39 protein-coding genes, 19 tRNA genes and 4 pseudogenes (2 of these 62 running past the window's edge) are annotated in these 57,671 nt (G+C 39.0%); 27 read left to right on the top strand and 35 right to left on the bottom strand.

All coding sequences use genetic code 11. The annotated features are described in order from the left end of the window. Positions 1-1,946: the 5' portion of an excinuclease ABC subunit UvrB gene (gene uvrB, locus ATS76_RS14835; RefSeq protein ID WP_058404136.1), read on the bottom strand. It extends 49 nt beyond the left edge of the window; the window shows 1,946 of its 1,995 coding nt (coding positions 1-1,946); its start codon is at positions 1,944-1,946; the stop codon falls past the left edge of the window. After that, positions 1,943-3,322, bottom strand: coding sequence for an MATE family efflux transporter (locus tag ATS76_RS14830; RefSeq protein WP_058552702.1), 1,380 nt, complete (start codon positions 3,320-3,322; stop codon positions 1,943-1,945). The genes uvrB and ATS76_RS14830 overlap by 4 nt, the downstream gene beginning before the upstream one ends. A gap of 1,053 nt (positions 3,323-4,375) precedes the next feature. Here ATS76_RS14830 and ATS76_RS14825 point away from each other — a divergent pair. The 12 genes from ATS76_RS14825 (at position 4,376) to nth (ending at position 13,868) form a co-directional block, all read left to right on the top strand. Then, positions 4,376-4,452 (top strand) — tRNA-Asn (locus tag ATS76_RS14825). 21 nt (positions 4,453-4,473) lie between these two features. Then, positions 4,474-4,550, top strand: a tRNA-Asn gene (locus tag ATS76_RS14820). Between the two features lie 21 nt (positions 4,551-4,571). Beyond that, positions 4,572-4,648, top strand: a tRNA-Asn gene (locus tag ATS76_RS14815). A gap of 24 nt (positions 4,649-4,672) precedes the next feature. After that, positions 4,673-4,749, top strand: a tRNA-Asn gene (locus tag ATS76_RS14810). A gap of 152 nt (positions 4,750-4,901) precedes the next feature. Continuing rightward, a complete protein-coding gene (locus ATS76_RS14805; RefSeq protein ID WP_058552701.1) occupies positions 4,902-6,845 on the top strand; it encodes an EAL domain-containing protein in 1,944 nt (647 codons plus the stop codon). A gap of 452 nt (positions 6,846-7,297) precedes the next feature. Next, on the top strand, positions 7,298-7,879 hold the full coding sequence (gene rsxA, locus ATS76_RS14800; protein WP_008134172.1) for an electron transport complex subunit RsxA: 582 nt from the start codon (positions 7,298-7,300) through the stop codon (positions 7,877-7,879). Position 7,880: 1 nt separating this feature from the next. Next, positions 7,881-8,435, top strand: a complete 555-nt coding sequence (rsxB, locus tag ATS76_RS14795) for an electron transport complex subunit RsxB (protein ID WP_006794774.1) — start codon at positions 7,881-7,883, stop codon at positions 8,433-8,435. A gap of 8 nt (positions 8,436-8,443) precedes the next feature. Then, positions 8,444-10,804: an electron transport complex subunit RsxC gene (gene rsxC, locus ATS76_RS14790; protein WP_058552700.1), complete on the top strand. Its 2,361-nt coding sequence runs from the start codon at positions 8,444-8,446 to the stop codon at positions 10,802-10,804. Continuing rightward, on the top strand, positions 10,801-11,859 hold the full coding sequence (gene rsxD, locus ATS76_RS14785) for an electron transport complex subunit RsxD (RefSeq protein ID WP_058552699.1): 1,059 nt from the start codon (positions 10,801-10,803) through the stop codon (positions 11,857-11,859). The genes rsxC and rsxD overlap by 4 nt, the downstream gene beginning before the upstream one ends. Continuing rightward, positions 11,856-12,497: an electron transport complex subunit RsxG gene (gene rsxG, locus ATS76_RS14780; protein ID WP_058552698.1), complete on the top strand. Its 642-nt coding sequence runs from the start codon at positions 11,856-11,858 to the stop codon at positions 12,495-12,497. The genes rsxD and rsxG overlap by 4 nt, the downstream gene beginning before the upstream one ends. Continuing rightward, positions 12,494-13,192, top strand: coding sequence for an electron transport complex subunit E (locus ATS76_RS14775; protein WP_008131414.1), 699 nt, complete (start codon positions 12,494-12,496; stop codon positions 13,190-13,192). The genes rsxG and ATS76_RS14775 overlap by 4 nt, the downstream gene beginning before the upstream one ends. Before the next feature lie 40 nt (positions 13,193-13,232). Continuing rightward, positions 13,233-13,868 (top strand): endonuclease III, encoded by a 636-nt coding sequence (gene nth, locus ATS76_RS14770; RefSeq protein WP_058552697.1) that lies wholly within the window; start codon positions 13,233-13,235, stop codon positions 13,866-13,868. A gap of 126 nt (positions 13,869-13,994) precedes the next feature. Here nth and ATS76_RS14765 read toward each other — a convergent pair whose 3' ends face one another. Genes ATS76_RS14765 through ATS76_RS14755 form a run of 3 tightly spaced genes read right to left on the bottom strand, consistent with a single transcriptional unit; the run spans position 13,995 to position 15,224 of the window. Continuing rightward, positions 13,995-14,291, bottom strand: a complete 297-nt coding sequence (locus tag ATS76_RS14765) for a hypothetical protein (RefSeq protein WP_058552696.1) — start codon at positions 14,289-14,291, stop codon at positions 13,995-13,997. Between the two features lie 48 nt (positions 14,292-14,339). Continuing rightward, entirely contained in the window at positions 14,340-14,855 is a 516-nt protein-coding gene (locus ATS76_RS14760; RefSeq protein WP_160327119.1) for an RNA polymerase sigma factor, read from the bottom strand. An 18-nt stretch (positions 14,856-14,873) separates the two neighbouring features. Next, positions 14,874-15,224, bottom strand: coding sequence for a DUF6249 domain-containing protein (locus ATS76_RS14755; protein WP_058552694.1), 351 nt, complete (start codon positions 15,222-15,224; stop codon positions 14,874-14,876). Positions 15,225-15,469: 245 nt separating this feature from the next. On the opposite strand from ATS76_RS14755, the gene ATS76_RS14750 reads away from it, so the two are divergent. Both ATS76_RS14750 and ATS76_RS14745 read left to right on the top strand, forming a co-directional pair. After that, entirely contained in the window at positions 15,470-16,543 is a 1,074-nt protein-coding gene (locus ATS76_RS14750) for a serine hydrolase domain-containing protein (RefSeq protein WP_058552693.1), read from the top strand. Positions 16,544-16,669: 126 nt separating this feature from the next. Beyond that, positions 16,670-16,930, top strand: a pseudogene (locus ATS76_RS14745) (endonuclease III); the annotation flags it as partial. Between the two features lie 3 nt (positions 16,931-16,933). Here the strand turns inward: ATS76_RS14745 and ATS76_RS14740 are convergent. Next, positions 16,934-17,233 carry a type II toxin-antitoxin system RelE/ParE family toxin gene (locus ATS76_RS14740; protein ID WP_058552692.1) on the bottom strand — a complete coding sequence of 100 codons (300 nt, stop codon included), beginning with the start codon at positions 17,231-17,233 and terminating at the stop codon, positions 16,934-16,936. After that, entirely contained in the window at positions 17,220-17,441 is a 222-nt protein-coding gene (locus tag ATS76_RS14735) for a TA system antitoxin ParD family protein (RefSeq protein WP_058552691.1), read from the bottom strand. The genes ATS76_RS14740 and ATS76_RS14735 overlap by 14 nt, the downstream gene beginning before the upstream one ends. A 93-nt stretch (positions 17,442-17,534) precedes the next feature. Here ATS76_RS14735 and ATS76_RS19450 point away from each other — a divergent pair. Further along, positions 17,535-17,675: pseudogene (locus tag ATS76_RS19450) on the top strand (endonuclease III); the annotation flags it as partial. A gap of 190 nt (positions 17,676-17,865) precedes the next feature. Here the strand turns inward: ATS76_RS19450 and ATS76_RS14730 are convergent. Further along, entirely contained in the window at positions 17,866-19,368 is a 1,503-nt protein-coding gene (locus tag ATS76_RS14730; RefSeq protein WP_058552690.1) for a serine hydrolase, read from the bottom strand. A 239-nt stretch (positions 19,369-19,607) separates the two neighbouring features. Beyond that, positions 19,608-20,771, bottom strand: coding sequence for a helix-turn-helix domain-containing protein (locus ATS76_RS14725; protein WP_058552689.1), 1,164 nt, complete (start codon positions 20,769-20,771; stop codon positions 19,608-19,610). A gap of 386 nt (positions 20,772-21,157) precedes the next feature. Between ATS76_RS14725 and ATS76_RS14720 the strand changes: the two are divergent. Beyond that, positions 21,158-21,406 (top strand): annotated as a pseudogene (locus tag ATS76_RS14720) (endonuclease III); the annotation flags it as partial. Positions 21,407-21,610: 204 nt separating this feature from the next. Next, on the top strand, positions 21,611-23,521 hold the full coding sequence (locus ATS76_RS14715; RefSeq protein ID WP_058552688.1) for an aminotransferase class V-fold PLP-dependent enzyme: 1,911 nt from the start codon (positions 21,611-21,613) through the stop codon (positions 23,519-23,521). A 280-nt stretch (positions 23,522-23,801) separates the two neighbouring features. Here ATS76_RS14715 and ATS76_RS14710 read toward each other — a convergent pair whose 3' ends face one another. The 3 genes from ATS76_RS14710 to ATS76_RS14700 form a co-directional block, all read right to left on the bottom strand. After that, complete coding sequence (locus tag ATS76_RS14710) at positions 23,802-26,228, bottom strand: PAS domain-containing hybrid sensor histidine kinase/response regulator (RefSeq protein WP_058552687.1); 2,427 nt, start codon at positions 26,226-26,228, stop codon at positions 23,802-23,804. Positions 26,229-26,382: 154 nt separating this feature from the next. Continuing rightward, positions 26,383-27,042: a hypothetical protein gene (locus ATS76_RS14705; protein WP_058552686.1), complete on the bottom strand. Its 660-nt coding sequence runs from the start codon at positions 27,040-27,042 to the stop codon at positions 26,383-26,385. A gap of 1 nt (position 27,043) precedes the next feature. Next, a complete protein-coding gene (locus ATS76_RS14700) occupies positions 27,044-27,544 on the bottom strand; it encodes an RNA polymerase sigma factor (RefSeq protein WP_058552685.1) in 501 nt (166 codons plus the stop codon). Positions 27,545-27,914: 370 nt separating this feature from the next. Between ATS76_RS14700 and ATS76_RS14695 the strand changes: the two are divergent. Beyond that, positions 27,915-28,154: pseudogene (locus ATS76_RS14695) on the top strand (helix-turn-helix domain-containing protein); the annotation flags it as partial. Positions 28,155-28,253: 99 nt separating this feature from the next. Here the strand turns inward: ATS76_RS14695 and ATS76_RS19445 are convergent. The 14 genes from ATS76_RS19445 to ATS76_RS14630 form a co-directional block, all read right to left on the bottom strand. Further along, positions 28,254-28,649: a GGDEF domain-containing protein gene (locus ATS76_RS19445; RefSeq protein WP_268795546.1), complete on the bottom strand. Its 396-nt coding sequence runs from the start codon at positions 28,647-28,649 to the stop codon at positions 28,254-28,256. After that, positions 28,650-29,642 carry a sensor domain-containing diguanylate cyclase gene (locus tag ATS76_RS14690; RefSeq protein ID WP_235590940.1) on the bottom strand — a complete coding sequence of 331 codons (993 nt, stop codon included), beginning with the start codon at positions 29,640-29,642 and terminating at the stop codon, positions 28,650-28,652. A gap of 183 nt (positions 29,643-29,825) precedes the next feature. Further along, positions 29,826-32,783 (bottom strand): TonB-dependent receptor, encoded by a 2,958-nt coding sequence (locus ATS76_RS14685; protein ID WP_058552683.1) that lies wholly within the window; start codon positions 32,781-32,783, stop codon positions 29,826-29,828. An 855-nt stretch (positions 32,784-33,638) separates the two neighbouring features. Continuing rightward, the gene (locus ATS76_RS14680; protein ID WP_058552682.1) at positions 33,639-36,671 is read right to left on the bottom strand and encodes a TonB-dependent receptor; all 3,033 of its coding nucleotides are present in this window, start codon (positions 36,669-36,671) and stop codon (positions 33,639-33,641) included. 296 nt (positions 36,672-36,967) lie between these two features. After that, a complete protein-coding gene (locus ATS76_RS14675; protein ID WP_058552681.1) occupies positions 36,968-39,703 on the bottom strand; it encodes a hypothetical protein in 2,736 nt (911 codons plus the stop codon). A 433-nt stretch (positions 39,704-40,136) separates the two neighbouring features. Then, the gene (locus tag ATS76_RS14670) at positions 40,137-41,102 is read right to left on the bottom strand and encodes a class 1 fructose-bisphosphatase (RefSeq protein ID WP_058552680.1); all 966 of its coding nucleotides are present in this window, start codon (positions 41,100-41,102) and stop codon (positions 40,137-40,139) included. Next, complete coding sequence (gene fbaA / locus ATS76_RS14665; protein WP_058552679.1) at positions 41,099-42,181, bottom strand: class II fructose-bisphosphate aldolase; 1,083 nt, start codon at positions 42,179-42,181, stop codon at positions 41,099-41,101. Before fbaA ends, ATS76_RS14670 begins: the two co-directional genes overlap by 4 nt. A 14-nt stretch (positions 42,182-42,195) precedes the next feature. Next, positions 42,196-42,813, bottom strand: a complete 618-nt coding sequence (eda, locus tag ATS76_RS14660) for a bifunctional 4-hydroxy-2-oxoglutarate aldolase/2-dehydro-3-deoxy-phosphogluconate aldolase (RefSeq protein ID WP_058552678.1) — start codon at positions 42,811-42,813, stop codon at positions 42,196-42,198. Between the two features lie 56 nt (positions 42,814-42,869). Continuing rightward, the gene (locus ATS76_RS14655; RefSeq protein ID WP_058552677.1) at positions 42,870-43,802 is read right to left on the bottom strand and encodes a sugar kinase; all 933 of its coding nucleotides are present in this window, start codon (positions 43,800-43,802) and stop codon (positions 42,870-42,872) included. Positions 43,803-43,873: 71 nt separating this feature from the next. After that, positions 43,874-45,181, bottom strand: a complete 1,308-nt coding sequence (locus tag ATS76_RS14650) for an MFS transporter (RefSeq protein ID WP_058552676.1) — start codon at positions 45,179-45,181, stop codon at positions 43,874-43,876. Between the two features lie 2 nt (positions 45,182-45,183). After that, on the bottom strand, positions 45,184-45,528 hold the full coding sequence (locus ATS76_RS14645; RefSeq protein ID WP_058404113.1) for a cupin domain-containing protein: 345 nt from the start codon (positions 45,526-45,528) through the stop codon (positions 45,184-45,186). Between the two features lie 11 nt (positions 45,529-45,539). Then, complete coding sequence (locus tag ATS76_RS14640) at positions 45,540-47,747, bottom strand: heparinase II/III domain-containing protein (RefSeq protein ID WP_058552675.1); 2,208 nt, start codon at positions 47,745-47,747, stop codon at positions 45,540-45,542. A 4-nt stretch (positions 47,748-47,751) separates the two neighbouring features. Continuing rightward, positions 47,752-50,010, bottom strand: coding sequence for a polysaccharide lyase 6 family protein (locus ATS76_RS14635; protein ID WP_058552674.1), 2,259 nt, complete (start codon positions 50,008-50,010; stop codon positions 47,752-47,754). Positions 50,011-50,153: 143 nt separating this feature from the next. Continuing rightward, positions 50,154-51,032 (bottom strand): NAD(P)-dependent oxidoreductase, encoded by an 879-nt coding sequence (locus ATS76_RS14630; RefSeq protein WP_008131457.1) that lies wholly within the window; start codon positions 51,030-51,032, stop codon positions 50,154-50,156. Between the two features lie 725 nt (positions 51,033-51,757). On the opposite strand from ATS76_RS14630, the gene gloA reads away from it, so the two are divergent. Next, positions 51,758-52,144 carry a lactoylglutathione lyase gene (gene gloA, locus ATS76_RS14625; RefSeq protein ID WP_058552673.1) on the top strand — a complete coding sequence of 129 codons (387 nt, stop codon included), beginning with the start codon at positions 51,758-51,760 and terminating at the stop codon, positions 52,142-52,144. A gap of 49 nt (positions 52,145-52,193) precedes the next feature. On the opposite strand, the gene ATS76_RS14620 is transcribed toward gloA, so the two are convergent. The 9 genes from ATS76_RS14620 to ATS76_RS14580 all read right to left on the bottom strand — a co-directional run bounded on the left by ATS76_RS14620 (position 52,194) and on the right by ATS76_RS14580 (position 54,227). Continuing rightward, a complete protein-coding gene (locus ATS76_RS14620) occupies positions 52,194-52,460 on the bottom strand; it encodes a DksA/TraR family C4-type zinc finger protein (protein WP_058404109.1) in 267 nt (88 codons plus the stop codon). A gap of 469 nt (positions 52,461-52,929) precedes the next feature. Then, positions 52,930-53,005: transfer RNA gene (locus ATS76_RS14615), tRNA-Glu, on the bottom strand. A gap of 85 nt (positions 53,006-53,090) precedes the next feature. After that, positions 53,091-53,166, bottom strand: a tRNA-Glu gene (locus tag ATS76_RS14610). Between the two features lie 174 nt (positions 53,167-53,340). Further along, positions 53,341-53,416: transfer RNA gene (locus ATS76_RS14605), tRNA-Glu, on the bottom strand. Positions 53,417-53,501: 85 nt separating this feature from the next. After that, positions 53,502-53,577, bottom strand: a tRNA-Glu gene (locus ATS76_RS14600). 85 nt (positions 53,578-53,662) lie between these two features. After that, positions 53,663-53,738 (bottom strand) — tRNA-Glu (locus ATS76_RS14595). A gap of 85 nt (positions 53,739-53,823) precedes the next feature. Next, positions 53,824-53,899, bottom strand: a tRNA-Glu gene (locus ATS76_RS14590). A gap of 140 nt (positions 53,900-54,039) precedes the next feature. Further along, positions 54,040-54,115, bottom strand: a tRNA-Glu gene (locus tag ATS76_RS14585). A 36-nt stretch (positions 54,116-54,151) separates the two neighbouring features. Further along, a tRNA-Ala gene (locus tag ATS76_RS14580) sits at positions 54,152-54,227 on the bottom strand. Positions 54,228-54,961: 734 nt separating this feature from the next. Between ATS76_RS14580 and ATS76_RS14575 the strand changes: the two genes are divergently transcribed. From ATS76_RS14575 to ATS76_RS14540, 8 genes are all read left to right on the top strand, one after another. Further along, a tRNA-Val gene (locus ATS76_RS14575) sits at positions 54,962-55,037 on the top strand. A 146-nt stretch (positions 55,038-55,183) separates the two neighbouring features. Then, positions 55,184-55,259 (top strand) — tRNA-Val (locus ATS76_RS14570). Between the two features lie 154 nt (positions 55,260-55,413). After that, a tRNA-Val gene (locus ATS76_RS14565) sits at positions 55,414-55,489 on the top strand. 148 nt (positions 55,490-55,637) lie between these two features. Then, positions 55,638-55,713: transfer RNA gene (locus ATS76_RS14560), tRNA-Val, on the top strand. Positions 55,714-55,760: 47 nt separating this feature from the next. Continuing rightward, positions 55,761-55,836, top strand: a tRNA-Val gene (locus ATS76_RS14555). Positions 55,837-55,869: 33 nt separating this feature from the next. Continuing rightward, a tRNA-Val gene (locus ATS76_RS14550) sits at positions 55,870-55,945 on the top strand. Between the two features lie 29 nt (positions 55,946-55,974). Then, a tRNA-Val gene (locus ATS76_RS14545) sits at positions 55,975-56,050 on the top strand. Positions 56,051-56,377: 327 nt separating this feature from the next. Continuing rightward, on the top strand, positions 56,378-57,671 hold the 5' portion of the coding sequence (locus tag ATS76_RS14540; protein ID WP_058552787.1) for a response regulator. The gene runs 344 nt beyond the window's last position; only the first 1,294 of its 1,638 coding nucleotides appear in the window; its start codon is at positions 56,378-56,380; its stop codon lies off the right edge, out of view.

Here is a 57,671-nt window from a genome sequence, read left to right as displayed (position 1 = left end):
CCTGCTTTCTCAAATTCTAAGTTGCTCGCATACGCGTGCATTTTAGTTTCAAGTTGCTTAATTTGCGTTGCAATTTCTTTCGCGCTAAGTACCTTTTTAGATTCTTTGCGAATAAGCTGAAGGTTATCTTTAGGGCCAGCCTCTTCACCAACATCCATCACATCAAGAATCTTTTTAGCCAATGCACGTGGCTCTATGCCGTTGTCTAAATTGTATTGATGCTGAATTTCGCGTCTGCGGCTTGTCTCATCTATTGCTTTTGCCATTGATTTTGTGACTTTATCGCCATATAAAATAGCACGCCCATCTAAATGACGCGCAGCACGACCAATGGTCTGAATAAGCGAACGGGCTGAGCGTAAAAAGCCTTCTTTGTCGGCATCAAGTATGGCAACCAATGCCACTTCTGGCATGTCTAAGCCTTCCCTTAGTAAGTTAATACCCACTAACACATCGAATACACCGGCGCGTAAGTCTCGAATTATTTCTACCCGCTCTACGGTATCGATGTCTGAATGCAGGTAGCGCACTTTTACGCCATGTTCGCTTAAATAATCGGTTAAATCTTCTGACATGCGTTTAGTAAGCGTAGTAACCAATACTCGTTCACCTTTTTCAACGCATTGATATATTTCTGAGAGTAAGTCATCAACTTGGTCGCCAACGGGTCTCACTTCAATAAGTGGGTCTAAAAGCCCTGTTGGACGAATAATTTGCTCTGCAACTTCCCCACCACTTCGCTCCATTTCAAAGTCGCCAGGCGTTGCAGATACATAAATGGTTTGCGGTGCAATGGCTTCAAACTCTTCAAACCTAAGGGGTCGGTTATCCATAGCTGAGGGCATTCTAAAACCATACTCTACAAGGTTTTCTTTACGGCTTCTGTCGCCTTTATACATAGCGCCAATTTGCGATACCGTTACATGCGATTCATCAATAATCATTAATGCGTCATCAGGTAGATAATCAAGCAAGGTTGGCGGCGGATCGCCGGGGGTACGCCCCGATAAATAACGACTGTAGTTTTCTATTCCCGAGCAATAGCCCAACTCGGTCATCATTTCTATGTCGTACTGAGTACGCTGCGCAATGCGCTGCTCTTCTACTAATTTATTGGCACTGAGTAATTGAGCTCTTCTATCTTTTAGTTCAATTTTTATATTTTCGATTGCGCCAAGAATTTTCTCACGCGGAGTTACATAGTGCGTTTTAGGGTAAATAGTGGCGCGCACAATATGTTTTTCAACAGCGCCTGTTAGCGGGTCAAAAATACTTAAACGCTCTATCTCGTCGTCAAACATTTCTACTCGCACTGCATATGTTTCTGACTCTGCCGGGAATATGTCGACCACTTCGCCGCGAACTCGGTAAGTGCCACGGCTAAACTCTATGTCGTTACGGGTATATTGTATTTCGGCTAAACGGCGAAGCATATCGCGTTGATCAACTTTTTCGCCTACTTTTAAAAGCAACATCATTTTCATGTATGACTGGGGGTCACCCAATCCATAAATAGCCGAAACCGACGCAACAATAATAGTATCACGGCGTTCAAGTAATGCTTTGGTTGCGCTTAATCGCATCTGCTCAATGTGCTCATTGATGGATGCGTCTTTTTCAATAAAGGTATCGCTCGATACAACGTACGCTTCAGGCTGGTAGTAGTCGTAATAAGAAACAAAATATTCAACGGCATTTTTAGGAAAAAACTCTTTCATTTCACCATAAAGCTGCGCAGCCAACGTTTTGTTGTGCGCCATTATAATTGTCGGGCGGTTCAAATCGTTAATTATATTAGCCATGGTAAAGGTTTTCCCCGTACCTGTTGCCCCTAACAATGTTTGATGAGCAAGCCCGGCTTCTAAACCTTCACATAATTGCTTTATTGCAGTAGGTTGGTCCCCTGCTGGTTGAAACTGTGATTTTAACTGAAAATGATCGCTCAATTATTGCACTCCTGTAATGACTGACTGCTCAATGACTCAAGCTCTTTTATAAACCATTTATACGCTACAAATGCGGTAAATAAATTACCTACCGCCGCACCAATAAATAACCCCGTTAACCCTGCTAAATGACTGCCTAAGTAAGCAAACGGAACATAAAAAATAAATAAACGTATAATACTTAAAAACAATGCATTCATTGGTTTGTGCAAAGCATTAAACGATGAGTTTGATAATATAATCACACCTTGCAAACCATAACTTAGTGGTATGGTGTAAATAAAGAGCTTAATTACATCTATTACTGCCTGCTCTTTACCAAATATCTGGCTTATTACTCCAGAAAAAATAATCAGCAAAACGTAAATAATAAATTGCCAAATCATCACAAACTTCAACGTCCCTATGTATGCGTCTTTAACTCTACATAATTTTCCAGCACCGAAGTTTTGGCTTACAAATGGCGGGAGTGTCATTGATAAAGCAAGCACTAAAATACTTGCAATAGACTCTATTCTACTACCAACACCAAACGCGGCAACGGCCTCAGGACCATGATTAGCAACAAGTGCCGTCATTACCGCCATTGCAATTGGTGTAAGCATATTAGCACTTGCGGCCGGTACACCTATTTTTAATATTTTGCGGATTGACCCCATAACTGTTTGTGACCCAGCTTTTAAACTAAGTAACCGTTTTCTTGCTATTAAAATATATAAAATAATGACAACAGCCACAGCCCAGGCTATTACACTTGCAATGGCTGCGCCTTGTATACCCATTGCAGGTATAGGACCAAAACCGAATATAAGCATAGGGTCGAGTATTGCATTTATAAGCCCTGCACCTCCCATTACGATACTGGGAGTTTTAGTATCGCCACTGGCACGTAATACAGAGTTCCCAATCATGGGTGTGATTAAAAATACACTGCCAATAAACCACACATTCATGTATTCATGTATTAAAGGAAGCACCTGCTGTCCTGCGCCCAGTAACGTAAATACCGGGTCAATAAGTAAATAACCTATAAACGATAATATAAGCACCAACACAACAGCCACTAATATAGAGATGCTGGCGTCAAAACGAGCTTCATCTATTTTGTTGCTGCCTAACGCTTTGGCAATGACAGCTGAAGTGCCTATGCCTAAACCAATAGCTAAGCTAATTACGGTAAAGGTGACTGGAAAAGTAAAACTCACTGCAGCGAGAGGCTCTGTACCCAACAAGCTGATAAAGAAGGTATCAACTATATTAAACATCATTAACATGATCATGCCGAAGATCATCGGAACAGTCATTGTTTTCAACGTTGGCATAATGGGATCGTTAAGTAAATCTGGGCGAGTCTTCGTATTTGAAATTGCGCGCATGGAATAAATGGCCTCTTTTACTGAGTTGATCATTTTAAAGCATCAGGGCAATTCAAGCCACGGATTTATCACTACATTTTACACAGGCACACCCAATAAAAAGAGCGTATGGAGTAAACATCACTTTTTATACGTTTTTACTAAAACAAGGGCTTAATGCATCAAAAAACAATTAAGACACATTTTTGCTACTTTTATTACAAAACACACGGTTTACCTGTCGGTTTTTTACACAATTCGACACTTTGATTTATCGTAACGAAAAGTTACTCTCATCGAATAACACACTGCAAGCCTAAAACGCTAAGCTACTGTTTTTATTTAAAATAAAAATAATGATTTAAAAGCTTGAAATCGTTGTAGCACTCTAAAATACTGGTGCCGCTGATGTTCTTAAAGTTTCATAAACAGAGTTATCCACAGAAACCGTGGATAACTCATTCAAGGCCGCATTTATAAAGGCTTCAAGCGACATACATTTTACGTGCAGGTCTGACCAAATGAAGGATTTACATTTTAATGCTTTTGTAACCTTAGCCGACAAATTAACCTAGGTTAATATTTTTAAATTTCTGTAGCCCTGTGACCACGCATTTACGCATGCGTATGTAGTTACAAGTTATTGATTGTGTTATTTATGAACATGCAGGACTTTATTTATTTAAATGTTTACACTTCATAATTGCACACAATTAAACAACGTGTTTATCAGTAAAGTAATACCGAATAAAAAATACCCTAAAATTAATATTACAGAATTAATTAACTAATAGGCCTAAACAGTTAATTTTGTTTTTTGAGTTTTACGCGTAGTAAATCACTTTAACTTTGTATTTTATTTACTCAACCAACAGTACTAAACGATCACAAAAAGTTATTTTGTTAGTAACGGTTTTATAAAAATGCCAATGAAGTGCTTAAAACAAAGCTATAAAACACGCAGATTGCACATAAAAACAACGAATAAACCTCTTTTTTTAATTTATGACTTTTATATGTTGACACTTTGCAGCGCGGTCATTAATATTTCGCCCCGTTGAAAGGCAAGACGCTTCCCCCTTAGCTCAGTTGGTTAGAGCGACGGACTGTTAATCCGCAGGTCCCCCGTTCGAGTCGGGGAGGGGGAGCCAAGCTTTTTAACCATAAACGATTCCCCCTTAGCTCAGTTGGTTAGAGCGACGGACTGTTAATCCGCAGGTCCCCCGTTCGAGTCGGGGAGGGGGAGCCAAGTTTATGTATATGATGTAGTTCCCCCTTAGCTCAGTTGGTTAGAGCGACGGACTGTTAATCCGCAGGTCCCCCGTTCGAGTCGGGGAGGGGGAGCCAATATCATACAAGTCAAAATTTAGTTCCCCCTTAGCTCAGTTGGTTAGAGCGACGGACTGTTAATCCGCAGGTCCCCCGTTCGAGTCGGGGAGGGGGAGCCAATTCTAAGAATTCCATAGACATTTATTCCTATTTCCACTACCCTTCTACCCTAGAACTAAAACATTGATTAAAAACTATTAAATGTTGCATTTAGTTAAATAATCAAGGACTTGATTCCTTTCCTTCTGTAATACTTAAAAGATTGAAAAAAATGGCTGGATTTAAAAAACTTATTTTAATACAAATAATATCTTGGTTATTGTGTGTTGCAGCTGGAAGCTACTTTATTTCGGTCGGCTTCGACAATGCTGTCAGTGAAGCACAAAAAGATGCCCAAGTTACTGTAACTAAATATATAAATGAGCTTTCTATAGACGACATTTCTGCAGAGAACTTAAAAAAGTCAATTGCAAACGGCAACACCTTTTCAAACTTTACGCTTAGAGATTACCAAGGCGCTGAAATATTTAGTGTCAATTCGTCGTCAGAGCTACCAGCGTTCGCAGAGTTTATTCAATCTCAATTTAATTCTTTACGCCCACAATTTGCAGTAAACGATGCGGCAGACGTTAAAGTAGAGTTTACACTCAACATCCGACAGTTAGCCGAACAAGTTCAAACCGCCCTCTTTATAGTTATACTTATTTCTGCCGTGTTGGTGATCATCCCTATCATATTACTTAAGTCGATTTTTTATCAGCTTAATAAGAATATCAGCACCACCGTTTCTGACATCATTGATATATATATTAATCAAAACCAAATCGATAATGATCTGCAAACAGCCCTTGATAGCTCTAGCCTTAAAAAATTAGGCAAAGACTTGGTGCCCAGCTTTAATCGGTTATCGCATTTTTTAAAGTCGAAAAGCCAAGATATACAAAATGCAGCAATGAGCATAAAACAAGAAGCCTACAAAGATGTCATTACCTCTTTAGGTAACCGCAATATGTTTGTTGAGTATTACGAAAAACACATTGAAAATTGCGAGCAAAGTACGTTTGGTTCGTTAGCTATGGTGCGCTGTAGCGAGTTACAAGCAATTAACCAAAGCCGTGGCTACCAAAAAGGTGACGAGTACGTAAGGGGTGTTGCAGATATAATTAAACACTTAAGCGGTACTTATACAGGCAGCCAATTGTTTAGGCTAAACAGCTCAGACTTTGCAGTTATTTTACCTCACACACCGCTTAAAGAAGCTGAGCGTTTTGGTGAAAACTTACAGTCTCGTTTTACTCAATATCAACAAAACCAAGAACTAAGCTCTGTGGCTAATACCGGCATTGTGGGTTACGAAAAAGGCAAACCATTAGGCGAGCTACTTTCGGTGGTTGATAACGCAATGAGTATGGCCCAGTCTAAACAAACTAATGCATGGCATGTACAACGCGAAACCGACTTAGTTAATAATGTAAGCGCAGGCTTTGGTAACCAAAACTGGCGTAAAGTAATAAATGAAGTTATTGAGTCAAAACGTGTGCATTTAGTCATGCAAAATATAATGCCCCTGGGTAAAAGTATTAAGGCGTACGCCGAAATTCAGGTGAGATTTAAAACTGAAGATAACCAAATGCTTCCTACAGCGTCGTTTTTAGCTATGGCCGAAAAACTCGATATAGCAATTGAAATTGACCGCCTTATTATTGATTCATCGCTTGAAAAAGTAAAAAGCCGTAATTTATCTGAAAAGTTTTTTGGTTTAAATGTAACGGCCTCAAGTGCACATAACGACCAATTTGTCATTTGGTTAGAACGCCGCCTATTAAAAGATACTCACATTGCCTCTAAACTCGTTTTTGAAGTAAGCGAATTTGGTTTACAACAAAACATTAAAGCCAGTAAGCGCTTTATTGATATGATTCACCGAGTAGGTGCACGTATTACCGTTGAGCGATTTGGTGTTGGTTTAACGTCGTTCAAATTTTTCCGAGACCTAAAGCCTGACTTTATAAAAATGGATGCCAGTTACACTCGCGGCTTAGAGGACGATAAAAACAATCAATACTTTATGCGTTTAATGGTAGATCTAGCACACAGAATTGGGGTGAGTGTATTCGCCGAAGGTGTAGAGAGCCAAGAAGAAAAACACATAATAGAAACTTTGTGTTTAGATGGCGTACAAGGCTATTACATAGAAAAACCGAAAGATATTTAATTCCTCATTAAAAAAAGAGCACTCGTTGCTCTTTTTTGTTTATGTAACCACTTTAAATAACACCTACCCTATTTATAGCGATAACTTATATTAACGTACTTGATGTAGCGACCTATTTGGGGGCAATTAAATCTGGCCCACATTTAGCCAAACCATTTCATGTAATAACTCACTATTGAAATTTTAAAGCGGTTAACCTTAGGTTTAACCCTTCAAATTGATCAAGTATTTTGCTTATCAGTATTGGCCTATAGTGATCATTATGACTCTTGAATTAGTATCGATAAAGTCATCTTGTTAAAGCAAAAAACACATCTACATCATCGTATTATTACATCAGCACTGCTGCTGGTTAATTTAATAGTGATTATTTAAATGATAATCACTGCACATGTTGTTAATCAGGGCAGAAAAAAGGATAATACACGGGATTTTAAAAGCGCGAGGCTCGCATGACTGAATATGTATTGTTATTGATTGGAACCGTTCTAGTTAATAACTTTGTGTTAGTACAATTTTTAGGTTTATGTCCATTTATGGGTGTATCGGGGAAACTTGATACGGCAATTGGCATGTCTTTAGCTACCACCTTTGTACTCACACTTGCTTCAGTAACTAGTTACTTGGTGAACCAGTATATTTTAATCCCTTTGGATATAGAATTTTTACGCACCATGAGCTTTATACTAGTGATTGCTGTTGTGGTGCAATTTACCGAAATGGTGGTGCGTAAAACCAGCCCTACCCTTTATCGTTTACTCGGCATTTTTTTACCACTTATTACTACCAACTGTGCCGTACTAGGTGTTGCTTTGCTTAATATAAAAGAAGATCACTCTTTTTTACAATCAGCTGTATACGGTTTTGGCGCTGCTGTTGGGTTTTCGTTGGTGCTAGTATTATTTGCAGCACTTCGTGAACGCCTTGCCGCTGCTGATGTACCAACACCTTTTAAAGGTGCCTCAATTGCTATGATAACCGCCGGTTTGATGTCAATGGCGTTTATGGGTTTTACCGGATTAGTGAAATTTTAATATGACCTTGTTTTATGCCTTAATTGCGCTTGGCTCACTCGCGCTGGTTTTTGGGTTAATTTTAGGCTTTGCTGCAATACGCTTTCGCGTAGAAAGTAACCCTATTGTAGAGCAAATTGATACCATTTTACCACAAACACAATGTGGCCAATGTGGGTACCCGGGATGTCGCCCCTATGCTGAAGCCATCGCTAACGGCGATGAAATTAATAAGTGCCCGCCTGGCGGTGAAGCCACAATGAAAAAGCTTGCTGGCCTAATGGGCGTTGATGAAAAGCCACTGGCCGGCGGAGAGCAAGCCGAACCAATTAAAACCGTTGCATACATACGTGAAGATGAATGTATTGGCTGCACAAAATGTATTCAAGCATGCCCTGTAGACGCCATTGTCGGTGCTACTCGCCAAATGCATACCGTTTTAATCGACGAATGCACTGGTTGCGATTTATGTGTTGAGCCCTGCCCTGTAGATTGTATTGATATGCTGCCGGTTGCTGAAACAAAACAAAACTGGAAATGGCAGTTAGATGCTATTCCTGTTACCCAAATAGATTAGAGGTTTGAGTGGATAAGTTACTTGAACAAATACAAAAAGGCACCGTTTGGCAGTTTCCTGGCGGCGTGCATCCACCACAGCAAAAATCACTTTCTAACGGTGCAGATATTGCTCGCCTTCCTCTGCCTGACAAACTTGTGGTTGCGCTAAAGCAACACATTGGCGCCAACGGTAAATTACTTGTAGAAAAAGGCCAACGTGTACTTAAAGGCCAAGCATTAACAGAACCCGTTGCTAACTGGTCTGTACCAGTACATGCTCCTAGCTCGGGTATCATTACAGAAATAGCACCTAAACCCTCAGCTCACCCGTCTGCACTACCTGAGTTGAGTATCGTTATTGAGCCTGATGGTAAAGACGAATGGTGCACACTTAAACCTGTAAACGAGCCAAAATCACTTACTCACCAAGAACTTGTTGATATCATCCATCAAGCGGGCATTAGTGGTATGGGGGGCGCAGGTTTTCCTACTTATATAAAAGCCGATACTAAACAATCTATCGACTTCTTTATTGTTAACGCTGTTGAATGTGAACCATACATAACCGCCGACGACACGCTCATGCGTGAGCACGCTGCAGAAATTATCCAAGGGATTGAATTAATGCAGCAACTGTTAAATCCAACAGTTTGCATTGTAGGTATAGAAGACAATAAGCCAGAAGCTATTGCAGCAATGACTAAAGCGGCTGAACACAACAATAAAATTATTGTTCAAACCGTGCCAACAGTTTACCCCTCAGGCGGCGAAAAACAACTTATAAAATTGCTAACTAACCGTGAAGTACCCAGTATGGGGATACCTGCTGACATTGGTGTACTTATGCATAACACGGGTACACTTTATGCTGTGCAGCAAGCTGTTTACGAAGGCAAACCACTTATAGAACGAGTGGTGACCGTAACGGGTAACACCATACACAAACCGGGTAATGTATGGGCTTTATTAGGCACAGAAATAAAACACTTGCTCGATTGCCAAGGCTTTTCACCAGTACCACAACAACGCGTTGTAATGGGCGGCCCAATGATGGGCTTTACATTACCCACTGTGCGTATTGGTGTCATTAAAACGACAAACTGTATTTTAGCACCCGACCACAAAGAACTTGCAGAGCCAGGCCCTGAAAAAGCCTGTATACGTTGTAGTGCCTGCGCAGACGCCTGCCCAGCTTCGTTATTACCGCAACAATTACAGTGGTTTGCAAAGTCTAAAGAGTACGACAAACTCCAAGAGCATAACTTGTTTGATTGTATTGAATGTGGAGCCTGTGCATATGTTTGCCCGAGCGAGATCCCGCTTGTTCAATACTACCGCGTAGCCAAAGTTGAAATAAAAGAACAGCAAGCTGAAAAAATAAAAGCTGATAGAGCAAAAGAGCGTTTCGATGCACGCAAAGAACGCTTAGACCGTGAGCAAGAAGAACGTAAAAACCGCCATAAGCGTAAGCCACCAGCTAAGTCTGATGATGAAAAGCAAAAAGTAGCCGATGCACTTGCTCGAGTTAAAAATAAATCGAGTGATGGCAATGAAAAGTCAGCAGTCGCTGCGGCCATAGCTCGCGCTAAAGCAAAAAAACGTGAAGGTCAAAACTCAGAGATTGAGCCAGATAATAGTGAAGTAGCTAAAGAGCGAGCACTGCGTAAAGAGCAAGCTCGCAAATACAAAGAACAAAAAGAGCATTCTGAAGATACTGCGCCCCTTGATGACAAAAAGTCTGCAGTCGCCGCTGCGATTGCACGCGCTAAAGCTAAAAAAGCGGCACAATCACAAGATGGACAAGCTAATACCAATGATGCTGAAACAGCCATGCCTGTTGATGACAAAAAGGCGGCCGTAGCCGCTGCGATTGCCCGTGCTAAAGCTAAAAAGGCTGCAAAAACCACCGAGACGCAAAACGAATCTGAAAAGCATGCCGATACAGACGCACCGGTTGATGACAAAAAAGCGGCCGTAGCCGCTGCCATTGCCCGCGCTAAAGCTAAAAAGGCTGTAAAAGCCGCAGAGACGCAAAACGAACCTGAAAAGCAAGCCGATACAGACGCACCGGTTGATGACAAAAAAGCGGCCGTAGCCGCTGCCATTGCCCGTGCTAAAGCTAAAAAGGCTGTAAAAGCCGCAGAGACGCAAAACGAACCTGAAAAGCATGCCGATACAGACGCACCGGTTGATGACAAAAAAGCGGCTGTAGCCGCTGCCATTGCCCGTGCTAAAGCTAAAAAGGCTGCAAAAGCCGCTGAAACGCACAACGAAACACAAGAGCAACCAGCACAAACAAGTGAAGATAAGAAAAAAGCCGCTATTGCCGCCGCCGTTGCTCGTGCCAAAGCAAAAAAGTTACAAAAAGAAGGAAATGATCAGTCATGAAATTAACCATGGCCAGTTCGCCGCATAATCATAGCCATAAATCGGTTACTCGGTTAATGCTAACCGTTATTGCTGCGTGTATTCCTGGGCTCATTGCTCAAGTTTTCTTTTTTGGTACCGGCGTACTTATTCAGCTTGTACTCGCCTTAGTGGCAGTCACTGTTTTTGAAGCTGCAGTAATGCTTATACGTAAGCGAGCAGTATGGCCAGCACTCAGTGATGGTAGTGCATGGTTAACCGCCGTTTTATTAGCCCTAAGCATACCGCCATTAGCACCTTGGTGGATTATAATTATTGGTAGTTTATTTTCCATTGTTATTGTTAAGCAACTTTATGGTGGTCTTGGGTTTAACTTATTTAACCCCGCTATGGCAGCTTATGTTTTACTCCTCGTGTCGTTTCCTGTGCAAATGACAGCGTGGTTACCTATAACAGATCTAGCCAATAATCCCATTGGCTTTACAGAACAACTCCGTCTTATATTCACGGACTTTACTTCTATTGGTTATAGCTTAGACCAAGTACGTGCTGGTATTGATGGCACTACAATGGCAACGCCATTAGACATGATTAAAACAGATATAGCTCATGGTTTAACAGTGAATGAAAGCATGCAAAAGCCTATTTTTAACGAATGGGCCGGCCTTGGTTGGATGTGGGTTAATCTTGGCTTTTTAGCTGGCGGCTTGTATTTACTAAAAGAAAAAGTAATTAACTGGCATATTCCTGTCAGTTTTATTGGCAGCTTAGCTCTATGCAGTGCTATTGGTTATATAGCGGCACCGGGCACAGAGCCGGGTACTGTATTTCACTTGCTAAGTGGCGCAACTATGATGGGCGCATTTTTTATTGCAACCGACCCAGTCTCGGCCTCAACCACAAATAAAGGTCGCTTGATTTACGGCGCACTAATTGGGTTATTTGTTTATTTAATTCGTACCTTTGGCGGTTTCCCTGATGCGGTTGCCTTTGCAGTACTATTGCTAAATATTGCAGTACCACTTATTGACTACTACACACAGCCACTTACTTATGGCCATGGAGCAGTAAAATGATTGTTTCATCCATGGCAAAAAATGGCGCTATTTTAACCGCCTTTGCCCTTGTAACTACCGGGCTAGTGGCAACTATTGATGCATTAACGGCTGATAAAATTGCAGAGCAAGAGCAACTATACCTCACATCACAATTGCACGAAGTACTTGACCCTAATACCTACGACAATGACTTATCGAAAGACTGTATCGTCATTAAAGATGAGCGGCTAGGGCCATACAATGCGCAAGTTATTTATCGAGCACGAAAAAATAACCAACCCGTCGCCCTCGTTGTTAGGCATGTAACACCAAACGGATATAGCGGTGATATAAAGCTGTTAACCGCCATATTACGCGATGGAACCATAGCAGGTGTGCGTACGACTAAACACGAAGAAACACCGGGACTAGGCGATAAAATAGAAGTTAAAAAGTCATCATGGATCACCACATTTAAAGGTTTAACGGTGCATAGTGAAGACGACAACCGCTGGGCTGTAAAAAAAGACGGCGGCCAATTTGATCAATTCACTGGAGCAACAATTACACCTCGTGCAGTTGTAAACTCAGTTAAAAACGCCGTACTATTTGCACAAAATGAGTTTGATACTATTTTTACAGCCCCAAGTAGCCAGTGTGAAGAGGTAACCCAATGAGTGAATTAAAAACACTTTATAAAGAGGGAATGTGGGTAAACAACCCTGCTCTTGTTCAACTTTTAGGGCTTTGCCCGTTGCTTGCTGTAACGTCAACGGTTACCAACGCACTAGGCTTGGGGCTAGCAACACTTCTGGTATTAATTGGATCTAATGTTAGCGTATCAATTGTGAGAAACTGGGTACCAAAAGATATTCGTATTCCTGTTTTTGTCATGATCATTGCTGGCTTTGTAACCATCGTTCAGTTACTGATGAACGCCTACACATTTGGTTTGTATCAATCGCTGGGAATATTTATTCCTCTGATTGTAACTAACTGCGCAATTATAGGCCGCGCCGAAGCGTACGCCTCTAAAAACCCGATTCATTTATCCGCCTTTGATGGCTTAATGATGGGACTTGGATTTATGCTTGTACTGGTTGTGCTGGGGGCAATGCGAGAACTCATTGGCCAGGGTACGTTATTCGACAGTGCCGATTTATTGCTTGGCCCGTGGGCACAAAGTTTACGCATTGAAGTGTTTAGCTTTGATAATCAGTTCTTGCTTGCTATTTTACCCCCTGGCGCATTTTTAGGGCTTGGGTTACTCATAGCCGCTAAAAATGTGATTGATGCACAAATAAAATCAAAACAAATTGCACCGCCAGAGGCCGAAAAAGGCCCTCGTGCACGTGTTACCAGCTTAACTTAAGGGGAAACGTACTACTTTTGAGTAAGTACGTTTAAGTTATATGAATAAAGAAAAACGCTACCAAATACTTACTCGCTTACGCGATAACAACCCAAACCCAGAAACGGAGCTTGAATTTTCAAGCCCATTTGAGTTGCTAGTTGCTGTTACACTTTCAGCACAAGCAACTGATGTTGGTGTTAACAAAGCAACCCGAAAACTATTCCCTGTAGCAAATACACCACAAGCTATATTAGATATTGGCCACGACACACTTCGCGATTATATAAAAACCATTGGCCTATTTAATTCAAAAGCAGCCAATGTTTATAAAATGTGCCAAATATTGGTAGATAAACATAACAGCATCGTTCCCGAAAACCGAGAAGCCCTCGAAGCCCTACCCGGTGTTGGCCGAAAAACAGCAAACGTTGTACTCAACACAGCCTTTGGCTGGCCTACAATCGCTGTCGACACCCATATCGACCGTGTATCGAACCGCACTAAGTTTGCTATGGGTAAAAACGTGGTTGAAGTTGAGAAAAAGCTCGAAAAAGTAGTGCCAAAAGAGTTCAAAGTTGACGTGCACCACTGGCTTATTTTACACGGCCGTTACGTGTGTACTGCACGCAAACCTAAATGTGGTAGTTGCATAATTGAAGATTTGTGTGAGTTTAAAGAGAAAACTGAACAATAACTAAAAAGTCTATTAAAGCTGTCCGTGGGGATTCAATTTTCACACTTCAGTTGTGTATTAACTACTGCATTATATAGTTAAATTACTATTCATTAACCTACATTCTCTATAAAGCAACTTCGCTATTTAAAAGCTATCATTGCTTAACCAAGCAAAGAAACCCAACACTAATAGTGAGAAAACAGTAATGATATAAGGAGATAATGCTGCAAAATCATTAAAGAAAACGAGTTCTTCAGTGATGCCGCCTATCAGTGGAATAGCCAAAGAGCATGCTAATAGCATGGCCACAGTCATCACCTTCAGACGAAACTTATTCTTTGTCTTAATACTGTTGATAATATCATCAACAAATTGCTGATCTACTATACGTGTATGGTATTGCAATAACGAAAGTAGAAGTGAGTCATCGTTAGTATTCATGGTGTATCCTTTGATCTTTGTTATAGGATCTTTATTTTAAAATATTTATTATTGATGAACTTTATCCATTAACTTCTGCTTGCCTCGGTTGATATGAGACTTAACCGTACCCAAAGGGAATTTTGTTATCGTCGATATCTCTTGATGACTCATACCAGCACTAACAGATAAAGTGACACAAGTCCGCTCTGCTATATCTAAACAATTCATTAAGCGCTCTATTATCAAGTCTTTCTCAGTGTCTTCAAATTTAGCTTCGAAAATAGATAAATCAAAGCCGTCAACTTCATGTTGGTGATAAACTTTTTGCTTATATTTTAAGAAACAATTGTAGGCAATTTTATGTGCCCAGGTACTGAAAGAAGATTGGCCTAAAAAAGTATCGAGTTTTTGGTAAATTCTTAAAAAAGCTTCCTGTGCAATATCATCCGCAGTTGCTTGATCTCCAGCGTTTAATCGGCGTAGAAATTGTCGTATTGCACCTTGGTATTTTTTTATAAGCGTAGCAAAAGCATGTTGATCACCACTGTTGATAACTCGAGCGATAAGTGTGTTGTCATCCACCACTATCAACTGTTCTTTTTATTCAGCATTTTGATTTGTTTTCCAACAAAGGAAAAAGGCAACGCCTAACAATAATGGAAAAATACCAATAGCAAGCCCAATACGTATTTCATTAACGATGAACCCTGAAAGAACACAGGCTAACCCAACACTTGCTAAGGCTAAAGCACGACGTAAATCGATAATTTTTTGTGATTTGAATGTTCCGAGCTTTTCCAATAACTCTGGCGTGATACTTTCTCCTTTGTCTAATAACTGGCGTATGGTTAGTTGAATTTCCTTTTTATTCTTCCCACTGGCAATAGCATTAACAATTACCATAATAGTTAAACAGATAGCACCTGTAATCGGTATCCATAAATCAGACATTTTTTCCTCACTTTAGTTAAGTGTAAATTTAATTAGATATTACTTAGATACCACGGCAATGATATTTAGATGCAGAATATTATTTTTTATTTGAGTTTATGATTATTTCATTATGCCCTTAAAAAACAAACCAAAAACTCATTGATTTTATTAATTTTTTAATTTTTTAATATTTTGCATCTAAAGTTGTTTTTTTCAGTATCTAAGTTGGTGTCATATAAATTTAAATTAAAGAGAACATATTAATGATTTCAAAATACATCTTAAAAATAACATTGATTGTCACAACAATAATTTGCTTGCAAGGAACTGCGATTGCGAATGAATTCACAAAGAAAATAGATCATTTATTGCTTGAAAAATTTCAGCCAAACGCTACAGGTGCTGTTTTCTTAGTGGCTAAAGATGGTGTACCTATTTATAGAAAAGCATTCGGTAAGGCTAATATTGAGTTAGATGTTGATATGAAAGCTAACAATGTATTTCAAATGGGTTCAATGACTAAGCAGTTTACAGCACTAAGTATATTGATATTACACGAACAAAAAAAATTAGACGTAAATGATAATATTGCTAAATATTTACCTAATTATCCTAATGGTGAAAATATTACTTTACACCACCTTTTAACCCATACATCTGGTATTAAAGACTTTACTAAAATGAAAACGTTATGGGCTGTTGCAAAAAAAGATCTGTCCCCTCAAGAGTTAGTAGATTTTTTCAAAAATGAGCCTGTAGATTTTAATCCCGGAGAAAAATTTAAGTATAACAACTCAGGCTATGCACTTTTAGGCCATATTGTTGAAATAGCTTCTGGAGAAACATATGAAGATTTTGTTGAAAAGCAAATATTTAAAAAGCTTAATATGAAAGACTCCAGATACGCAAATGACAGAGAAGTAATAAAAAACAGGGCATACGGTTACCATAACAAAGGGCAATACACTAACAGGGTAATGGTGAGCCTGAGCATACCCTACTCATCAGGTTCATTAATGTCGACAGTAGATGATATGCTAACTTGGCAACAAGCTATCGATAAGCATCTATTAGTAAAACAAAGCACTGTAGAAATGGCTTTTAGCAAATATAGACTAAATAATGGCGAGCCAATTTCTTATGGTTATGGTTGGCATTTAAAAGACTTAAACGGTGTGCCAACAAGAGAGCATGGCGGCAGTATATTTGGCTTCAAATCAATGGGTGTGTATATCCCAAGTCAAAATCTATATGTTATTGGGCTCACTAATTGCGACTGCAATTCACCGACTCAAATAACCAGAAATATCGCCGCACTCTTTATAGAAAATAGCTAATAATGGCATTGTTCTGCAAGCTTTATCGTTTAACTAATAAAAGATAAACATCCTGACTAAATACAAAAATTTATCAATGCTGATATCTGATTTATTTAATATCAGCTCAATGATAAACAACTCTATCTACTTTCCTTATACTTTGGCTGGCCGACAATCGCTGTAGATACCCATATCGACCGCGTATCAAACCGCACTAAGTTTGCCATGGGTAAAAACGTGGTGGAAGTTGAGCAGAAACTACTTAAAGTCGTTCCCGCCGAGTTTAAAGTCGATGTGCATCACTGGCTGATCCTTCATGGCCGATATACCTGTGTAGCACGAAAGCCTCGCTGTGGCGCTTGTATCATTGAAGATTTGTGTGAGTTTAAAGAAAAGACTGAATAGACTTTACACAAAGAGTTTTTTAGCATCCCGATAAAAGTTTTCATGAGAGCCAAATGTAAGGAGCTCAAGAACTACAGCGCCATTTTCATAGCTATAACCAAGAAGTGTAAGTTGTTTTTGCATTTTAAACTTATATACTCTCATAAAAGCAAGGTCGCCTTTCTTCTGCTCCCCCAACAAAGGCTCATTCATCAATGTTTTAATTGCGTTATCAAGGTCTTGTTTCTGGTTTTTATGTAATTTATTAACCGCTTTTTTAAAGCTAGGTGTTTGTAATACCTGAGTGATTTTAGTCAAACTCATAAGCCTCTAACTTTCCAGCTTCTTTCTCTGCTTTTGCAATAATAACTTGTTTAACAAATTCATAAGGTAAATCTGGATTATCTTCCATCATTTCACCAATTTTTGCCCAATGTTCAATTTGTTTTGGCGTTGTTCTATTGAACGCTTTTGCCATTATGCTAGCCTTTTCTACTAACTCTTCATCTAATCGAATACTTGCTGTTGCCATACTGACCTCATATAAACCACAATTGTAGCGAGTTGCTACAATTTTAAGTATAGCTTCATAATTGCAGTATTCAATTTAAAATATTTCAATCCACTTTCATTATCTTTTGGTTGGCCGACAATCGCTGTAGATACCCATATCGACAGGGTATCAAACCGCACTAAATTTGCTATGGGTAAAAACGTCGTTGAAGTAGAACAAAAACTTTTAAAAGTAGTACCTGCGGAGTTTAAAGATAAGACGGATTAATCATATCTACAATAAACAGCATTATTAGAAGTAAACTGCCATAGCCGAAATAAAGCACAAGAAATAAAATGTAGTAGCTCAAATCTAAGCTGACAAAACACCGTGAAAAAACGGGTAACAGTCAACTCAGGTCTTAGTTACTACAATTAATACGTTGTACAATAAGATAAAAACTTCAAATCTTTAGATTTTTTTTAAGCTTTTTCAATTGCTCTTTTGCGTGTTTATTATCCGGCTTTAACTCAAGTACTTTTTTATAATGCTCAATTGCTTCATGTGTATGACCTAACAACCAATAAGTTTCCGCCAAACTATCGTATGTGTTAGCGCTTAAGGGGAAAAGATAGGTATTCAATTTAAAAATCTCTAGCGCTTGTTGCTTCTTATTTTGCTCAATCAACTTATAACCCCAGCTATTTAACTCACCCTCTTCAAACTTTAGTTGATGTGTTTTCTGCAACGCTTTCACAACCTGAATAGCCTTATCATATCCTCCAGATTCTAATGACTGCCATAGGGTTTTTATAGCAGGAGGCAAGCCAAAACCATTTTTAGCTTTCATTTCTGGAATGTAAAAACCGGCAATTTCATCGATAAAGTGTGATGGAAGACCGCCCATCAGATTGGTGAGTACCACAATTGAAAGATCATCTTCTGGGTAAACAAAAAATGCTGAACGATTCCCTCCGGCGGGAGCAACCGCTGGGTGCTCCGGCCTTCCAACAACAGGCCATCCTAATGCATAACCGTTTAATAAATTATTAAAACCTTTTGTTTTACCATTAGTGAGTACCGCCGGTGTCCATAGAGTCTCGATACTTGAAGGCTTATTCAATAGCTTTCCGCTTTGTAAGGCCATTATCCAAGTTGCAATCTCTTTAGCGGTAGAACTCATGCCCGCAGTCGCACGAAGAAACGCAGGAAAGTCTGCCGCCTTTATATTCGCTATTTCGCCCGAACCATAATAATAAGTATAACGACGTGCTGAGTGCGCTATAACGTCTTGAAGGTTTGAAAAACCAGCTTCTTCGGTTCTTTTCATGCCTACTTTTCGTAATTGATTTTGCGTTATATAGTCAATAAAATTTTGACCACTCACATTGTCTATGATTTTACCTATCAGCAAATAATTAGTTTGGTTATAACGGAACTGAGTATTAGCTTCAAAGTCTAGCGGCCTTTTTTTAACCAGTTCCCATGATTTATTCGCACCCTCATCAGAAATTAACTTGGCGGTGTTACTATTCATTATATCTGGAAGCCCTGAAGTATGAGTTAATAACTGTTTTATTGTGACGTTATGCCACTCAACAGGTAAGTCTGATAAGTACTTTGAGATTTTGGCAGATAGTTCAAGCTTACCTTGTTCAACCAACTGCATAACCGCGACACCGGTAAATGCCTTAGTAATTGAGTTAATCGAAAATACCGTGTCATCGTCTACGGCAACAGCGTCCTGAATGTTAGCGAGTCCATAGCTGGCTGTTTTTACTATTTTGCCATTTTTAACAACAGCTAGCTGTAAACCTGGAATTTTTCTTTTAACCATCTCAGCATGCAGGAAATCGTCTATCTCGTCAGCCTTTACCCAACCACTTGTTAATACCATTAATAACAATATTGAAAATAGACTAGCACTCAAAAGTTTTGCTGCATTATAATCAATCAACCTGCTCATTTTTTATCCTTTATATATTTAACATGAATCCCAATAGTAAATATTTCTCTCGTAGCTTCGTAATAGAGAGAGTCGTTATTGGGCTATTGTTTTGCCATTCGTAAAATCAAAAAGGCATTAACATTGGAGGGCTATAATGGCGAAGTGCAAATGAGAATTCGACCGACTAAAAAAGTCGGACGTCTTATTTATATTGGTTTACAGCGATGAATGAAAATTATTTCATATATCTTGATAAATTATGAATGTAATTTTCGATATTGAGTAGGTGTCATCAAAAGGTGCTTTTTAAAAGCAGTATTGAACGATGATTTTGAATTGAATCCAACTTCGTACAAGATCTCTAATACCGTTTTTTGCTGTTGCTCATTTGCGATTAGCATTTCGGCGGCTGAATTGATTCGATAAGAGTTTACGAAATCAAAAAAATGTTGCCCTATGATTCTGTTGATAGCGTATGAAAGTTCACTGCTAGGTAAGTTAAGTTGTTTTGCCAAATTCTCTATGTTTAAAAAAGGATCTAAAAAAGGTTTACTCTGCGGCATATAATCTCTTAATCGCGAAACAATAGCCTCATACTTTTCAGTTTCAACTGTGCTAATTTTAGGAGCATTTGAATGTTCTTGTCTCGCAGCCACTTCATCGAGCACTTCTATCGTCGAATTTACTCCAGTAAATAGTTCAGGCCTATGTAGCGCTTGCCACAGTATCCAACAAATACTCAATAACATCGAAATAATCATGATTAGTTGCACTAATCTTTCATAATCATAATCATGGTAGATAGAGAACCTAAAAAACATTCTTCCTAAACCTATGATATAGATCAGAGTAAACAGAAATATCAGTTGGGTTAACCAACGTTTGTTTAATCGTTCTGCATCCGAGTAATTTTCAACAACAACTTTTCGATACCTTTTTAAGTGCTTATAAATGACTAAAAGGTACAAGCCAAGTTGTACAAACGTCATGAAATGAATAAAGGTTAATTCAGGGACATCAGTGAAGTTATCATACCAAAGCTGTTTTGAGTCATTATCTACACTGAAAAAATTGGGTATCATCACGAGACAGGCAATGACGTAAGGAGTGGAGTCAAGCAAGTGTTTAATTTTTAGTTTAAAGTCATTATAAATAGCCGCTTTAACATAGAGGTATAAAGTGGGCCCGATAAACAGTGAAATATTATATCTGAGCATATCTAGATTGGGATAAGCTTGGTAAAAGTCGTTAAATATGATGTTACTCAGATCAATGACTGCAACCAGTAAATAAGCTGCAAATAACTTATGACTTAAGCGGTTGCCAGTGCGAAGACTACAAAGAAAGGTGGCCACCAATAAATGAGAAAAAAATACCACTAAGACAATATTTTCAAACATTAATACAATACTTTCAACCACTAAATGCTTTCCTTTTTTAAATGCTATCGGTGATTCGGCTATAAGAATTATAGCGAAATTAGCAACGGTTGCGATGCCATGGATTATAGCAAGGTTGAGGTTAATTTACGTTTTCAACGTTCGCCTATTATTTCATAACTAATAACAGTTAGCGGAAAAACTATTCTAACTTAGGAACCATTATACGATTCACTAACAGGCTATGAAAGGGAAAGCAGATGTTTCATTACTCGAAATTCTCGCAAAGCGAGTAAGCATTCAAGCCCCCACAGTTATGGTTCTAGGTAGACAAAACCCTATCGATGTTAATGACTACTTAGTCGGAAAGCAGCCAAAAAATGACCATCTATATTCATCGATTAGCAAATATCAATCTACCTTAATTATCTTTTGGCTGGCCCACAATAGCCGTAGATACCCATATCGACCGTGTATCGAACCGCACTAAGTTTGCTATGGGTAAAAATGTGGTTGAGGTTGAGAGAAAACTCGAAAAAGTAGTACCTGCCGAGTTCAAAGTAGATGTACACCACTGGTTGATTCTGCATGGCCGCTACGTATGTACCGCACGTAAACCTAAGTGTGGTAGTTGTATTATTGAAGACTTGTGTGAGTTTAAAGATAAAACAGAGTAAAAGATAAGTTGTGTATAAGAATCAACTTTTTACTATAAAACAGTTGTAGTACATTCGCTTGCGTGAACTTTTATAGTGAATAAAAACTTAAACATGGACGTGCATAAAATACAATTAATGCACATTTACAAAGTATTAATTTCACAAGTGACAATGCATTGGTTATGCTACTGAGTATTATAAGCTTTTATTACGAAACCCCTTATGTTGCCTTTACTGCGTATATTACTAATTGAGCAAGACCAAGCCACTTTAAAAGAGTTATCTACAAACCTTTCTAAAGCGATACCAAATTTTGAGCGCGATGATATCCATATCGATATTCTTGAGCGTTTTACGCTTGAAGATGCAATAACAAGTGTTGAAGAAGATGGTGATATTCAGGCTGTTGTACTTAGTTGGGATTTACAAAACAAGGTTGGGGAGCGAACGTATAGCCGCTTTATTGAGCAGTTAAAGGCCATTCGATTAGAACTTCCAGTTTATGTAATTGGCGATGATACTAAAGGACTGGAAATAGTTAACGAGTCAGAAGAAATTGAATCGTTTTTCTTTAAAGACGAGGTTATTTCTGACCCGGAAGCTATTTTAGGCTATATGATCAATGACTTTGACGATCGTTCAGAAACCCCGTTTTGGACTGCGTATCGCCGTTATGTTGGCGAGTCGAACGATTCATGGCACACACCGGGCCATAGCGGTGGCTCTAGCTTTAGAAACTCGCCTTATATTAAAGACTTCTATCAATTTTATGGCCGCAATGTGTTTGTTGGCGATTTATCGGTATCTGTCGATTCCTTAGGCTCTTTATCTGATAGCACCAATACTATTGGGCGTGCTCAAGAATCTGCGGCGGCAACGTTTGAGGTAAAGCATACCTACTTTGTAACGAACGGTTCTTCTACTTCAAATAAAATTATTTTACAAACCCTGCTACGCAAAGGTGATAAGGTCATTATTGACCGTAATTGTCATAAATCTGTTCATTATGGCATTTTACAATCAGCCAGTTTACCCATTTATTTATCGAGTATATTAAACCCTAAATATGGTATTTTTGCGCCACCTTCGTTAGCCGATATAAAACAAACAATAGAGCAAAATACCGACGCAAAATTACTGGTACTTACCGGCTGTACTTACGATGGGTTATTGAGCGATTTAAAACAAGTTGTGGATTTTGCCCATCAACACGGTATCAAAGTATTTATTGACGAAGCCTGGTTTGCTTACTCTTTGTTTCATCCGAGCCTGCGTTACTACTCAGCCATTCATGCTGGAGCCGATTATGTCACTCATTCAGCACATAAAGTGGTATCGGCGTTTTCACAGGCTTCTTATATTCATGTGAATGATCCAGACTTCGATGCAGACTTTTTTAGAGAAATTTACAGTATTTACGCCAGTACATCGCCCAAGTATCAGCTTATTGCCTCGCTTGACGTATGCCAAAAACAATTGGAAATGGAAGGCTATAAATTACTTAATGCCTTGTTAAATCATGTCGACGAATTTAAGCAGCAAATGGCATCGTTGAAATACATTAAAGTGCTAGGTAAAGACGATTTTATGGAAATATTTCCACATTTTAGTGAAGATAATATGGGTCACGATCCACTAAAAATCCTAATCGATATTAGTGAATTACCCTACTCATTAAAAGACATTCATAAGTTTTTATTAGATGAAATTGGCCTAGAAATAGAAAAATACACTCACAGTACAATTTTGGTGTTATTAACGCTTGGTGGTACTCGTTCGAAGATTATTCGTTTATACAATGCATTAAAAAAACTTGATAGTGGGAGAGTAAAACTAGCCAAATCAACAAGGCGCTCTCGCTTGCCAGATAGTTTACCAGCCATCGACTTAGCGTGTATTCCAGGCGATGCTTTTTATGGCGAACGCGAGTCGGTGCCTATTGCTAAAAGCAATAATCGTATTTGTGCTGGCTTAGTTACCCCCTATCCTCCTGGTATACCGCTATTAGTTCCGGGGCAACACATCACTGAAGAACATATCGAATACTTAAAAGAGCTTGCCGGGCAAGGGTTAACTATTCAAGGTAGCTTTGATGGTGAAATTTATGTTTTAAAAGGTAAAGTAGAAAAATAACAAGTATTGGACCCACTCGCTTAATTAAGTGATCTATTTTGAGGCTTGAAAAACGTGTTGCTAGCTAGGCAAAAATATTGCTATTTAGTTGCTCTAAATGAGCATTTTTAACGCAGCTAGGGACACGTTTAGCCCCAAAGATGATTAAATATTTTGTGGATTTGTATTATATACAATATTTTTCGAGGAATTAGTCAGCAGTTTTTAAATACTGCTGACGTTATTTTCAATACCAAATACTCTCTCTTGGTCAGGCCTTATTTAATATAGCCAACATTAATTAACCGTTTAAATACAAACAACGCCTGAGTGTGCCATATAACTCGTTGATATCGATTGGTTTAGGAACATGAGCGATAAAACCTTGCTGGTAGTAATGTTTTACGTCTTTATCCATTACATTGGCTGTTAACGCAACAATGGGTATGTGTGGCAGTATTGCTTTTATTCGTTGATTGGCTTTAATCCCATCCATAACCGGCATATGAATATCCATAAATACCAAATCAAACAACTCTAGTTGAACTGCCTCAAACGCAAGTAAACCATTTTCGACAATTGTGATGTCGGCATTCGTTTTAGCCATCATGGCTTTAATCAGCACTTGGTTAATATTGTTATCTTCAGCAATAAGTATTTTTTTACCCTTTAAATTAGGCGCTTTAAAAGATTTTTTAGGGACTTTATCTGCTATGTTATTTGCTTTAGCTAGTGGTAATTTAATCGTGACAGTTGTGCCAAGCCCTTGCTTACTTTGGATATCGATTTCTCCGCCCATCATTTTAACTAAACAAACAGTGATAGACATGCCAAGTCCTGTCCCACCATACTTTCTAGTTGTAGATGAGTCTGCTTGAGTAAACCGCTCAAAAATATGATCGGTAACTTCTTTGCTCATCCCTATTCCTGAGTCCACAACCTCTAAAAATATAGCCTCTTTTTCTCCAAATACTTCACTGCTTACGTTTATTTTCACACTGCCTTTTTCGGTAAATTTAACTGCATTTGAGGTTAAATTTAATAGTATTTGTTTTACCCTAACTAAATCACCAAGCCAGTATTCATTATAACTTTTGCTTTTGTTTATAATAAAATCAATGCGTTTTTCACTTACTAAAGAGTCTAAATCATAAGTAATAGAATCTAATACCTCAGTTAATGAAAAGGTAACTTTTTCTAATTCTAACTGGTTCGACTCTATTTTAGAGTAATCTAAAATATCGTTAATAATGGTCAAAAGGCTTTGTGCTGAGAAGGATGCATTATTGAGAATTACACTTAATTCGTCAGGTAAATTAATATTTTTTAACAGCTGTAGGCCGCCTAAAATTGCATTCATGGGGGTACGAATTTCATGGCTCATATTGGCCAAAAAGTCACTTTTTGATTGTGCTGCATTTTCAGCAGCTAATTTTGCATCAAATAACACACCTATCGCATCAACTTGTTCAGTCACATCGTAATTCACACCAACTACTTTAATAGCGGCTCCATGCGAGTCTTTTAATATTTCGGCACTGGCTTTAATGGTTCTGACGTTACCGTTAGGGTGAACAACCCTAAATTCGGGATCATATGTTCCCATCCCGTTGATTGCATCTTCTAACTTCTTTTTTGCACCTTCTAGATCATCTGGGTGCACACAACTCAACCATGCATCATACGCACCCGAAAATTGGGAATCGGTAATACCATACAATTTGTACATCCAGCTGTCCCACACAAGCTGACCTGTAATTAAATCCCACTCCCAAACACCAATACCCGCAGAATCATTGGCTAACTGCATTCGCAGTGCTAAAGAGTCTGCTTTTTCTTTTGCCTCTTTAATTTGTTGTTCGCTTTCTTTTTGATGAGTAATATCTTGAACAACCGACCAAATAAATGTTTCCCCCTTACTATCTGTAATTTTAATTCCAGAGAGTAAAACGGGATATACATTTCCATTTTTATGTATATATTCTTTTTGATAGGGCCCATATTGGCCGTATTTAGCAAGCAACTCCAATTGCTCATGTTCTTGTTTTTTGTACTTCTCTGGAGTTAGTTGCCAATAATCCATTTTATTTAGCTCTTCAACGCTATACCCAGTTATATGGCTAAATTCTTCATTAATAAATTCAAAACTACCATCTAATATTGAATTAATTGCGATGCCTACTGGGGCTAAATCCACAAACTTTTCAAACTTTTCCTTTTCACCCAGGTATGCGCGTTCAAAACGTTGTCTTTCTTGTGCCTCTGTACTAACTTGGTTTTTTATCGTTTCTAAGTCTGATATGTCTCGCCCTACAGCCAGAACTAATTGGGCATTACCAATAAAAATAGCGGTTAAAGAAACCAAGCAATTAAACGTTGAGCCATCTAATCGTGAGTGTGTCCACTGAAAACTCTGAGACCCAAGTTGTACAGCGTTTTCTATATAGTTTTTAGCTAAAATATCAGAACGTTTACCACAGGGCTGTAATTTTGGTGACAAATCAGCGGGGTTAAGGTTTAAAAAGTTGTTCATGCTATTAACACCATGCATGTCAATAGCCGATTGATTGCACTCTATAAACTTGCCTGAACTTAAATCAATAATTGAATAGGCATCTGCTGATACGTCAAAAATTTTTTTGTATTTATCTCGTTGCTTGGTTAGCTCAGCAATTGTTTGCTTTAATTTTTTGTTTTCTTGCTCAAAATTATTTTTACCGGCAGGCACTGCTTTTAACCCATTAACAACACGTTTTACTTAGTATAGAAGCGATGAAAAGATATGGCACCTTAATTACAAAAAAAATCAATCATCTAAATAGTTTATGTATAAAGACCATTAAAACATTAATGGCTAGCTGCACACATACAACACTTAGTAACTAACTCTCTATCTGCTCAAAGCTATTTAGAATCTCAGCCATATTAACCAAGTGCTTGCCAACTATAAATTGAATACTGGCCTTAACCCACTCCTTAGAAATGTTTTTATAATTTAATTTAGCCAGTAACCACACTGTAACTATAAAAAGTAATAGTGACGACAAAGAGTAAAACCAAATCATGTGCTGCTCTAAATACTGATATAAGTCAATGCCAAAAAATAGGTCAAACCCTATAAACACATAGGCAAGATAAAAGGGAACTGACATAAGTAGCAACTTGGTTAGCTGTAATTTATGTGCACAAACTCGGTAAAAATCAGTTTGTAGTTGGCTAATTGGTTTTGAGTAGTCAATGTTTGAAATTAAAACAATTTGGCCAATATTGCCTGCAAGCCCAATAATGGCAAACACAGTGAGAATAAAAGCTGAAATTATTGGCGCTGAAAAAGTAAAACCTGCAGCAATATATTTCCACAACATAATAATGATAACAAAAAAAACAAAGCTTTCAATTATTCGTGCCCATTTCATTTTATTAAGTGCTTTCATCTGTTTATTAATTTTTATTTCAGCAAGCTTTGCTTGATTAATTTCAATAGCGCCATGTGTACCCGTGCTTTGTTGTTGCCAAACGCTTTTAAAGTTATCTACATTCATATTAAGAATCCTGTGTTTCAAATTGAAGTTTTAATGTGTGCTTAATTCGACTAATTCGCGTGGCAACATTGGTTTTACTAATCCCTAAGCTACTAGCTATACTTTCATAAGGTTCACTTTCTAAATAAAGGAGCATAATTGCCTTATTTAATTTATCGAGTTGGCCAATAAAGTCATATAACTGTTTTACTGCCTCGCTGCTCTCATCTTCTTGCGATAAATCAGCAATCTTTACTATGCACTCTTCATTTGCTTTATCTTCTCGCCGACTGTCTTTGCGGTAATAAGATATGGCTACGTTCAGCGCAATTCGGTACATCCACGTTGAAAACTTATAAGCGCTATTGTAATTATCATAAGCTAGCCACATTGTTGTTAATATTTCTTGGGCTAAGTCTTCTCGGTCATCTTTGTTTTGACAGTATGAATTCACAATTTTATAAATAATGCCTTTATGTTGCTCCATCGCTTGAGCAAATAGCGTTTTTTTAGTTGAGTTCATTTACTGGTAAATCCATCACTTTTTCTTAATTTCATAATATTGAGGCTTTAAAGTTTATTTATCTAATAGCATAAAGCACCCTAGCACTATTTACGGGTATGCCTTTGAAATGCTTTAAATACTATTTAAATGTAAACAACAACCCTAAAGTAATATCTGCTTAATTTATTACCTAGTTATTCGCATCAACTGCAAAATAATCACAAATTTAAATAAAATATTTTAATTGAAGTATTAAACGCATTGTTAACTCTCAATTTTTAGTCGATGGTAAATATTGCCGAAGAAGCTTTATTAAGTGGGTTTAATATTTAAACGGTGGCTTTTAACCTCTCTGTTAAGGTTAAATAAACTGAAATATTTTTTGATAGTAGCTAGCCAAATAGGTATGAGCCGCGCAGTATTTCATCGTAAATTTAAGCAAGCAACTAACATGTCCCCTAAATCAATGAGGCTTAACCATGCCGCCATGAAAATAACAAAAGGAACCAACGTCAACGTTGCGGCCATGGAAATGGGGTATGCAAGCAGCTCTCAGTTCAGCAGAGTATTTAAAAGAATGTATGGCTTGTCACCCAAGCAATGGAGCCAGCAAAAAGAAGCACAATAAAGGCAATACTTTACCGCCATAAACTAGCAAAATAGCAAAAATTTAACTTTCGATAACTTAAGATTCTTGGCTTAGTTATACATAATAGCTCTGCATACCTTATGATTCATAAACAATTTTATAACGATCTTTGCCAGACTTTTTAACTTGGTACATTGCGGCATCAGATTTTTTTATTTGATCGTCTATATCAGTGCTATTACTTGGTGATACCACGTTTAGCCCCATACTTACGGTTACATTTATTGTGTTTTCACCTTCAACAGGCACTTTAAGATTTCTAATTGCATTTATAAGTTTTTCGGCAACGCGTTCAGCATCGTCAACTTCTTTTAAAATAACAGCAAAAGCAAACTCTTCACCACCAAAGCGGCAAAAAACATCATCAATTCTGAGTATGTGCGTTAATATATTTGCTAATTCAACCAGTAAGCGGTCACCGATATTATGGCCATAGGTGTCATTCACTAATTTAAAGTTATCAACATCAAATATTCAAAATGCAACTGGCCCCCCGTGTCGAATACTAGACCTAACCAGTTTATTGACTTGATCTGAAAAAAAGCGACGATTAGGAATACTGGTTAACGGATCAAAAAACGCTATTTTTTCAAGCTGCGATTTAGTTTGTTGTAGTTCAAATGTTCTTTCTTGTACTAAATTTTCTAGGTTAATTTTTAATTCTTTTAAATCTTTATTTCTTTTTTCTAACTGTTCTGTTTGAAATTTACTTTTTGAAACGTCCCGTTGAATCGCTGCAAAATGAGTAACCTCATCAAACTTATTTTTCAACGGGATAATATTCATTTCAACCCAGTAAGGCCTTCCTCTCACGTCATAATTAAGCAGTGTTTCAGTTACTTCTTCGTGACGCTCTAATGCAGAATAAATTCTTTGCTTAGCTTGGGGGGCGGTTAAGTTGCCTTGTAAAATTCTGGGTGTTTCACCAATTATCTCTGACGAACTGTAGCCTGTAAGAATTTCAAAAGCCTTATTTACATAAATTATTTTAGGCCCTTCAGGGTGTTTAATATTTTTTGCATCGGTAATAACCACCATGTCTTGCGTATTTTCTACTACATCGTGAAACGAAATTTGCTGCTTAGCATCAGAAATATCAGTAAGAGTCACTACTATAAAATTTTTATCATCGTCATGCCCTTCAAAATAATCATTGGCCATAAACCAGCTTATTTCCTTACTTGACCCGCCAACAACACCTAAAACTTTATTGACCACTTTCTTCCTTGTTGATTTAACAACATTAACGGGATAGTCCTCAACGGCCATGAGATTGCCTTGCTCATCGATGAGTGTCCAATGAGGATCGTAAATATCTCTTCCAATTGCTTGATCGTAGTCTAATTTCAATAACGCTAACCCCGTCGGGTTTATGTAAACAATCGATGTATCCCAGTTATGAATAACCACGCCTACCTGAGCGTATTCAAGTAGGTTTTTAAAATTTAAATCACTGATACCATTCATGAATGATCTCATTTAAAAAATATTAATACCAAAAAGTTAGTAAACAAATAGAGAAAATGAAACCAATTAGTACCTAATTTAATTTAAAAACTGCTCATTATTTAAACCTTAAAAATAAAAAAGCAAGCCATAGTGGCTTGCTTTTTGTGCCCGTTCAAAGGCTACACACTTTCAACATAAATTTTAAAAACGGTAACTAGCACCGAACGTAATACGACGGTCAGTAAGGCCTTGGAAACATAATAGCGAGCCTTCGTTAACACATGACTGACTGATTTCAGACTCTGTGATATTTACGGCTTCTAAACCAATATTAAGCTGCTCGTTTACATCATAACTAATACTTGCATTAAGCTGACCACGGTCTTCTTGCACCACTGGAAAGCCCCATGGGAAGCTAGATGTACTACCGAAATCATTAGAACGGTAACCTTCACGCCATGTGTAACGCATACGTGCTGATAAACCAAATTTTTCATAGTACAGAGTAAAGTTATAGGCATTTTCTGATAAGTTAAGTAGCCCTTGTATTTCGCTTACTTCAATACCCGGTGTACCGGTACTTGCAGCAAATACATTGCTTGCTCTTGAAGTGGCCTTATTGACAGTTTCACCACCAGAAAACTCTTGAATGGTATAGTTAGCCAATACACCAAAGCCCGACGCCCAACCTAAATCTTTTTCAAAGCTAGATAGATCGTACTGGAACGCAAACTCAATACCTTTTTGGGTTGTTTCGCCAGTGTCGTTTACTTTAGTTTCAGTCCCCACACACACACCACGACCATTTTCAGGGCCAAATACGTTAATGTCGGCAATCGGGTTGAAAATTCCCCCACCTTCACATGGGTCTGTTAAATCTCTGTATCCTGTTACTGGGTCTTCTACCGGCGAAGTTAGCTGATTAACATGAAGTTCTTTACGTGTTTTATGAAATATACCTACGCTAAATACGCTCGCTTCAGTAAAGTACCAATCAGCTGATAGATCGTAAGATAATACTTCTTCTGGTTTTAGTGCTGGGTTGCCAAATTCAACTTCATCATTTGGGCTGGTGCTGTAAGTGATAGAGGTAGATAGGTCGTTATAATCTGGACGACGAATATCTTTACCTGCACCAAAACGAACCACTACATCTTCTGACACATCGGCAACTAGATTTAAACGTGGTAATACAAAGCTATAATCTGATTCATTAGTAATACGCGTTACAAGCTCGTTACCACTGCCATCTTGTGTTACTGAGTTACCTGTCGATTCAACATCAGTTTGAATATAACGTAAACCAAAGTTACCGCGGAACATGTCGTATTCAAAGTTAGCTTGCGCATAAAAAGCGTGGGTAATTTCTTCTATGTCAAAAAAGCCAGAAGAACTTGAAGTTGGTGCGTTTAGCGTGCGGCTAGAACCATGAGTTTGTAATGCTTGCTGAAGTGTTGCAAGTACTGCAGCTGGGTCTGAAGCCACGAGTTCTGGGTCAATAAGTAAAAAGTCGCCAATATATAACGAGCGGCCATCAGCCTCATTGAAGTTATCCGGGCCTGCTACTAAAAGATCAGCGAATAAATCACCTCTTGGGCTATCTGCCATTGAACGCAAACCGACACTCGACGTGATCTCATTCTGCTTACTCGCGGATTTGCTGTAGCGATAACCAAAATCAACAGAAGTAACAATTGAATCTGTGTAATATGTTGAATCTATACGGAACGCGTCTTCAGAGTTCTCAACGGTATCTTGCCCAATGTTTACGTCACGTAATACCACATTTGCAGGGTCAAGTAATTGATCAACGGTCGGTGCATAATCAGCACCCTCTGCAATACCAAAAGCTAATGCACCACCTGATAGGTCGTACTCAAATGGCACGCTGTTATCGTTACCGCCACCAGCATCTAAAGGGGCATTTGGGTTAATAAAATTAAGCGTAGTATTAAAGCTTGGTGTTGTTGTATCAGAAGATGACGATGCAACCTCAGCGCTTACAAACCATTTGTCACCTTGCCATTCACCGCCTAATCTAAAAATATTACTGTCGGTTACGCGTGAGTTTGTGTCACTCGAAAAACGTAAATTTGGATCGTCGTCGTCATTCGCTAAATTTACCGGGATTACACCGCGTAAAGCCGCTTGAATTGACCCTAGGTTAGTACCACCTAGTGAACCTAAGTTAACTGTTTCAAAAGCATCTGGAACAGAGATGTCATTGAGTGCACTGACACCTGACGCCTGAACACGAGAGCTTTCTTGGCGACGCTCTTGGTCGTTAACTACCGCATCAAAATATAGCTTAGTATTATCGTTTGGTGCCCACTCTAATGTCCCTACAAAGTTTTTAGTTTCGTATTCATAGTTATCGTAATCTTGCACAAAGAACTGAATAGGCAAAAAGTCGAAAGACTGTGCACTCGCGACCCCGCTATCAGCGGTAATTATGTTATCTCTATCTGCACGTGGGCGAAATGCAGTAACATCTTGCTCGGCATAACTGCCACTGACTAAAACACCAAATTTACCAAAGTCACCTTCCCAATTATCTGCAAAGGTACCTGAAAAACGAGGTTGTAAACCGCTATCAGTGCTTAGGCTACTATTCTCGCCTTGCACCCTAATTGTGGCTAATTGTTCACCTAGTTGAAGTGGGCGAATTGTTTTAAGATTTATCGTTCCACCTACAGAACCTTCAATTGTTTTAGCTTCAGGAGATTTGATGACCTCTAAACTAGATATGATCGACGCTGACACATCTTCAAAGCTAATGCCGCTGCGTCCAGAACCTGAACCGACTGTTGATACACCGTTTATTTCAGTACGGTTTGCATCGGTACCACGAATTTGAACACCGGTACCAACACCTGCTTGACGTGTAATTTGAATACCCGTCACGTTCTCAAGTACTTCAGCTAAGTTTTGGTCAGGTAACTTACCAATATCCTCTGACTGAATAATTTCTACAAGGCTATCTGCTGAACGTTTTTCAGCAAGTGCATTAGTTAAAGATTGACGTATACCAGAAACCTCTATTACCTCCAGATCATCCTTAACCTTTTTGGTCTCTTCTTGCGCATGAACAGAGAGAGACATATTCATAGCTGTTGCAGATATAACCGCCAGTGTGATTTTTGATAAATTATAATTCATAGTTTTTTCCTGTGTGTGTGAAACGCTATGCTACTTGTTACTTTTAATACAAAAATTGTATTACAAAAGGTTAACTGAATATTTACACTCAAAACCAAAAAGGTCAACCACGCTGTAAGTCAAAAACTGCAAATAAACTTTAATTTGTTATTACCAAAAATCATGTTTTTAAACTTATTCACAACAAAATTATAGTACAGAAATACAACTAACTGTAATTTATATGGTTTTTAAAATAATAAATCAATACTATATCACTACACGCTAGGTATTTTTGGTTACTTGGTCGGTTATATTATTTAGCTATAAACTGTGTTTTTTTGAGTATAAAGTGAAAAAAACCAAAAATTGGTTAACCAATTAAAAGTCTATTAGACTTTTAGCTAAATAAAAAAAGCAATTAAATTAGATAATGACTCGTTTTATGATAACTAGCTCAATTAAGTGATTTGTTTTGAGGTAGGAAAACATGCCTAGAAAGAGTGAAAATATATTAATTGATTATGCTAAATGAGGGTTATTGTGCGCCTAGCATCAAATGGGGTGACTAAATGGGTAAAGCACTATTGCGGATTGATACTTCTTAACCTAAACGCTGCTTAAGAGGTTTAATAACCAGTTAAATATTGATGATATTTAATTATGTTTTCTAGTTAGCATTTTATCTAAAAAACAAAGCAAATTTGCACTTCAGTAGCGAGTCTATGGCAGAAAGGTTCAATGCCGTTGGCGCTAACATAGCCGCTTAAAATAGATTTATTACCCAAAGTTTAGGTTATTTATTTTATTGATATGACTAAACATAAAAAACCCCAATGGGTATAAACCAATTGGGGCTTTTTAAATTATAAACTATTACAGTTTATAGCTTAAACCTAAGAATAAGCGTGGGCCATAGTCGTTAACTTCACCTAAGTTGTCTTCAACGAAGAAATCTTGCGACTTAGGAGCACTAAATAAATTAATTGCTTCTGCTTTAACTCTAAAGTGCTTATTAATTTTATACGATGCGCGCATTTCCCATACGCCTACCGAATCAACATAACGTAAACGTGTGCCATTACTAGTGTAAGGTTGGAAATACTCACTACGGTACTTGTAAATAACCGCAGTATCAAAGCCACCTATTTGGTAATAAAGTTGGCTACTAAATACATGCTTAGAAAACCCTGGTACAGAGCCTGGCTCAACAATACCTTCTTTAAGCTGTGTTGTATTGCCATCAACGTCTGTTACAAATGTATCACCGTATAGGCTGTCTTCAAATTCAAAGTCAGTGTCGGCATAGTTATAACCAAACTTAACGCCTATGCCATTGTCCCAACGGTATGAGAAAGATGTTTCTAGGCCTAAAATCTCACTCTCTTCGTCGTTTGTTACTGAATTTGTAATAGGCAATGATACAGTTTCACCCCCTACAACAAAGTCTTCAATAACTGTGCGCTGTTGAAAACCGCCTTGGAACTGTTTGTAGTAAAGGCTTAATGCAAAAATTGAATCTTCATTAGGGTACCACTCAAATGCTGCATCGTAGTTCCATGACATTAGAGGCTGTGTATCTGGGTTACCCGAGCCGTTAACACCCACTAGCAGGTCACTAATTGTAGTGGCCGTATCAGATGTGTCTTGTTGGAAAGAGCGGCTGTATCCCAAATCAGATGGATCTGCACGCGACATACCACGGTAAATACCCGCACGTAATAAAATATCTTCGCTGTAATCGACTACTAAGTTAAAACTAGGTAAAAACTTGGTGTAATCACCGCCACCTTTTATTTTATCAAGTGCGCCAGTGTCTGATTCAACAAGATCAAGTACACCTGTATCACTGGTAACAACATCAAAACTATTTCTAAAACCAATTGATGTTACTTCAGTATCTACAATACGCAAACCAAAGTTACCACGAATGAATTTACCAAACATTTCTGTATCGTAATTAGCCATCAAATAAGCAGCTGTTGTTTTTTCTGTAACGTCTATTGTACCTGCGTTTTGGTATTCAACTTCAGGGTACTCAAATACGCCCCCTTCGTTAGAGGCTACCACCGCACGAGAAAAACACTCGTTGTCGTAAGTCGCCCATGATGAACCTGTGCCTGAATCTACAACATTACCGTCGCTATCTACATGCGTGATGATATTTCCATCTGACACGCTAGACAAAAAGCCTGATTCAGGAAAATCAATTTGACAACCCTGAAGTACGTCGAGTGCTTCAGCGCCTGAACCTAAAGTAAACTGGTTACGAGAACCGTTACCGTTAGTGCCACCAAATTGTGTAAAACTAAGCTCAGAGGTACGAACGCCACCTTGAATTGTGGTGAACATGCCGCTATCGACTAAATAGTCAAAATCTAAACGCGCAGACACAACTTTGTTATCACGAACATTTTCGCGGTCTATGCGTGTTCTCAAGCTATCAGTAAAGTTAGATATATCTGTTACATCAAAATCAGTAAGCGTAAAGTGTGGGATGTTATCGCCCATATCCCAAGAAAAATAATTACGACCTGCGGTTCTTCCTCGGTTAGAAATTTGCAGTTCTTCACGCGACGTTTTTGAATAAGATAAGTCTAAATCAATAGTAAGTTTATCATTTACCGTGTGCTCAATATTTAAGCCGTAACCACGGTAATTTTCTTCACGAGAAAATTGCTCACCAGCAGATTCAATACGCTCTTCACCTTCCCAATGCAGAATACCCCCAACATCGTTAGTAACAAGTGATGGGCCCGTTACACCTGGTGTTGCACGCTTTTGTAAAAAAATTAAATCATGGCGTGCTTCTCGTTGCGTTCTATCAGAAATTTGGCTATCGAAATTAATATCCCATTCTGCAGACGGTTGATACTGAAATGCAAAAAATACCGCGTCACGCTCGTCAGATGTTTCGTTTTGACGAAAACTTCGGCTGCTGCCAGTCCATGCGTATGGAGTACCATCACTAAAAGCTTTGCCTGTGTCTGGATCGATCTCGGTGTCATAACCTTGGTTATTACTCCCATTTACCTGATCCTCACAATCCCCAGCGCTGCTTCTGTAAAAACCTTCGTTCGTATTCGTAGGATCATTTAAACATGCCCAAAGAGACGAACCTGAGGGGCTAGAACTACGATATTCTGCTTCTGGCTGCGAAATATCTTGTCGTTGCACACCAAAAGAAAAGCCAACTGCTTGGCCATTGTCAAATTCAAACTGGTCAACATAACTAAATGTTCCGCGGTAACCTAAGTCACTTTGTAATGAGTTATCTACATTACTTTCATCCGGGTTATAGTTTAGTTTAACTTCACCTTGCAAGCGCTGCTTGCCATAATCTAGTGGAGTTACAGTTTCAAGTGCAATAACACCCGCAACACCACCTTCAATCATTGAAGCATCTTGGGTTTTATAAATGGCTACTTTTTTTACAAGTTCAGATGGGAACTGTGAAAAGTTAACTGAGCGGTCACCACTACCATTGGTCGCTTCTCGACCATTAATATGAGTTGCACTTAAAAATGGACCTAAGCCACGGATAGTAATTTCAGTTGCCCCGCCATTTTCACGATGTGATGCAGCACCTGTTATAGATTCTAATGCTTCACCTATTGATAAAGCAGGTAAGTCACCAATATCTTCAGATGAAAGACCGTCAACAACGGTTGTGGCTTCACGCTTTATAGCGATTTGATCTTGAATTGTTCTACGAGTACCTGTAACACTGATGATTTCTACATCAGGCTCAACTTCAGTCGCTTTTGCTTGTTCTTGTTGTGCGTGCGCTGAAAATACACATGAGCTTGCTAAACCCGCAATAGCGGCTGATCGTACCCATTTAGCTACTGGGCTCAGTGCGAATTGGCCTGAGCGTACTTTATTATTCTTTGAAGACTTCAACGACATTTTTATGCTCCGTTGTTTATTCTGTGTGAGTGTTGTGTGTTGACTTGTTATTCATCTGTATATGTTATGTGACAACTGTTGTTAATATACTCAAGTATATACAGATGATCAACCAATTTCACACAATAAACATGACCATTAGGTATACCAATTTGAACAAACCAGCATTACCAAGGGGTCAGGCGATTTTGTAATGAAAAACAATTAGAAATGCATGTATTTTCTTCGATAGCATTTGGATAGCTGGCATAAAAAAACCCCTAGAAAAGGGGTTTAATTTAAGGTTTTTCTAAATACTAGTCGTTACTAATAACCCATGTTGAGCCAACACCTACATCACTTGCTTGAATGTAGTAAAGCGATTTAGCACCTGCAACTGCTTGTAAGCCAGCAGGATCTGTTTCGAGTAAAGTGCTTGTAGCCGTTACATATTCAAGCACCTCTTTTCCGTTAGCAGCTGGGTCTTGATCAATTGCACCATCGGTATCAAACGAACCATTACCATTTAAGTTTCTAATTGCGACCCAATCGCCACTTGTATCACCCGATACGCGGCTGTCCATATAACCAAAGTTATTACTCAATACCGACGTATCATGCTTTATTAAATCACAGTCGTACTCAAAGGCATGATCGCTATCAAGCGTATTTGGGTAAAATAACCCTTGTGTTAAGGCGCTGCTTTCAATGCTGTCTGCATCAGTTTGATCACCTAAGCCGTTTGCAATAAGGTTTCCATCAAAGTTGATAACAAATGCATTTTTAGTTAAACCATAAAGAACAGGTGCATTATCTGCTGTCAGTTCATCACAATCACCTACAGGGGCACGAGAACCTATTTCAGTACTAAACACAATCGGTTGCTGAGAGTTCAAAACCGTGTTGTTTGTTACCGTCAATGTAAAGTCACCCGCTGCGTCTAATACAGCTTGGTTGCCTGAGTTTGGTACACCACCATCAGCTTGTGAGAATGGATTTGCAGTAAATACAATACCACCAGCCTCTTTATTACCAGAACGAATACCTGCAATATAGTTGTTACTAATAGTGTGGCCAAGAGGCGTAACTAATACACCAGCAGGGCGATCGCTCGAACTTGCAATATCAGTAGTACGAATAATAACGTTGTCTGTCACGCTATTAAAACCACCGTCTTCTAGTGAAATCCCGCCATTAGGGTTAACCACAGTGTTACCTTTGATAGTTGCACCCGATGTTTGCACACGCATTAAGCGACGACCCGTTACAAAGTTTTCTACTCGGTTATATTGAATCATAAAGTTAGCATTGTCTGCTGCATCAGCCCCAGTTGTGCTTCCCAAGTTAATCAGGTGAAGGCTTGAATTACCAAAGTTAGGGTTAGCGCTCGTGCCACTAAATAAATTGTATTGAACAACATGGTCGCTGCCTGATGAAGCAATTTTAATAACAGAGCCATTCTCGGCATTATCGCGGTTACTAAATGTATTACGCTCTATTAGCGCGCCAGTGCCTTTGATCATTAACCAGTGGTAGGTCGAATTATTTAAATCCGCTTCATCGCCATCCATTGTATTTTGAGTAAACTCAAAGTTATTCCCTTCAGCATAAATAATCGCACTTTCTTGCGTTTCACAAAATGAGCCTGATTTAGTATCTATATTTTTAAACGTAAGGCCTGTTAAAGCTGCACCTTCTGCGCCTGCGGCAACATGAATACATACTTCGCCACTAATGACTGGCGTTTGATCTTCAACAGCGCGAAGCGTTACACCACTAGTAAGTAAAACTTCATCCATATCAGCGTAAACACCGGTATTAAGGCCAACAACATCACCATCAGCAAGGCCGCCACTTACCGCACTTAGCAGCTCTGTGGGCGAGCTAACAAGTTGAGAATAAATCACTGTCTCTAGAGAGCCACTTACAGAGCCATCGAATCCGTCGTTATCAGTGTATGATGCACTCACTGAAATAATTGCACCAGCGTATGCCGCTGGAGAAAATGTTTTACTATTTGTATCGGCTACTTCAACGCCATCGGCAAACCAGCTGTATGTTACATTTGTTTCTTCAAAACCATTATTGTCTGTGAGTTGTGCTGTTAACTCACCGCCAACCAAATAAGGCGATGTGCCCATAATTGCAATACTACCCATTTCATCAACCGCAGCGGCAGATACGGGAATTGTTTTTTCTGATGTATTATCTTCTACAAAACCATAGTCATCGGTATAAGTCACTTGTACCGAGACAGCTTGCCCAATTAATGTAGCCTCTACAATATATTCACTTTGGGTTGCACCAACTATTTCTTCATCATCAGCGAACCACTTATAAGTAATTTCTCCGGATACGCCATCCATATCCGTAATATCAGCGCTAAGAGTATTACCGACTGTCGGTGTGCCACTAATTGCTACATCACCTTGCGAATTCACTCGCGCAACAGGCGCCGTAGCAGCTGAAGTAACAGACTCAGCAAACCCACGGTCGTCTTCAAACGATGCTGTAACCGTGATCACACTATTAAACTGTGCTTCTGTAAGCATGAGTGAAGAAAGCACTTCTCCCTCTATAACCACGTCATTCGCTAACCACTCGTACACAACAGTTAAACTATCAAAGCCGTTTTCATCTTCAACATTTGCTGTTAGCTCTGAACCAATAAGTGCATCACCTGTTATTGTTACGCTTGCTGGAAATGCAATGGCCGCTACGTCAGAGGTCGGATCTGAAATATGTGACTCGTTAACACCACCATCGTCGGTGTATTTAGCTTGAGCTGTGATGGCTAAGCCAATTTGATCGTCTGTAAGTGCAAACGATGCGCTATTAGCGCCTTCTATTACTTCGTTATCTGCATACCAAAAATAAGAAACAGTTCCTGATATACCATCAGGGTCTGATACGTTTGTTGTTAATGTTTGACCACTTGTGGCTGTTCCTGACAGAGCAATAGAGCCCAGTTCGTTGTCATTGTTGTTTGCGTCAGTGTCACAACCAACTATTGCCGCTGCAATAGCGCATAGTGCAAAGTGTTTTAAATTCATGATGCCTCTATTCTCCATTTTATAGGTTAAATATTTGGACAGCTATTGTGTGTGTTACCAAATAATCATACTGGTTGTTACCAAATTTACTTTATTTGAAAATAAATTGTTAACCAACTTGGTAATATAACCATAGTGAGAATGATATTTCCAGCTTATTTACTGAATTTAATGTGGCTTTGCATAAATAAAACACATACATATCACCCTCTAACCTACCTGAATTTATAGAATATGAAGGTGATGCAAGTAGTAATGAGGTAAGTTATTTACCAATTGGTTTTACAAAGCCATATGAAAATACAAACGACAACTTAACAAGTCAGTGTAATAAAGAACTGCTAGAACAAGAGGATAAGTAATTAGTTCGAAAGGAAGGTAACAGAGAAAAACTTTCTCTGTTACTAAACAAGCTAAATTGGGAGATAGTAAATTAGCCTAGTGCTGAATCATTAAAATAATCAACCGGCTCAGTTGAACCTAAAGTAACAGGTACTCGTTGATGCAAATCATCAGGGGCTATTTCTAAAATTCGAGCGCCACGCGATGTGGCTTTACCACCTGCATTTTCTACAAGCATTGCAAGCGGATTAGCTTCATATAAAAGCCTAATTTTACCATTGTCATTGCCAACGCGTTTATCCTGTGGATATAAAAATAAGCCACCGCGACATAATATTCGGTGAACATCGCCAACCATTGCCGCATTCCAACGGATTGAACTTTTTTCAAAGCTTTCAGATGTATAAAGCAGCTTGTCAAAGTATACTTGCGTAGGCTCATCCCAATAACGGTAATTTGCCATATTTACGGCAAACTCTCGGCTTTGAGAAGGAATTTCTAGCTGTTGGTTTGTTAGTAAATACCCACCATGTGTTGAGTCGAGCGTATAACAGCGCGTAGGCCCACCAGTAGTCATTACAAGTAATGATGATGGCCCATATAAAACATATCCTGCACACACTTGGCTTACACCTGGTTGGTTAAACTGCTCATCACTGTCAAAAGGTACGTCGTCTCTAGCCAAATAAATGGTAAAAATTGTACCTATTTGACCATTTACATCGATATTAGAGGAGCCATCGAGCGGATCAAAGGCAACGATAAATGCACCATCAGGGTGGCCACCTACCGCGTGATCTTCTTCCTCAGAGGCCACTGTTCTGACCGAACTGTCCTCAAGAAGAATATCTTTAAGCAATTGATTGGCAATAATATCTAATTTTTTTTGAACTTCACCTTGAATATTCTCATTCATTGTTGAGCCTAACACCCCTGCCAGCTCACCTTGGCCAACCCTAAACGCAATCTCTTTACTTGTGGCTAAAATGGTACGGATCAGCAAAATTAAATCCGTTCTTACGCCGTCTTCTTTTAATACTGTATTTAGTCTTTTCATGAGCTATACCGATTTACACAATTAAGATCTTTAAAGCACTGGGTTAGCCTAGAAACCATATGCTGCTCAGAGTGGCGAAGCCACACGCGTGGGTCGTAGTACTTTTTATTTGGTTTGTCGTCACCGGTAGGGTTGCCAATTTGGCCTTGCAAATAGGCCTGGTTGGTATTGTAGTAATCTAAAATACCGTTCCAACACGCCCATTGCGTATCGGTATCAATATTCATTTTAACTACACCATAAGTTAATGACTCCGCAATTTTTTCTTCCTCAGAGCCACTGCCACCATGAAATACAAAGTTAATTGAATTACTCGGTAAATTGAACTTTTTAGATACGTAAGCTTGTGAGTCTTTTAAAATAGTGGGCGTGAGCACAACGTTTCCTGGTTTATATACACCGTGAACATTGCCAAAAGATGCAGCAATAATAAAGTTAGAGCTAATAGCACTTAAACGCTCAAATGCATACGCCACATCTTCTGGTTGTGTGTACAGTGCAGAGCTATCAAGATGAGAGTTATCAACACCATCTTCTTCTCCACCGGTACAACCAAGTTCTATTTCAAGTGTCATACCTATTTTGGCCATTCGCGCTAAGTAGCGCTCACATATTTCTATGTTCTCTTCTAATGGCTCTTCAGATAAATCGATCATATGTGAACTAAACAGCGGTTTACCTGTTAGTGCAAAGTGTCTTTCGCCTTCATCTAACAAACCATCTATCCATGGCAATAGTTTTTTAGCTGCGTGATCGGTATGAAGCATAACGGGCACTTCGTAATGCGCTGCAACACTATGAACATATCTTGCTGCGCTCACAGCTCCAAGAATTGCACCTTGTTGTTCAGGCAATGAAAGTCCTTTACCACAAAAAAACTGTGCTCCGCCATTAGAAAGTTGAATAATAACTGGCGACTTCATTTTTTTAGCCGTTTCTAAAGTTGCATTAATAGAGGTTGTGCTGACCACATTAACCGCAGGCAGTGCATACTGATTAGCACGCGCATGACCATATAGTGCACTTACCTCGTCACCCACTATTACACCAGGTAAAATAGTTGGAGATAAATCATTCATTTTAGCGCTCCCTGCTATTTTATTGCTTGAATGCATGAATCAGTAATAGCTTGCCAGTTTTCTTGTGCAACCCATTCCTTTTTAGCAACCCAAGTTCCACCCACTGCAAATACGTTATTTAAAGAAAGATAATCCATTTTATTACTTTCACTTACCCCACCCGTTGGGCAAAAGCTAACCTCTCTAAATACACTTGATACAGCCGATACAAACGGCGCTCCACCAGCAAGTGAAGCTGGGAATAACTTTTGCTCCTTAAAACCATATTCTAGCGCCATTAAAATATCACCTGTGTTTGATACGCCAGGTAAAACAGGCACGCCACACTTTGCTAACACGCTAAGTAAGTTAGGTGATACTGCTGGGGTAACAATAAAATCAGAACCAGCATCAATTGCTTGCTTTAAAATAGTTTCGTTAATAACGGTACCTGCGCCAACTTTAAGCTCTGGGACTTGCTCTTTAATCGCTTTTAAAGCATCAATTGAGGCGTCTGTTCTTAGCACAACTTCAACCAAAGTAAGGCCTGCTTTAGCCATTGCTTTTGCAATCTGTACACCCTGCTCTGGTGTATCAGCTTGAATTATAGGTAGCAGTGTTTGCCCTGACATAAGTTCAGAAAAGCGAGTCATAACGTTGTTCCTTTATTTTAAGTAATTTGGCCGAGGTATGGAGGCCTTAAATTTTATTAAATGCCAGCTTCAACCATTGCCTGTTGAAAAACATCTTTTGGTGCAATGGCACCCGGTTGTTGAATAACAGCTCCGGCTGCTTTGGCGCCCAATTGAACTGCATCTGCAATTGGCTTACCTGAAAGTCGAGCGCCTAAATAGACACCGTTAAAGGCATCGCCCGCGGATGTTGTATCTATAACGGTGGTAACAGGTATTATTGTGTGACTTTGAAGTGTATTGTCTAATTGTGTAATAACAGACTCAGGACCATTTTTAACAACGATCTCATTAATTTGATATGGTTCTAAGTATTCGATGACCGCCTCAACACTATGTACATTATAAAGTGTTGTTAAATCTTCAACCCCTGGGAGGGTTACATCGGCAATACTAAACGCTAAATGATACTGCGCTTTAGTGTCCTCAACACTCTCCCACAAACGGGCTCGGTAATTAGGATCGAATACAATTTTTACACCAGCGTCTTTAAGTTGCTTTAAAACATCCCAAAACTGGTCGCGTGATTTTTTATCTATAATCGCTAAAGATACTCCTGAAAAAAAGAACATGTCACCTTGGCATAGTTGGCTAACACAATCGGGGGTTAAAAATTCAATGGTTTTTTTTGCTGCTGAATCACTGCGCCAATAAATAAAGCTTCGTTCGCCATGTTCATCTGTCTCAATGTAATACATACCGGGCACTTTGCTTTCGTGACTAAATACGAACTGTGTATCAAGCTGCTCACTTTCAAAGCGTTCACGCATTTTTTTACTTAGGTTGTCTTGCCCTAAAGCTGTAATTACTGACGTATTGACTCCAGCAAAGCAGCGCTTTAAATATACCGCTGAATTGTATACATCGCCTGCAAACGATTGATGCAGCGTAGCAGCACTCATCGCTCTGAGCTCCACCATGCATTCACCCATAAAATAAATAGTATTCATTTTCGAAAATATCCTTTGTAATTAACTTCTATGCACAAACACTGGCGTGTTGGCATAGCAGTTAAAGCAGATTAGTCAGGCTTTTTAAGAGGTTCAATTTTAGGGATTAAAATCCACACTGCAGCCATTGCTATAATGGCAAGTGATGCACCAATAATAAATGCCGGAGCATAATTACCATCAGCGGTTAATATTGGTACCAGTGAAGTAAGGCCTACCGCACCCAGTTTTGCAGCCATGCCTGAAAAACCAGACAAGGTACCTACCGCTTTTTTACCTAGTAAGTCACTTGGTAAAGTTTGGACATTACCAATAGCGGTTTGAAAACCAAACAGAATAACAGCCATTATAAGAACAGCCGTAGTTGGGCCACCTGGGTTTGCCATAGCTAATAATGCAGGGAGCATAATTAAACAGCCAAGCGTAATTGTCAGCTTACGGGTTTTATCAGTATTCCAACCCGATTTAAGTCTGTTTTGAGCCAATAGACCACCAAACCATGCGCCAAACATTGCACCTACATAAGGAACCCAACCATATATACCAATAGATTTAACGTCCATTGCATATACTTCGTTTAAGTAAATTGGTATCCAAAAAACAAATAACCACCAAATAGGATCTATCGCTGCTGATGCAATAATGACACCCCAGCTTTGTTTACGAGAAAGCAACTCGCCAGTAGAAGGGTTGTACTCTTCTTCGTCTTCGCCCGTTACGTCGCCGTTGTCATCAACACGTCTTTGACCGGTTAAAATATATTCGCGTTCTTCTTCGCTTATCCAAGGGTGAGAGCCCGGTGGCGCTTTCACTAAAATCAACCACGGTACTAACCATAAAAAACCCAAAGCACCCACAAAGACAAACACCATTTGCCAGCTAAAATATACCGTTAAGTAAGCAATTAATGGTATTGCTATAATGCCACCAATTGCAGCACCTGAGTTAAAAATACCCTGTGCAAGCGCACGTTCTTTAGTAGGGAACCATTCAGCGTTACCCTTGGCTGCTCCTGGCCAGTTACCGGCTTCAGCTACACCTAAAATGGCACGAAAAATACTTAGACTTAAAACACCTTGCGCAAATGCATGAGCAATTGTAGCCAACGACCACACACCAATTGATAACACAAAACCAAAACGGGTACCCACCCAGTCAAATATTTTACCAAAAATGGCTTGGCCAAATGCGTAGGCAAATACAAACACAATAGAAATATTTGCATAGATTTGTTTACGTTCTAATGCAGATTCATCAGGAAATAGTTCTTCTACAATATCTGGCCAAAGTACACTTAGTGCTTGGCGGTCAATGTAATTTATGATGGTTGCTAACGCGATTAACGCAATAACCCACCAGCGTAAGCCTTTAAGTTGCATAATTATTCCTCAAGAAAGTCTTCACGGGCTGGACTAAAGGTATCGATTAAAATACCACCTGTTGGGCACGTAGCGCCATGATCGGCAAATGGAGGAATAAAACAGCTATCACCCGGTTTTAAAATTTCAGTTACACCGTCAATATTAAAGTGAAACTCGCCTTCAACTACGTAGGTTACTTGTGAGTGTCTATGCGCATGATTATAACCAATTGCGCCTTTTTCAAACCAAATTTTAACGGCCATTAGCTCTTCGTTAAATCCTAACATTTGACGCTTTAAACCATTGCCTAAATCTTCAATTTCAGTTTTGTCGCCAAATGAAAAATGTGCACTTTGCTTTTGCATCCTAATTACTCCTAGTTATTCTTCAACGCATAAACGCCGAGTCGGTCGCTTAAGGTGAATGACTTATTTTTAAATGTAAAATCGTTTTTAGCTGCGCTTTGTGACTTATTAATTGCAACTAAATATGGCGTATTCTTTACGTTTAGTTCAACAAGTATCAAGTCACCCTGTGTGCTGTACGTTAACTCTGAAACACGGCTAACAGCCTCTAATGTGTATTCTTTGCTTGGGTTATATTCACCATGAGGCTCTAGAACAGACACAAACGTGTGTTGTTTTTGCCCTTCTACGCGACGAATAAAACCGTTTTCGTTGCGTAGGTTAAAGTTAGGGTCATTTGCGCCTATTTGAGTAAATAAAAATAACTCGTCGCCGTTAACTAGGCTTGTTTGTGTATAAAAGCGGCCATTATCATTTAACCATGTTACCTTTGCTAACCCCTTTTCAGGCGTTGCTTGTCCTTTTAACCATAGGTGTTGATAACCATTGCTTTCACCTAGAGCCTTTAGCTGCTTTGTATTAGCACGTAAGCTAAAGTTGGTATCAATCAATTGGCCTATATAGTGTAAAGGCAAATCAAATTGATGCGCTTTATTTGCATCTACATCGAACACGTCAAGTGCTACAGTGCTTTCGAGCTCTGGTAAGTTAACAAGTGCTAAAATACGTTTTAATGCAATCCCTTTGTAGGCTGTGGTTATTTCCCCACTTGCGACAGTGCCAAACTCATTGGTTTCAAAAAAGTTAAGCTTAGGATAGTTATTATTTCCTACTTCTACATTGGCATTAAAGTGAGATGTTTCATCTACAACAACGGTATTATGCGCAACAGTATGTTTTGCATAGGTTTCGTTCTCTGGAAGATAACGGCCCCCATACTTAGCTTCTACATTTAAAAAGCGTGCCGCGCCGTAGTCAGATACAATTTCGTTACCATGGTCGTAAAACTGCCACGTAAGCTTATCAAAGTGACCATGGCCTAAACCTTGTGCAGCAGGTTTAAACAAAAGTGCTTGATCACCGCCTACCTTAGTTCGCATAACCACTAAAGCGCCTTGCTCTCCATCGTTACCGTCGCCAAAGGCAACTGATTTGAATATGTATGGCGCTTCATTCTTATCATCTAGCGCTTGAGCCACCTTTAAACCGTCGCCTGTAAGGACTACCTGATCTTGATATTTAGCGATGTCTAGGTAACCCGCATCGTTAGTTAAACCGTAAGCAGCCGTTACACCTTGTACTAATTCAATCGTATCGATACCTTTACTTTTTATGGCATCGTTAATTGGGAAGAACAAACCGTTGTAGCTAAGCTGAATAGTTGTATCAATCGCTTTTAGTAAGATGCCATCGCGGTAATCGAAGATCTTTCTTTGCGGCTCGTTGTTTTCAATTGTTTTTGCAAAGGTAACAAACGGCAGTAATGCAAAACGTTGATAATAAGGTCCTTCGTTGTAATAGCCTTGTGGAGAAAAAAGCATTTCTAATTGCTTAATGAAACCACCTTTGCCCGATTTATTTAAATCATAGAGTGATTTTTCTACCCACTCAGGCTCATCTAACACATAACCTGCCATACCCACACCTGCAGTAGCCCAGGTACCATGGTTATGCACTTTATTAAATGTTGAAGGCTGACCTACTGACGTAAACAATGAAACAGGACGTAATAAATCGTCTTCTATCACTTTTTTATTTTCATCATTTAGCGAATCATGAATTAAGTCATATGCCTGAATTGTATAAACAAGCCACATTGCTTCATTCAAGCTTTGCCAAAAAAACTTACCTGGGTTTTGAGAATTCATTTTACGTTTTGGGTGTAACCCTAGCGTAGGGTAAAGCTCAGCGTATTCAAGCAACATATCGCGGACATAATTTGCGTATTTATCATCTTGGCTTAATTGATAAATAATCCCAGCGTTATACATTAACTGGTAGTTCTTTTTATGACGTTCGTGCGTATAGCCGCCCCCACCATCTTTAGGCACGGGCACCGTAATAGGTTGCATTATTTGCTCGTCTACTTGTGTTTTTAAATTTTTATATGCCGCTGTAAACTGCCCTTCGCCTTTTATTGCTTGGCGCATAAGCTTTACGTCGTCAACTGTAATAACCAGATTTGGATGCGATGCAGCACTCACAACTGACGACAATAATAATGAAAATAAAGCTAAAATAGCGGCTTGTATGTGTGTATTTCGTTTAAATAAATTCATTATTTCACAGCGCCTTATTTATTACGTTGTTATCTTCAAGTATTGCGGTATGCGAGCCTGCGATTCTAAGCTCTTTAACACTTGGAGCGGATGTTGCATCAAATGTGTTGCGCGATACCTCAGTGATTGGCTCACCAACAGTGTGCTCAATTACAACGGGTGCGGAATTAACAAATTCGTTATTTTCAATTTCGGTTAACTGCACTCCATGAACATAAATACTGGCTTTTTCTTTATTGCGTTTTCCAAGGCCAACATTGTTTAGCGTGTTGTTTTTCATTTCAAAGTGAGGGCCGAATGTACTCTCATCTGAGCCGCCTCGGTATAGCTTTAGCAAACCGCCTTTTACATCATTAAAGTTGTTACCAATAACAGTAACGTATTCAGCGTTATAAATACCTAGGTCTTCTATTTCTGTGTTAAGGCGTAATATGTCACCGGTTACGTTGTTAAAAGTATTATTTGTTAGTGTAATTTCATCAGCCATTGCACCTTTACCCGTTACAAAAAAGTGAAACGAGTGATTAATATCTAACTTAATTAACTGCGAGTTACGGATTTCAAAACGGTAGTTATCGACCATACCCCATTTTTGAGTACGTAATACACTGTTGCCTATGGCATCGGGTGCGCTTTCCCCAGAGATAACTAAACCATCTAGTTTTAAGCTACCGCCATCGTGAATTTCAAATAAAGTAGAACGCTGATAAGTAAGCTTAGCTTCACCTGGGTTTTTAGCTTTAATAGTAAGTGCTTTACTAATCTTAATAAGTTTTGATACATCGTATTGGCCATCTGCAAGCGCTAGCACATCTCCAGATTGGGCGTTATTAATTGCATTAAGTAAGTCGCTTACATTTGCTTTAACTTGATGCATTTTACCTGAGTCAAACTCAACAACCTGCGCTATTTTTGGATACCAACTAACGCCGGTATCGTCCTTTTTTAGCACCTTTAAACCACGTTTAGCACCTGCTTTCACATTACTTGATTTAGGGTAAAGTAAGCCGTTACTTGCTTTGCTAAGTGTTACATTTTGCTTTTTAACACCATAAGCAAGCTCTTTTAATACCGTGGTATTTGCAACGTTATTGGTCAAAGCAATACCACTTACATCATCGAACGTAGTAAATGGCTGCTCGCCATTTTGATTAATAATCAGGTTATTTTTCATTACGCTGTTAATAGGTGCAGCACTTCGCTCTGCATCGCTACCTGCAGCAAGTTGTACATGGCTTACATTTACAAAGGTGTTGTTTTCTAAGGTTGCGTTTTCAACTTGGTGGTAACGGTTAATTGGCGAGTTTGGTACACCGTTCATAACGGTAAACCCACTACCAAATCGGTAACCTGTGAGCCCTTCAAGGTAGTTATTTCTTACAATTTGGTCTTTATTGATAATACGAATACCGCCAGTGTGGTCTACGCCATTACCAAAGAAGATGTTCTCTTCAATTACATTGCCATTACCATGGCGAAGGGTTAACGTACCGCGAGATTCAAAAAATACGTTATTACGAATTTGGTTTTTACCTGATTTTACCGAAATGATTTCTACTTCGCCGTTAGTGCGTTCAAAATAATTGTTTTCAACTACTGTAAATGAATCACTTAGTGAGTAATGACTGGTGCCAATACGCAGGGTTTCACCGCCGTTAGAGCCAAAAGTAGGACGGTAACCAAAAAAGTTATGATCTATTTGATGATAATTTTGCTGGCTTTGTTCGCTATTTAATCTTACAGCAACCGTAACACCTTTATTTCTTTTACCTACTAGGTGACTATGATCAAATCGGTTGTGTTGGCCATACAACGCTACCCAGTAATCTGACTCTCGTTTATCTGGATTATTATAATTATCGATTACAACATTGGTAACTCGTGAATGGTAAGCTAACTCTTTTTTATTGCGACGAAACTCTATTACTGCTGAACTTGGCGTATAACCCTCTTTGAAAACTAAGCCCGAAACCTCAAGGTACTGGCCCGCAAGACGAAGATTAGATTGGCCTGATAAAATAACCTTGCCGTGTGTTTCGGCTGTTAACGTAATAGGTGCATTTTTTGTGCCTTGACCTTGTAATAAAATTTCGAAATCAAGCCAAGTTCCATTTTTAAGAACAACCTTATCGCCTGCAACTAAGTTTGCCGCAATATCGTTAAAATCCTGTTTGTTGTCTAAAAAATAATCTTTGGCCGCTATTTGTGCAGATAGGCAACCGATGAGAACTAGACTAAGCTTTATTGTACTAATCAAACGCATAGTTAACTCTTTTTCGTTGTGACTAAGTAAATGCGCTGTCAGGGGTTACTGTGCTGACAATACATAAAGACTTAAGTCGATTGGTGTCATGTGTGTTTAAGCGCTTTAAATTAAAAAAACTTAAAGCGCTTTAGAGCTAAAAATTACTTTTCTAGTTTTTTGAAGTAATCGAAAATTTCTGGCACGTTACCTTGGCCCATACCTGCGTCAAATGCTGCTTGTAAGTTAGCAGACGACCCTTCAGCAATTTTTGATTGAGTGCCTAAGTCTTCAACCATTTGTAAAAAATAACCAAGGTCTTTATTTGCATTAGCAATAGAAAAGCCAAGGTCGCTTACGTTGTCTACTGCATAGTTTTTACAAAAATGCATGAATGGAGAATTTGACGGGCCAGTAGACATAATGTCGAACAACTGTTGACGGTCAACACCAGCAAGTTCTGCAACTGCAAATGCTTGAGACATAGCACATACGGTTGTCATTCCCATAAAGTTATTGATCAGCTTTGTCGTGTGGCCAGCACCTAAATCACCTAAGTGAAAAACGTTCTCGCCTTGATCTTCTAACACTGACTTCACTTTGTTAAAAGTTGCCATGTCGCCAGAAGCCATAATATTTAATAAACCATCTTTTGCATGTGCAGGTGTACGACCAAGCGGTGCGTCAATCATACCAGCACCTTTTGCAGCTAAATCAGCGCCAATTTTTTTAGTTGAAGATGGGATTGATGTACCAAAGTCAACAAGTACTGCGCCTTCTTTAATGCCCGCTAAAATACCGTCGTCAGCGTAAACTATTTTTTCAACAACAGCTGACGTTGTTAGACAAAGCATTACAATATCTGCACCTGAAGCTAGTTCCTTTGCTGTGCTTGCTGTTTTTGCGCCTCGAGCGACACATGCAGCAACTGCATCCTTACTCAAATCCATAACAATCAGCTCATAGCCTTTGTTTTGTAAATTTTCGGCCATATTGCCGCCCATAAGGCCTAGACCGATGAAACCGATTACAGGTTTTGACATGAATAACTCCTAGATATGATGGCGCAAACTTTTATGAGAGTGAGTAATTATTTACCCCATAAAATAGGTACGCTCTGTCTTTATTTAATTCAGTAGAGCCACTTTATTAAATAAATAGAATAAGGTTTGTACTTGTTAAAGTAAGTAAAATGGCTTATCTAACTCTCATTAAACGCAGCATTTTTTATCTCTTATTTACTTATATAATCATGTGTAACTCTGATTATTTACTAAGCCATTTAGCAACAACGCTCAGGAGGTTACCAATTGGTATGTAAAAACATTATTACCAAACGCCTTTATTGTCAACCAATAAGTTGTTTTTTGTAAGCTAAAAAGTTACAACCAAAAGCTAATAGAAATAATATAATTCAATAAATACAATATGATAAAAACTATTAAATTAAATTTTTATGTCAAAACGATGTTAAATAATATTTAAACGAATAGGCCTTGGGAGGTTGACCAATAAGCACAAATAATTGGCTAACCAGCCATATGAAAAGCCAAAATTGGTAATTAAGTTAAACTGTTAACCCATATTTCAACAACAGATGATTCAATTCGACAGACTTTAATATTAAAGAAAGCTTTTTTGCTTGTAATACATATTTCCTGCCCTCATATAGTTTAAAACTTATAAAATAATCAGCTGTCTCTAAATAAGTTTTTAGAAATCGATATAGCCGATGAATTACATCAAAATAAAGCCTGAGGTTCCTTAAATGCGCTTATTACACACTATGCTTCGCGTTGCTGATTTAGAAAAATCTATCGCGTTTTACACCCACATTCTCGGCATGAAAGAGCTGAGACGCTCTGAAAATGAAGAGTACCGCTACACTTTGGCTTTTGTTGGTTATGGCGATGAAAAAGATACAACCGTACTTGAGCTCACATATAACTGGGATCAAGATAACTATAGCCTAGGTGATGCCTACGGACACATCGCAATTGAATTTGATGATATATACAAAGCATGCGATGACATAAAAGCCGCTGGTGGTAATGTAAGCCGAGAGCCCGGTCCAGTTAAAGGTGGAACAACTCAAATTGCATTTGTTAAAGACCCTGATGGGTATGCAATTGAACTTATTCAGAAAAAATCATAAATAATTTCGGGTGGTATTTTACCCATAAAAAAAGGTGCCTTGAGCACCTTTATCGTAATTGACTATCTTTACTACCACGGCGATTAAACGCGTTAGAATTACTTGGTAGCCCTTCTAATTCCGCTTGGCATGAAATGCAGTAGCGCACACCTGGTAACGCTAACCTTCTTGCTTGTGGTATCGTCTCGTCACACTCATCACAAAGCTCAGCGCTCGCTCCTGAAATTAGGTTACTTCTTGCGTATTGCACTGCATCATTAACACTAGCATCTATTTGATCTTGAATTGCGCCATCACGCGCCCATCCACTTGCCATAAATCCTCCTCATTCTTTGGAAGCTTTATGCATGCTAACAAGTAGAATATTTATAAGCCCTGAATAAAAAATACAGATACTTTAATTAATACCAATTCGCTTAATTTATTGAGTTATTTTGAGGGTAGAAAAATGTTTTGGTAGCAATGCAAAAAATCGTTCTTTGTTTTTTCTAAATAAGAGTTTTTAACGTGGATTGTGACACGTTTAGCTCAGCAAAATGATTAAGTATTATTGCGGGTTGGTATAAATGTTTTTAGAGCTGTGATCTGATAGAGCTAAATATTTAACTTTGAAAGGTAATTTATATATGACTATGGGAAATGCTTTGTGAGGTATGTTTAAATCTTAATAACACTGACCTACTTTAGAAAAGTAAATGGCGTCCCCAAGAGATTAGTACTCTTGATAACGTCGTGCATAAAGAGTGCGGTGTTACGCTGCTTTATACTGCACTTAAAATAGTAGATGGCGTCCCCAAGGGGATTCGAACCCCTGTTACCGCCGTGAAAGGGCGGTGTCCTAGGCCTCTAGACGATGGGGACACTAAAAAGTGTCACTAGGACAACTGAAAATTTAGACTCGATTCAGACGAGCTTTAATAACACTACCTTACTGTATAATAGTAAGTGGCGTCCCCAAGGGGATTCGAACCCCTGTTACCGCCGTGAAAGGGCGGTGTCCTAGGCCTCTAGACGATGGGGACACTGAAAAGTGTCACTAGGACAACTGAAGGTTTAGACTCGATTCAGACGAGCTTTAATAACACTACCCTACTATATAATAGTAAGTGGCGTCCCCAAGAGATTAGCACTCTTGATAACGGCGTGCATAGAGAGTGCGGTGTCACACTGCTTTATACTGCACTTAAAATAGTAGATGGCGTCCCCAAGGGGATTCGAACCCCTGTTACCGCCGTGAAAGGGCGGTGTCCTAGGCCTCTAGACGATGGGGACACTAAAAAGTGTCACTAGGACAACTGAAAATTTAGACTCGATTCAGACGAGCTTTAATAACACTACCTTACTGTATAATAGTAAGTGGCGTCCCCAAGGGGATTCGAACCCCTGTTACCGCCGTGAAAGGGCGGTGTCCTAGGCCTCTAGACGATGGGGACACTAAAAAGTGTCACTAGGACAACTGAAGGTTTAGACTCGATTCAGACGAGCTTTAATAACACTACCCTACTATATAATAGTAAGTGGCGTCCCCAAGGGGATTCGAACCCCTGTTACCGCCGTGAAAGGGCGGTGTCCTAGGCCTCTAGACGATGGGGACACTAAAAAGTGTCACTAGGACAACTGAAGGTTTAGACTCGATTCAGACGAGCTTTAATAACACTACCCTACTATATAATAGTAAGTGGCGTCCCCAAGGGGATTCGAACCCCTGTTACCGCCGTGAAAGGGCGGTGTCCTAGGCCTCTAGACGATGGGGACACTAAAAAGTGTCACTAGGACATTTGATAAGTTTAACTCATATCGTGAGTTTCTAAGGTAATGCGTATTTTACAAGTAAAGACTCGAGCTTTAAGTGTTACGCTACTCTCTTGGTATAACCACCTCTAGTATAAACTAGATGGCGTCCCCAAGGGGATTCGAACCCCTGTTACCGCCGTGAAAGGGCGGTGTCCTAGGCCTCTAGACGATGGGGACGCAGAAAACTGCTACCCTAGGACAAACACTAATAATTGGTGGAGCTATGCGGGATCGAACCGCAGACCTCTTCACTGCCAGCGAAGCGCTCTCCCAGCTGAGCTATAGCCCCAACTTAATCAACACTCGCCGTAATAAGTACGTCGTGTATTGCTTAGTGCGGGGCGCATTCTATGCACCACCCAAAATAAAGTCAACAGTTTTTTATCCCGCTTTATTTAAATGGTTTAATTTTCAACAAACTGGCTATCAAGCATGCTAAAAAACACAATTTGATTAAAATCATTACCCTAATGCGACTCACCTACACTTTTATTTTATGTAGCGTTACCAGTCAGTGAATTGTAAATCACTACTCTCCCCTCAAAAGGTATACATTTATATGCAATTCAAACTTTGCAAATGTAATTTAAAGAATACTCACCTAACATCGCACTTTCGTTCCGACAGACCAATTAACTAAACGTAGTAAAACAATAAATGATTTCTATGATTGCGCTTTAAAATATTTTTCTTTGAACCGTATTTTATTTGTTAACTTCTCAAACCGGTAACAAAAAGTATATCCCCTCATTAGGGAGCGATTAAATGGCCAACAAAAAACAATCGCTTGTATATTCCCCTAAGAAGAACTGGATAGATGCAAATGATATTTATAAATACCACAAATGCGCCACATTTTTATACTACCCAACATATTCTGCCTATTAAATAGACGCAAGCTATATCCTGTTGTTTATAAAACCTTCATTCAGTACATTTTTATCATTCAAGTGTTGACACATTTCCAACTCTATCTATAATAGCGCCCCACAACAACGCAGCAATGTAATGTTGTTTAGATGCGGGTGATTAGCTCAGTTGGGAGAGCATCGCCCTTACAAGGCGAGGGTCACTGGTTCAAGTCCAGTATCACCCACCACTTTTTATAAGTGTTCGCATCTAAATTCTATATGAGCATCAGCTCAGCTAGAAAAGAGAACATCACTGCTACTGACATGTAACAGCGATGTTTACTGGTTAAAGTCCAGTACTATTTATTTAATAGTAGCGCTATAAATTATATATGGGTGATTAGCTCAGTTGGGAGAGCATCGCCCTTACAAGGCGATGGTCACTGGTTCAAGTCCAGTATCACCCACCACATATAAAGCCTATTATATAAATAGTCATTTAAATTGTAATTTGGGTCGTTAGCTCAGTTACAAGAAAAGAGAACATCACCGCTATTTACAAGTAACGGCGAGATTCACTGGTTAAAGTCCAGTACTATCTATACAGTTAGTAGTATGCAATATGGGTCGTTAGCTCAGTTGGGAGAGCATCGCCCTTACAAGGCGAGGGTCACTGGTTCAAGTCCAGTACGACCCACCATTCTCAGAGTGGTGATATTACAAAAATTTAAATGAGTCATTAGCTCAGTTAGAAAAAGAGAGCATTACCGAGGCTTATGAGTAACGGTGAAGTTCACTGGTTAAAGTCCAGTACTATTTATTTTAGTAGTAGCGTTTAATTTATATGTGGGTGATTAGCTCAGTTGGGAGAGCATCGCCCTTACAAGGCGAGGGTCACTGGTTCAAGTCCAGTATCACCCACCACATATGAACCTATTATTGTATTAATAGTCACGTTTTAAATTTAATATGGGTCGTTAGCTCAGTTGGGAGAGCATCGCCCTTACAAGGCGAGGGTCACTGGTTCAAGTCCAGTACGACCCACCATTCTTAGAGTGGTGCATATTAAATATATAATTTGGGTGATTAGCTCAGTTGGGAGAGCATCGCCCTTACAAGGCGAGGGTCACTGGTTCAAGTCCAGTATCACCCACCAAATTATATTAAGTCATACCTATTATATGTGGGTGATTAGCTCAGTTGGGAGAGCATCGCCCTTACAAGGCGAGGGTCACTGGTTCAAGTCCAGTATCACCCACCACATATAACTACCTCTTTAATATCTACTCTAAATTATTTTTCTACTTTTTATAAACGCTTATCTGCATAATTAACTCAGCCATCAGAAAAAAGAGCATCACTGCCCTTTAGGCATAATAATTTAATCACCACAGCCTAATATTTAATCCCTATTCAAATTGCAAATATAACCCGTCATTACAGCACTGAATAAAAATGACACTTTATGACCATATAAACGTATTAGTTAAACCTAATTACCTAATAAATACAGCTAACATTTAAATTCCCTTGTAAGCAGCTAAACTGTTGATTATAGTCTGTGTTAAAAGTGATAACGCTTAAGCCAATGCCAACTAAGATATTTTCAAAAGCCAAAATACTAATAGTCGAAGAGCAGCCACTTGCTCAAAGCTATATGAAACAATCGTTAGAAAGACTTGGCTTTCGGCAGTTGAGCTTTGCTGATCATGCCAATTCAGCAAAAGAGCAATGTTTAAGTGAATCGTTCGATTTAATTGTGTGTTCCTTCAACTTAAATAAACACCAAGACGGTTACCAGTTATACGAAGAGCTAAGAGTTAAACAACTCATAAAAAACTCTACTGGCTTTATCTTTATTTCAGCTGAAACAAGTGGCTCATTAGTACACAGTGTACTTGAGCTTCAACCCGATGACTTTTTGGTTAAGCCTTTTACAGCGCAAGAACTAAAGACCCGAATTGAACGTATATTAAAGCGTAAACACGATCTTCAAACCGTATACACGCTCATCGATGATGGTAACGACTCAAAAGCCATAAAATATATTGATGCGGCTCTTGAAAGAAAAGACAATAATTACAGCCCTATTCTACTTCGTCTGAAAGGTGATGCTCTTCTTCGGTTAAAACGCGCCCAAGAGGCCAAAGACTTTTTTAAATCTGTGCTCGATATTCAAAAATTCGCCTGGGCTAAAGTGGGGCTAGTAGAAGCGCTTATAGCCAATAACGAGCATATTTTGGCGCAACGCATGTTAAAAACCATGCTAGAACGCCAAGAAACCCGCCTTGTTGCATTAGACTTACTAGGCCGGTTAGAAATTAAACTGAATCAATTTGAATTAGCCCAAGACTTTTTGAGCCAAGCAGCCACAATTGCGCCACGAAATATATCGCGTCAAAAATCGCTAAGCACGGTCTCGTTAATTAATCACGACTACGAAAAAAATTACCTAACACAAAAAGATATAGCAAACTTTGCTAAGCACTCTATTTACGATCATCCCGATATATACTTAAATGCGGCTCGAGCAGGAATTGACTTTGCTTTAACGACAGATCAAACCGATCAGGTGCAGCGCATTTCTAGGCAAACAAATAAATATATAAACGATTTAAAAACCCAATTTCCTAACAGCACTAATCAATCGCAAATTGATGTGCTTAATGCGCGGCTTCATTATTTAAAAGATGAACATCAAAAAGCTAAGAAGCTCATCGAGCAATTAGAAGATGACGACTCAATAATCCGTTCAGTCGATGGCGCACTTGATAAAGCAAAAGCCTTTCATGAGCTAGGGTTTCATCAAAAAGCACAAATGTTATTTACGCAAATAATTAATCATTGTGAAAGACACCCGACTACGAGCGAACCCACCTATT

It is taken from the genome of Pseudoalteromonas sp. 10-33, from assembly GCF_001469195.1.
GTDB lineage: Bacteria > Pseudomonadota > Gammaproteobacteria > Enterobacterales > Alteromonadaceae > Pseudoalteromonas.
The sequence above is the reverse complement of the archived record's forward strand: the minus strand, read 5'-3'. Positions and strand labels throughout refer to the sequence as shown.

What these genes read in the sequence shown, in the direction of transcription:
- ATS76_RS14755 (WP_058552694.1), bottom strand. Translation starts at nt 15,224, where the DNA reads ATGTCTGATTTATGGATACCGATTACAGGTGCTATCTGTTTAACTATT.
- ATS76_RS14675 (WP_058552681.1), bottom strand. Translation starts at nt 39,703, where the DNA reads ATGAATTTAAAACACTTTGCACTATGCGCTATTGCAGCGGCAATAGTT.
- ATS76_RS14805 (WP_058552701.1), top strand. Translation starts at nt 4,902, where the DNA reads ATGGCTGGATTTAAAAAACTTATTTTAATACAAATAATATCTTGGTTA.
- ATS76_RS14715 (WP_058552688.1), top strand. Translation starts at nt 21,611, where the DNA reads ATGTTGCCTTTACTGCGTATATTACTAATTGAGCAAGACCAAGCCACT.
- ATS76_RS14655 (WP_058552677.1), bottom strand. Translation starts at nt 43,802, where the DNA reads ATGAATACTATTTATTTTATGGGTGAATGCATGGTGGAGCTCAGAGCG.
- rsxG (WP_058552698.1), top strand. Translation starts at nt 11,856, where the DNA reads ATGATTGTTTCATCCATGGCAAAAAATGGCGCTATTTTAACCGCCTTT.
- ATS76_RS14645 (WP_058404113.1), bottom strand. Translation starts at nt 45,528, where the DNA reads ATGCAAAAGCAAAGTGCACATTTTTCATTTGGCGACAAAACTGAAATT.
- ATS76_RS14705 (WP_058552686.1), bottom strand. Translation starts at nt 27,042, where the DNA reads ATGAATGTAGATAACTTTAAAAGCGTTTGGCAACAACAAAGCACGGGT.
- ATS76_RS14700 (WP_058552685.1), bottom strand. Translation starts at nt 27,544, where the DNA reads ATGAACTCAACTAAAAAAACGCTATTTGCTCAAGCGATGGAGCAACAT.
- nth (WP_058552697.1), top strand. Translation starts at nt 13,233, where the DNA reads ATGAATAAAGAAAAACGCTACCAAATACTTACTCGCTTACGCGATAAC.
- ATS76_RS14680 (WP_058552682.1), bottom strand. Translation starts at nt 36,671, where the DNA reads ATGTCGTTGAAGTCTTCAAAGAATAATAAAGTACGCTCAGGCCAATTC.
- rsxB (WP_006794774.1), top strand. Translation starts at nt 7,881, where the DNA reads ATGACCTTGTTTTATGCCTTAATTGCGCTTGGCTCACTCGCGCTGGTT.
- ATS76_RS14650 (WP_058552676.1), bottom strand. Translation starts at nt 45,181, where the DNA reads ATGCAACTTAAAGGCTTACGCTGGTGGGTTATTGCGTTAATCGCGTTA.
- ATS76_RS14765 (WP_058552696.1), bottom strand. Translation starts at nt 14,291, where the DNA reads ATGAATACTAACGATGACTCACTTCTACTTTCGTTATTGCAATACCAT.
- ATS76_RS14640 (WP_058552675.1), bottom strand. Translation starts at nt 47,747, where the DNA reads ATGAATTTATTTAAACGAAATACACACATACAAGCCGCTATTTTAGCT.
- rsxD (WP_058552699.1), top strand. Translation starts at nt 10,801, where the DNA reads ATGAAATTAACCATGGCCAGTTCGCCGCATAATCATAGCCATAAATCG.
- ATS76_RS14635 (WP_058552674.1), bottom strand. Translation starts at nt 50,010, where the DNA reads ATGCGTTTGATTAGTACAATAAAGCTTAGTCTAGTTCTCATCGGTTGC.
- eda (WP_058552678.1), bottom strand. Translation starts at nt 42,813, where the DNA reads ATGACTCGCTTTTCTGAACTTATGTCAGGGCAAACACTGCTACCTATA.
- ATS76_RS14630 (WP_008131457.1), bottom strand. Translation starts at nt 51,032, where the DNA reads ATGTCAAAACCTGTAATCGGTTTCATCGGTCTAGGCCTTATGGGCGGC.
- ATS76_RS14830 (WP_058552702.1), bottom strand. Translation starts at nt 3,322, where the DNA reads ATGCGCGCAATTTCAAATACGAAGACTCGCCCAGATTTACTTAACGAT.
- ATS76_RS14735 (WP_058552691.1), bottom strand. Translation starts at nt 17,441, where the DNA reads ATGGCAACAGCAAGTATTCGATTAGATGAAGAGTTAGTAGAAAAGGCT.
- ATS76_RS14775 (WP_008131414.1), top strand. Translation starts at nt 12,494, where the DNA reads ATGAGTGAATTAAAAACACTTTATAAAGAGGGAATGTGGGTAAACAAC.
- fbaA (WP_058552679.1), bottom strand. Translation starts at nt 42,181, where the DNA reads ATGAATGATTTATCTCCAACTATTTTACCTGGTGTAATAGTGGGTGAC.
- ATS76_RS14740 (WP_058552692.1), bottom strand. Translation starts at nt 17,233, where the DNA reads ATGAGTTTGACTAAAATCACTCAGGTATTACAAACACCTAGCTTTAAA.
- ATS76_RS14690 (WP_235590940.1), bottom strand. Translation starts at nt 29,642, where the DNA reads ATGAATGGTATCAGTGATTTAAATTTTAAAAACCTACTTGAATACGCT.
- ATS76_RS14670 (WP_058552680.1), bottom strand. Translation starts at nt 41,102, where the DNA reads ATGAAAAGACTAAATACAGTATTAAAAGAAGACGGCGTAAGAACGGAT.
- ATS76_RS14685 (WP_058552683.1), bottom strand. Translation starts at nt 32,783, where the DNA reads ATGAATTATAATTTATCAAAAATCACACTGGCGGTTATATCTGCAACA.
- rsxA (WP_008134172.1), top strand. Translation starts at nt 7,298, where the DNA reads ATGACTGAATATGTATTGTTATTGATTGGAACCGTTCTAGTTAATAAC.
- ATS76_RS14750 (WP_058552693.1), top strand. Translation starts at nt 15,470, where the DNA reads ATGATTTCAAAATACATCTTAAAAATAACATTGATTGTCACAACAATA.
- gloA (WP_058552673.1), top strand. Translation starts at nt 51,758, where the DNA reads ATGCGCTTATTACACACTATGCTTCGCGTTGCTGATTTAGAAAAATCT.
- ATS76_RS14730 (WP_058552690.1), bottom strand. Translation starts at nt 19,368, where the DNA reads ATGAGCAGGTTGATTGATTATAATGCAGCAAAACTTTTGAGTGCTAGT.
- ATS76_RS14620 (WP_058404109.1), bottom strand. Translation starts at nt 52,460, where the DNA reads ATGGCAAGTGGATGGGCGCGTGATGGCGCAATTCAAGATCAAATAGAT.